Below are 55,156 nucleotides of genomic sequence, written 5' to 3' on the forward strand. Positions count from 1 at the left end.
GGCCCTCCGCCACGCGCTTGATCAATGCCGTCACGCGGTCCACGTCCTCATGCCCCATGCCTTGCGTCGGCTCGTCCAGCAGCATCAGCTGCGGCTCCATCGCCATCGTCGTGGCGATCTCCAGCGCGCGCTTGCGGCCGTAAGGCAAATCAGCTGCCTTCACCGAAGCCATGTCGCGCAAATCAACCAGCTCCAGCAGCGACAGCACCTTGCCGTCCAGCGTCTTCAACCCCGTCAACCCCTTCCAAAAATGAAAGCTCGTGCCCGTGAAGCGCTGCAGCCCGATGCGCACGTTCTCCAGTACCGTCAGATGCGGGAACACGGCCGAGATCTGGAAGCTGCGGATGACGCCGCGGCGCGCAATCTGCGCCGAGGTCTCGCCGGTGATGTCGGTGCCGGCAAAGACGATGCGCCCGCGCGTCGGCGTCAGGAACTTGGTCAACAGGTTGAAGCAGGTCGTCTTGCCCGCGCCGTTGGGCCCAAGCAGCGCGTGGATGTGGCCGCGCTGCACTTGCAGGTTCACGGAGTCCACGGCGGTGAAGCCTTTGAACTCCTTGGTCAGGTCCTGCGTCTCAAGAATGAATTCGCTCATGGACTTCCGGGTTGGCTGCGCGGACTCTAGGCCTTCAAACCTGAAGCTGGCTTACGGGCATTCACGGGGTTCGGTCAGCGGACAAGAAGCGTTCGATCAGGCCGATCTGTTCGGGCGTGTTCAGGGCGGGCGCGTGCCCGCAGCCGGGGATGACAGCCACCGCCGCGCGCGGGCCGCGTTCGCGCATGGCCTGGGCCGTTTCGGCGGTCAGCAGCGTCGAGTCCTCACCGCGCAAACAAAGCACGGGCAGGTCGAGCTGGTCCCACGCGGCCCACAGCTCGTAGTCGTCGGGATGGTGCTCGAACTGCTGCACGAGAGCCGGGTCGTAATGCGGTGTCACGCGGCCGTCGGGCAGGCGGCGCAGCGAAGTCTCGGTGAGGTGTCGCCATTGCGTGTCACTCAGGTGACCGAAGCTCGCGTAGATCTCGCGGAAGTAGGTGTCCAGCTCGGTCACCGTCACAAAGCTCGGCGGCTGGCCCGCATACGCCTTGATGCGCGTCAGCGCCGAGGCGGCCAGTTCGGGGCCGTTGTCGTTCAGCACGAGGCGCTTGATGCGGCCGCGCAGCCGGGTGGCTGCGCCCAGCGTGCCGATGGCGCCGCCCATGGACGTACCGACCCAGTGCACCTTCTGCAGGCCCAACTGGTCCAGCAGCGCTTCGGCTTGTTCGACATAGAACTCCAGGCAGTATTCGCGGGCCGGGTCCACCGCCCACTGCGACAGGCCACGGCCCGGCGTGTCGGGGCAAACGACATGCCAGCGCGGTGCGAGCGCAGCGGCGAAGTCGTCGAAGTCGCGGCTGCTGCGCGCGAGGCCATGCCATGCGATGACGGTGGGCGCTGCCTCGTCGCCCCAGGCGGTGACGTGGATCTCGCGACCCAGGCAATTGACGTAGCGCGATCTCATTTTTTGGCCCTCCCCCGCGTCCACGCCGCCAGCCGCAGCCGCCCGACGATGCCGCCGGGGAAGTGATAGACCGCCAGCACGAACAGCAGGCCCAGCCACAGCAGCCAGCGGTCGGGTGACACCAGCGTGCTCAACACCGGAACACCTTCGACGAGGCTGCCGGCCCACTTCAGCAGCGCCTGCAGATAGTTCTGCGCGACGATGAACAGCACGCTGCCGATGACCGCGCCATAGACCGTGCCCATGCCGCCGATGACGACGATGAGCAGCAGGTCCAGCATGATCTCCATGGACATCGCTGTCTCGGGCCCGGTGTAGCGCAGCCACAGCGCCAGCAGCGCGCCGCCGCAGCAGGCCAGCAGTGCCGCGATGACGTTGGCGCCGGTGCGGTAGACCACCGTTCGGTAGCCAATCGCCTCGGCCCGGAACTCGTTCTCGCGGATGGCCTGCAGCACACGGCCGAAGGGCGAGTTGACGATGCGCAGCAGCAGTGCGATCAGCAGCAGCACGGCGACGAAGAGCAGGTAGTAGGTCAGCAGCCGGCCGTCGAGCATGACGCCGAGGAACGGCTCTTCCATGAACTCGGTCGACGGGCGCAGCACCTCGGGGAGCTGGAAGTTCAGCCCGTCCTCGCCGCCGGTGAATTCGCTCAGTTGCGAGGCCAGCGTCATGAAGGCCGAAGCGACGGCCAGCGTGATCATCGCGAAGAAGATCGCCTTCACGCGCAGGCTGGCCAGGCCCATCGCCAGCGCGAGCACGGCGCTCAAGCCGAGGGCGGCGACAAAGCCGATGGCCAGCGAGCCCCAGTCCGCGCCCAACCGCGCCGATGCGATCGCGATGCCGTAGGCGCCGATACCGACGAACATCGTGTGCGCAAAGCTGACGATGCCGGTGTAGCCCAACAGCAGGTCGTAGCTGGCCACGAGCAGGATGAACACGAGGATCTTGGCGGCGACGTTGAGCGCCTGCGTGCCCGGGAAGATGAAGGGCGCGCCGGCCAGGCCGACGAGGCAGGCCAGCAGCAACGCGGCCAGGATGCGGCTGCGCGGCAGGTCGTGGGAGAGCAGAGAACGAAAAACGGATGTCATCGGAAATCCCACGCATCGCTGCACGTAGTCAACGATGCGAACGCCGAATGAAAAGCCAAGCAGCTGCCGTGGAACTGGCTTTGCCAGGCCACTGGCAGCGCCCCCTTGAGGGGGAGCGCGAAGCGCAACGGGGGTGGGCTCATTTCGCTCCCACCGGGTAGAGGCCTTGCGGGCGCCACAGCAGGATGGCCACCATCAGCCCGATGTTGGAGAACAGCGCCGCCTTGGGCGCGATGAAGCCGACGTAGTTGGCCACCAGGCCGACGAGCAGCGCGCCGATGAGGCAGCCCACCGTCGACCCCAGCCCGCCGATGATGATGACGATGAAGATCAGCAGGTTGACCTGCCCGCCGATCTGCGGCGTGACGCCCTGCTGCACCAGGCCCCACAGCACGCCGCCCAGGCCGGCCAGCGCCGAGCCGGCGACGAACACGCCGACGAAGAGGCGCTTGATGCGGTAGCCGAGCGCCTCGACCATTTCGCGGTCCTGCACACCGGCGCGGATCAGCAGGCCGATCTTGGTGCGGTTCAGCACGAGCAGCAACGCGGTCAGCACGGCCAGGCCGATGAGCATGGACAGCACGCGGAACTTCTCGACGGCCACATCGCCCCACAGGAAGATGCCGCGCAGCGCGTCGGGCATGGGCAGCGGGATCAGCTGGGCGCCCCAGGTCGCCTTGATCAGCTCCTCGCCAATGATCATGCCGCCCATGGTGATGAGGATCTGCTTGAGGTGTTGGCCGTAGACCGGTCTGATCAGTACTCGTTCAAACACGACGCCGACAGCGGCGGCGCTGGCCATGCCGGCTGTGCAGGCTGCCGCGAGGGCGGCGAGGTTGGCGGCCACGTCAGGGCTGGTGGCCCAAGGGGCCAGGGCTGCTAACACCGTGGTTGCCGTGAAGGCGCCGAGGGCGATGAAGACGCCGTGGCCGAAGTTGAGGACGTCCATCAGGCCGAACACGAGCGTCAGGCCGGAGGCGATGACGAAGATGATCAGGCTCATGGCAATGCCGGCCAGCGTGAGGTTGAGCCAGGTGCTGGGGCTGCCGGTCAACGGGAGTGCCAGCAGCATGATTGCCGCCAGTAGCGCGAGGGGTTTGGGATCAAGCTTCATGCGCTCGCTACTTCGCGGTGGTTGCTTTGGCGAAGAGCGTGTTTGCCCGCTGCATTGCCGGGAGTCCCGCCCGGCGGCGGGGTAACTTTCTTCTGCGGAGCCAGAAGAAAGTCACCAAAGAAGAGGCTCTGAACCGCACGCGACTGCCGCGACGCCAGGAGCCGCGCGCGAAAACAACCGCCGTTATAGCGCCCAGACGCGACCCGCTGTGCTCTCGCTGCTGTCCTTATGACGAGTGCCATGCATCGCTTCTTCACGCCGCTTAACGCCGGCTGCACGCCGGGCTCACCAGGAATGCAAATGCCGCGTCGCTCGAGCGACGCTGTCTTCAGGTTTTCTCGTGAGCACGGCGTGCAGCCGCGCGTTAAGCGGGCCGGCGGTGCGATGCATGGTGCTGGTGACAAGGACAGCAGCGAGAGCGCAGCGGGTCGCGTGTGGGCGCGATCCAGTGCCAAGCCCGCAAAGCCGTTGGAGTGCGGATTCAGGGCCTCTTCTTTGGTGACTTTCTTCTGGCCCCGCAGAAGAAAGTTACCCGGCCGCCGGGACGGACTCCCGGCAATGCAGCGATCAGTCAAACCATTCGCCAACGCAACCGAAAACCACGCGGATGTCATTGATGCGCCCCCAACGACAACCCCAGCAACCTCTGCTGCAACTCTGCATCAGCAATCAGCTCCGCCATCAAACCCGAATGCACCACCCGCCCGTCATCCATCACCGCGACCGAGTCGCCCAACTCCGCCGCCACCCGAAAGTTCTGCTCCACCAGCAACACCGTCGTCTGCGAGGACTTCTTCAGTTCCCGCAACGCCGTGATCAGGTTCTGCACGATGGCCGGCGCCAGCCCCTTGCTCGGCTCGTCGATGACCAGCAGCTCACGCGGTTCGATCATGGCCCGCGCAATCGCGAGCATCTGCTTCTGCCCACCGCTGAGCTTGCCCGCCGGGTGCAACCAGAACGTCTTCAACGCGGGAAACAGCCCGAACAACCACTCCAGCCGCTTGGCATCCAGATCACCTAACCGCTTGGCCGAACGCGCCGCCAGCAGCAGGTTCTCCGCCACGCTCAGCTCGCCGAAGATGCCCATCGTCTCCGGCACGTACGCAATGCCACGCGACGCGATGTCGGGCGTGGCCAGCCTCGTGATGTCTTCACCCTTGAACCGCACCGTGCCGGCACTCGCCGTCCACAAGCCCATCAAGGTCCGCAGCGTGCTCGTCTTGCCCGCGCCGTTGCGGCCCAACAGCATGGTCACCTGACCGGCCGGCACCTCAAGGTCCACGCCATGCAGGATGTGATACGCGCCGACGTGGGTATGAACGCCTTTGAGTTCGAGCAAGTTCATGCAGCGACTCCGAGGTAAGCCTCTTGCACGATGGGCGAGGCAATCACCGTCGCCGGGTCGCCATCGGCCACCAGCTTGCCCTGGTGCAACACGATGATGCGGTCGGCCAGCTCTCGCACGACGTCCATCTTGTGCTCCACCAACAGCAGCGTGTGCCGCTTCTCGGCCTTCAGCGCGCGGATCAGGTCGAGCACGACGGGCACCTCGTCCACGCTCATGCCGGCCGTCGGTTCGTCGAAGAGATAGACCTTCGGGTCCAGCGCAATCAGCATGGCCACTTCGAGCTTGCGCTGGTCGCCATGCGGCAGGCTGGCGGCGAGGTCGTCGGCACGCGAGCCCAACCGCACGCGGTCAAGGATGGCGCGCGCCTCATCGATCAGCTCCTTGTGCGACAACCACACCGACAGCATGCGCAGCCCCTTGCCGTGCCGGGCCTGCACCGCTAACCGAACGTTCTCCAGCACCGTGAGATGTGCGAACAACTGCGTCAGCTGAAACGCCCGGCCCAGGCCACGCCGCGTACGCACCGGTGCCGGCTGCTTGGTCAGGTTCTCGCCGTCCAGCCAGACCTCGCCGCTGCTCGCCGGCAGCTGGCCCGAGATCAGGTTGAAGTAGGTCGTCTTGCCCGCACCGTTGGGCCCGACGATGGCCGTCAACGTGCCCGGCTGGAAGGCGCACGACACGCCGTCGACGGCCACATGGCCACCGAAGCGGATCGTCAGGTTCTTGGTTTCGAGCATGGGCTGGAGAAGAAATGCAACCACGGAGGCACAGAGGCACGGAGAACAGCCAACACAGACTTCTTCCTCTGTGTCTCTGTGTCTCTGTGTCTCTGTGTCTCTGTGCCTCTGTGGTTGCCTTTGTCTTAGCGCTTGTTCCGGATCGGAACGTTCATCTCTTCAGGCTTGATTTCCCTGACAAGCTCCGGCACGCCCCACGGGAACGCCGGGTCCACCTTGATCTTGAAGTGGTACATCGACTGCATCGCCTGGTGGTCTTCCGCGCGGAAGGTCATCTTGCCCTTGGGCGTCTCGAAGCTCATGCCTTCCATGGTCTTGATGAGCTTGTTGGTCGCCGTGTCGCCACCGGTCTTCTTCAGCGCCTCCACCAGCGCAATCGCCGCGCTCATGCCGCCGGCCGTGAAGAAGTCAGGCGGAGCCTTGAACTGCTTGTAGTGGTTGGCCACCAGCCACTCGTTGACCGGGTTCTTCGGAATGCCGAAGTAGTAGTAGGTCGCGCCCTCCATGCCGGGGAACTGCTTGTAGGCCGCCATGGCCGGCAGGATGTTGCCGCCCGAGCCCACGCCAATGCCGTAGCGCTTTTGCAGGTCCAGCGCGGCCAGTGCGCCGAAGGGCGGCGTGGCGCCGGCCCACACGACGGCGATCACCTTGGGGCCCGGCTTGTCCTTCAGCGCATCCACCAGGCGCTGGATGCCGGCGGTGAAGTCGGTCGTCGCCGTGGGCAGGTATTCCTCGTGAACGATCTTGGCCTTCTTCAACGCCTCCTTGTAGGCCTTCACGGCGTCGCGGCCGAAGGCGTAGTCCTGGGCCAGGATGCCGATGTTCAGGCCGGCGATGTCCGACGCCACGGCGTTGCCAATGGCGTCCTGCGACGAGTTGCGGCCGGTGCGGAAGATGTACTTGTTCCACTTCTCGCCGGTGATGGAGTCGGCCACGGCGGGCTCCACCAGCAGGATCTTCTTGTACTCCTCGGCCACCGGCAGCATCGCCAGCGCGACGCCGGAGGACGACGGCCCGACGGCGATGTCGGCCTTGTCGTCACCGTAGGCGGCGGCCAGCAGGCTCTTGCCCACGTCGGGCTTGCCCTGGTCGTCCTTCTCGATGACGACGAGTTTCTTGCCCGCCACGGTCATCGTGCCGCCGGTGGCGTAGTCCAGGCCCATCATGAAGCCGGTCTGCGTCTGCTTGCCATAGGCCTCCAGCGGGCCGGTCTTGCTGTAGACGTGGGCGATGCGGATTTCCTTGTCCGCCGCCAGCGCGAGGCCGGGCAGGGCAAGCGCAGCGGTGGCTGCGGCGATGGCGAAGCGGCGCGTGGTGTGGCGCTGAATGGGACTCATGGCTTGTCTCCAGAAGTTCGTTTTTCGTTCTGCTCTGTCGGCAGACGGTGTCTTCCCTTTTTGCAAGGGCCGTGCCCGGCGGGGAAGGGGCGCCGGAGGCCAAGTTTCTACAGGGTTGGCACCAGGTTTTCGACCGGGAGCGGTGCAGTGAGTGTCCAGAATTTGGGCATCGACTGAAAAACAGACTGCGTGCGACAGGCTCAAAGGACCGACAAATCCACTGTGAATTGCTGTCGCTCACGCATTGTGGAATTGACGGGAAGAGCGAGGACGCCTTTTGCCCAGGTGATGAACTGCGGGAGGACCTTCGTTTCCATGAACTCCCGGATGTCGCGTGCTTTCCCTGCAGGAACGACGCCTGCTGTCACGTAGAACCGCTCATGGGCTACGTTGGGATTCGGCAGCCAGTAGTGCGCGGTGAAGTGGCTGCTGGAATTGATATGCCGGAGAGCGGTGTCAACAGTGATGCCCGCCGACGCCAATGCGCTTTCAAGCTGCTGGGAACGGAGCACGAAGCTGTAGCCCGTCGGAAGCGGATCCTTTTCGATGCGCATAACTGACTCCGTTGAAGTACCTGGTCAGGCGTCTTTCACTTCCAGCTCGGGCCACCTGGCCAGTCGCTCGTAAAGCGACGCGCGCGAAATCTGCAGCAACCGTGCCGCCGCCATGCGGTTGCCGCCGGTGGCCTGCAGCGCGCGGGCGATGGCGTCTCGTTCCAGTGCCTCGATCAGCTCGGGCAGCGGTGCGACGGCCTGGGAGGTCGTCACCTTGGGCGAGACGGTCGCTGCCGCATTGACCGTCACAGCCGGCGCAGCCGCCGCCATCGGCATGCCGTGCCCACCCTGAAAGCTCGCCGCCGTCAGCTGCATGTCATCGCTCATCAAGCTGACCTGCTCCAGCGTGTTCCTCAGCTCGCGGATGTTGCCGGGCCAGGCCTGCTGCATGAGCCACTCGATGGCGTCGGGGCTCAACAACTTCTGCGGCATGCCGCTGCGGCGGGCGATGTCTTCGCCGAGGGCTTCTGCCAGCGCCTCGATGTCATCCAGGCGTTCCCTCAAAGCCGGCACACGGATGGGCAGCACGTTGAGGCGGTAATACAGGTCAGCGCGGAACTGGCCGGCGGCGACCATGGCGGCGAGGTCGCGGCTGGTGGCGGCGATGACGCGCACGTCGACGCGCAGCACGGTGTTGCTCCCTAACGGCTCAACCTCCTGCTCCTGCAACACGCGCAGCAGCTTGCTCTGCAGCGCCAGCGGCATGTCGCCGATCTCGTCCAGGAACAGCGTGCCGCCGTCCGCCAGCTTGAACTTGCCATCGCGGCCCTTGCGGTCGGCGCCGGTGTAGGCGCCCGGCGCGACGCCGAAGAACTCGGCCTCCAGCAAGGTCTCCGGCACGGCAGCGATGTTGACGCCCACCAGCGGCCGGTGCGCACGGCGCGACGCGGAGTGGATGGCGTGGGCCATCAGCTCCTTGCCGGTGCCGGTCTCGCCCAGCAACAACACTGTTGAGTCCGTCTGCGCCACGCGGCGGGCCTGGCGTTTCACTTCGAGTGCCGCCGGGCTGGTACCGATGAAGCTGGCGATCGTGTACTTGGGCCGGCGCTGCGCAGCCAGTTGGCGGCGCGTGTCTTCCAGCTCCTGCTGCATCCGCGCGAACTTCTGGATCAGCGGCTGCATGGTCGTCTCGGGGTGGTCCAGCAGCACCAGGCCCAGCGCGCCGATGACCTCGCCCGCGTCGTTGCGCAGCGGCAGCCGGCTGACGAGGAAAGTGCCGGCCTTGTTCGTCAGCAGGTCCACCAGCACCGGCTTGCCGGTGGCCAGCACCTGCAGCATCTGCGTGTTGGGCACCACGTCTTCCACGCGCTTGCCGACGAACTCATGCTCGTCGGTGAAACCCAGCGCCGGCAGGAAGCGCTTGTAGCCGTCGCTGATCCAGACGACGTGGTGGTTGGCGTCCACCACCATCATTCCTTCGGTCGAGCGGGCCAGCACGTCGAACATGGACTGCGCGGCCAGGCGCAACAGGCCGTCGACATCCTGGGGGATGCCGGTGGCTGTCTGATTTTTGGACAGGGGCATGGCCGCGGCAATGTACCGCGCCGTCCGGCGATCCGACAGGCACAGGCCGTCGTCCACGGGCTTCATCGGGACCGGAGGGACATCAGCAGTTGGTAGAGCACAAGACCGACCGCCACGACAGCACCGCTCTGCACCGCGAAGATGCCCATCAACAGGCCTAGCCCCAGATCGTCCGTGCCATCGGCACAGCCAATCTGGCCACAGTGCCTGACCTCGATGATCAAGCCGCCGATCTCGATCAGCAGCACCCAGATCAACAGGGCAACCAAGGAGCGGAGCAGGAATCTTCGGATCATTGCCGACGCAATGTATCGCGGCGGCGATGCTCCGTGACCGAGGCCGGACCCGTTCAGTCTCACCGTCAGAACTTGTATGTGCCGCCGATCGTGACCGTACGCGGCGCGCCGTAGTACGCATTCAGCACACCCAAGGCCGCGATGTTGTAGCCGTCGGTCTTGTAGGCCTTGTTGGCTAGGTTGGCGCCCTGCAGGAAGAAACTCAGCTTGGCGTCCTTCTCCCAGATCAGGCCGGCATTCACCAGCGTGTAGGCCTCCTGCGCCAGTTGCTCCGACAGGTCGGTCGTCGGGTAGACCTTGGTGCGGTGGGTCACGCCCAGGCGCGAGCGCAGCGTGCCCATGCCCAGCTTGGCCGCGTGCTCGATGTTGAAGCCGGCCTGGTACTTGGGCGTGTTGGTGAACTTCTTCTGGCTGGCCACGTTGACGCCGCGGTCGATGTACTCGTCGTACTGGGCGTCCAGGTAGGCGAGGTGGCCGTTGAGGCGCCAGTCGGCGGTGGGGGTCCACAGGAACTCGACCTCGCCGCCCTTGAGCGTTGCCTTGCCGGCGTTGGTGAAGTCGCCGAAGAAGCCGGGCTGGCCGTTGGCCTGCGTGTAGCTCGTGAACACCGACAGCTGCACGTTCTTGTACTTGCTGTGGAAGAGGGCGCTGTTGATTTCCAGCCGGCCGCCGTCCAGCACCAGCTTTGCGCCCACTTCCAGCGAGTCCAGCACTTCGTCCTCGAAGGGCTTGCCCGAGGACGGGAAGGCCAGCGTGTTGGCGCGGATGTTGTAGCCACCACTCTTGAAGCCGCGCGAGGCCGTCGTGTAGAGCTTCACCGCCTGGCTGGCCCGGTATTCGAGCGACAGGCGCGGCGAGGTGTTCTTCACCGCGCGCGAGTTGTCGAAGTTGGCCGGCACGGCGATGGGTGCGCCGTTGAATTGCTCGTTCGCAAAGGCCTGGTTCAGCACGACGGCGCGCTTGCTTTCGTCGGTGTAGCGCAGGCCGGTGCTGACGCTGAACTGCGGCGTCAGGCGCCAGCTCCAGTCCGCGAACAGGGCCTTGCCCTCGGTGTAGACGATGCCGTTGGTGGTGCCGAAGCTCAGGTTGAAGAAGTTGTTGCGCACCGTGCCACCGGCGTGGCCGTCGAAGTAGTACACGCCGACGACGCCCGAGCTGTTCTGGCCCTCGTAGATGGCCTGCAGCTCGTGGCTTTGCGAGCTGTCGTGGTACTCAGCGCGCACGTCCGCGATCTTGTTCGGAAGGCCGTCGAAGTCGATGGACGTGTTGGTGTCGGACGCGCGGTGGGCCAGGATGTACTTCAGGCTCCAGTCATTGCTGACGCCCCAGTTGAGCGTCAGCGACTCGCCCTCGCTCGTCGTGCGGTTGGCATTGGGCATGCCGGTGGCGATGTCGAAGCGGCCCGGCGTGGGCGGTGTCTTGGCGGGGTCGAAGGGGCTGACGATCAGTCGCTGGAAGCCGCGCATGTGCGAGGCGTCCACTGTGCGGTCCACCGACACCTGGGCGTTGAAGGTCGAGCCGGTCGGGAACCAGCCGGCCGAGAAGCGGCCGCTCGTCGTGTTCTGGTCGCTGACGCGGCTGCCGTCGGTCAGGTTCTTGCCGTAGCCGTCGCGGTTGAGGCTGGCGCCGGCCACGCGCAGGCGCAGTTGGCCATCGGCCAGCGCCGTGCCCACACCGCCCTTGGCCGTGACCTGGCCGTAGCTGCCCATGGCCAGCGTCACTTGCCCTTCAGTCTTCTGGGGCAGCGGCTTGGAGACGTACTTCACCGCGCCGCCCACCGTGTTCTTGCCGTACAGCGTGCCCTGCGGGCCGCGCAGGATCTCCACGCGTTGCACGTCGTACACGTCCAGCAGCGCGCCTTGCGGCCGGGCGATGTAGACGTCATCGAAATAGATGCCCACGCCCGGGTCCACGCCCCACAGCGGGTCGGCCTGGCCCACGCCGCGGATGAAGGTCGTCAGCGTCGTGTTGCTGCCGCGCGCGGCGTAGATGGTCAGGTTGGGTACCTGGCCCTGCAGGTCGCCGAGGTCCTTGATGGCGAGCTTGTCCAGCTGCTCCGCGGTCAGTGCCGTGACGGCCACCGGCACGTCCTGCAGCGACTCCTCGCGCTTGCGCGCCGTGACCTTGACGGTCTCCAGCGTGGCAGTGGCCGCCGGTTCTGTAGCCGCAGCGGTCTGGGCGCCCGCGGGCATCACGGCGCAAGCGCCGAGGCCGGCGAGGATGGCGAAATGCAGTCGCTGCACGCGGAAAAGCGCCGGTAGGCGTCGGGGCATGGCTTGTCTCCTGGTTTGGTCTTGTGGTGCCAGGTCTCTTTGCGCAAGAGCCATGCCCGTGCCAACTTGGGGCGAACCCCGCGCGAACCCTTGCGGGTTGACCCGCGATTTAGCCGGTTGGGGTGGTGGTTATGTCCGGATTCCAGCCAGTCTCACGCGGCGGGCCTGTCCAGTTCCCGGACAACAGCCCTGGGGGCTGCGGGGCTGTCGGGCCGCCGATATGCTGCGCCGCTTGTTGCTTCCCCACCCCCCCCGGAGACTCAAGATGATCAAACGCCTGCTGCCCATCTTTCTTGCCATCGCCTGCACGGCCCCGGCCCTGGCCGCCGGCCCGCAACTCAAGGGCCAGGCGCCCGGTTGGTACCGCCTGCCGCTGGGCGATTTCGAGATCACAGCCCTGTCCGACGGCACGCTCGACCTGCCCGTCGACAAGCTGCTGCAACAGCCCGTGCCCAACACGCTCAAGGCCTTGCAGCACGCCTACCTCGGCGTGCCGCTGGAGACCTCGGTCAATGGCTACCTCATCAACACCGGCGCGAAGATCGTGTTGGTGGACACCGGCGCCGCCGGCCTCTTCGGCCCGACCCTCGGCCGCCTGCTGGGCAGCCTCAAGGCCGCCGGCTACGCGCCCGAGCAGGTCGACGAGGTCGTCATCACCCACATGCATGGCGACCACATCGGCGGCGCCGGGGCCGACGGCAAGGCCGCCTTCCCGAACGCGACGTTGCGCCTGGACAAGCGCGACGCCGATTTCTGGCTGTCGCCCGAGCAGATCGCCAAAGGCGGTGACGGTGCCAAGGCCATCGCCGCCATCGTCAAGGCCTACGCCGACAACGGCCGCTTCAAGCCCTTCGACGGCAGCAAGGACGGCGTCGAGATCGTGCCTGGCGTGAAGGCCTTCCCTGCCTATGGCCACACCCCCGGCCACAGCAACTACGTGGCCGAGAGCAAGGGCCAGAAGATGATGTTCTGGGGCGACCTGATGCACGTCGCCGCCGTTCAGTTCCCCGAGCCCGCCGTGACGATGAGTTTCGACTCTGACCCCAAGGCCGCAGCGCCCGCCCGCGAAAAGGCTTACGCCGCCGCGGCCAAGGACGGCTACTACGTGGCCGTCACGCACGTCAGCTTTCCCGGCATCGGCAAGCTGCGCGTGGACGGTAAGGGGTACGACTGGCTGCCGGTGAACTACTCCACCAATCGCTGAGAGTCGGTTTTAGTTAGTTCGCCGTGCGCAGCAGCCGGCGGGACAGAAGCGTCGTCATCTCGCGGCGGGCGTCGCAGACGATGTGGACGTAGACCAGATCGCTCGTCACCTCGTAGATGACGCGGTTCATGCCCGAAATCAACTGGCGGTACTGATCCAAGCCGAGGTCCGTCAATTCGTCAGGGACGGAGCCACCCAGCGGGAAGGTCTCGATGGTGGCCACCGACGCCTTCAGCCTCGCCTTGGTTTCCAGCCAGGTCTTGGCGCCGAAGTTCTTCAGGACGTAGCGACGAATGATCTTGATGTCTTCCTCGGCGCCCGAGAGGAAGACGACCTTCATGCCTCGTCTTCCTTGTCCAGTTCGGCAAACACGTCGTCGGCATCACGGACGCGCCCTTGCTCAATGTCTCGCTTGCCCAGCGCCAGCAGCTTCAGCAAAGCCATCGTCTCTTGTTGCCGTTCGTAGGAGGCCACGTCCATGACGACGAGCTTGGCCTCGCCGTTTTGCGTGATCAGCATCGGCTCGCCGGTTTCTGAAATGGTCTTGACGATTTCCGCAGCGTGGCTTTTCAGATGGCTGATGGGTTTGACCTGGGTGGAGAACTTCATGGCAGCCCCTTGATTCATAGGACTGAATATAGACTTAATTCAGTCCTGTCGGCCTGCGCTTATGAACGACTCCCGTGCAGCCGGCGCAACTCAGCCGGCGACACCGCTCCGCTGCAGAACAGCGCCATGCGCAACTCCTGCTCCTGCTGGGCCATCCAGTCGTCCAGCGCGGCGTCGCCCCACAGCGCGGCCTGGATGGCCGGCTTGGCGTACCCCACGCGCTCGGCGCCCAGCGAGATCAGCTTGGCGGCGTCCAGCCCGGAGCGCACGCCACCGCTGGCCCAGGTCTCGATCTCCGGCACCAGCCGCTGCGCCGCGCGCACGGAATCCACCGTCGACTCGCCCCAGCCGGCGAAGGTGCGGGCCGCCTGGGCCTGCAGGCTGTCTTCCGGCGCCCGGCCGCCTTCGATGCGGCCCCAGTGCGTGCCGCCCAGGCCGCCCACGTCCAGCGCCGCGAGGCCCAGGCCGGGCAGCTTGGCCAGCGTGCGGGCAGAGAAGCCGCAGCCGGTTTCCTTCAGCAGCACGGGCACGTCCAGGCCTTCGCAGACGGCGCGCAGCGCGGCCAGGCCACCGCGGAACTGCGGTGCGCCGGTGGGCTGCAGGCATTCCTGCAGCGCGTTGAGGTGCACGGCCAGCGCCTGCGCCTGGGCCGACTGCATCAGCCGGCGCAGCAGCGCCAGCGGCGTGGCCACCACCTGGCTCAGGCTGAGGCTGCCGATCAGCAGCAGCTCGGGCGCCGCATCACGCAGGCGCTGCCACTGGCTCACGGCTGCGGCGAGGTCGGCCGGGCCGCCGGGCTGGCGGTGCTGCGAACTCAGGCCCATGGCCCAGCCGCGCCGGGCGCAGGCCCGGGCCAGGCGGCGGTTCAGCTCGAAGGCCTCCGGGTGGCCGGCGTTCAGGCCGACGACGTAGAACGGCGTGGCCGTGGCCTGGCCGAAGGCGTGGGCGTCCAGGTGAATGTCCTCGAAGTCCAGCTCCGGCAGCGCGTCGTGCTCCAGGTGCACGGCATCCAGGCCCGACAGCCCCGTGGCTTCGTGCTCCGGCGCGAGGGTCTGGCGCAGCACTTCATGCCAGCAGGGCTCGATAGCCGTCTGAAGCGTGACGGGCATGGCGGGCATGGCGGTGGGGAGGCGGTCGAGCGTCTGGATGTCCATGGGGGCTCCTGCTGAATCTGGAGGCGGCGCAACGATGCGCCTGCCGAGACCGCCATGGTCAGCCGCGCAGGTTGCAAGCCGGCTTCAAGGCGCAGGCCCTTTGTTTCAATCGTTTCAGCGCGGCTGCGGCGCCCGCTGTTCCCTGAGCATCCGCGCGATGGTCACCAGATTCACGGCGGCCACCACCACCTCCAGCGCCGTGCCGCCGATGGAGCCGGCGATCAGGTTGTTGGCGATCCACAGCCCCGTGCCGCAGAGCATGAGCAACCGCATCGCCACGCCCTGCAGCGTGAACAGGGCGATGGTGCCGAGACACGAGGCCGTCAGCGGCAGCCAGTCGCTGGGCTTCGTGGCGATGGCCAGGCCGAAGCCGATGTTGGCTGCGACGACGACGACCGCCACCCACACCGAGCGGGTGCGCAGGGACAGCACCGAGCGCAGCATCGACAGCAGCGAACTCGCCACCGCCGTCGGGTTGCCCAGCAGCGCGAAGTGCAGCACGTAGGCCAGGCACTCGCCGGTCATGAACCACTTGAAGCGGCGGTCGTCGGTCTGCAGGAAGCAGGCGACGCCGAGCACGAAGGCGATGTAGCCGAAGCCTTGGGCGGGGGAGAACCAGGCGGAGGCGGGCATGCAGGGGGGACGGGTTCGGGCGGGCTGCGGATTGTCCCGCCGGCGCCTCGCCAGCATTCCCAGCGGTTATGTGGGCGCATCGAATTGGCAGGCCGGGGCAGTGCTAACCCGCTGATGCGCGCACAGCGGTTTTGCAGACCATGCGATCCGTCCGCAGCTTCCGCGACACCGTCGCGCCCCGCCATGAAATCCACTCTGCATTTCGCCGTGCTGGCCCTGACGGGGCTGTTGATGGCGGCCCCCGCGCACGCGGAACTCCAGTCGCGTGCCAACGGCACGATGGTCTACGACACCGCGACCAACCTGACCTGGCTGGCCGACGCCACTGCGGGCGGGCTGCGCAGTCAGGCCGATGCCGCGCAGTGGGCTGCGGGCCTGAGCCTGGGTGGCTTCAGCGACTGGGGGCTGCCCACGGTCGCGCCGGTCAATGGCTTGTCAGTGCAGTTGGACTATTCAGAAGACGGCAGCACCGACGTCGGTCTGAACACCGCCGGCCTCAATACCGAGCTCGGCTATCTCTACCACGCGAGCCTGGGCAACACCTCTGCCGGCCTGTCGAACGCAGGCTCCTTCAGCGGCCTGGTCGACCCCGCCAACCCCGTCGGCCCGGTGTTCTGGACGGGCAGCGCCAGCGAGCCCGGCTGGGCCTTCAGCTTCTTCATGGGCATGGGCCTGCAGGACCAGCTCGCCACCGACACGCTGGCCCAGGCCTGGGCCGTGCGCGTGGGCGATGTGGCCGCCGTGCCGGAGCCGAGCGGCCTGGCGCTGTCGCTGGCCGGCGTGCTGGCCTTGGCCGCGTTCGCGCGGCGCCGTGTGACCCGGGGAGACCGAGCATGAAACGACTTGCACTTCGTGGCCTCCTCGCCCTGTGCCTGGGCCTCGCCGGCAGCGCGCAGGCCGCCTACACCGCCACGCCCAACGACTGGGCCTGCACCAACAAGGTTGGCGGCACCTGGACGCATGGCCGCGCACCGTCGGGTTGCGACGCCTCGGCCTTCGGGCCCGACAGCTTCGTGCGCGGCAACTACGCCGGCACGCTGTTCAACGATGCCTCGCCCAGTCTCACCGACGAGCGCAAGCGCTACATGCAGGCCATGTACCCGGTCATCCGCGACGCCAGCGACCGCTACCTGCGCTCGCGCAAGCCGGAGGTGTCGGCACGCGAGATGGAGGCCTTCCAGCGCGGCACGTATGCGCTGCTGCGCCAGGAGACGTTCTGGTCGCACTACCGTGACGCGCAGACGGCCGCGGGCCAGCCCTATGTGCTGAAGATGATGCGCGGCGACAGCGGCCACGGCCACGGAATGATGCAAGTCGACGACCGCTATCACTTCGTCCAGCTCCAGGAGGGCAAGGGCTGGAACATGATGCAGAACTTCACCTACGCCATCGACATCTATTTCGATGCGTGGCAGGCCGCACCGGCCGCCTGCCTGGGGGGTGTCAGTGCCCCCACGGGCACGACGGCCGAGGTCGACGCCTACTGGCGCGGCCGGGCGCGCTCGGCCTGGTCGGCCTACAACGGCGGCCCCACCAAGGTCTGCCGCTGGCAGAACGCGGCGGACGCCAACGTGGCCAAGGACAACGGCTACCGCGACAACTACGACGCGCGCCTGTGGCTGCCCGATGTGGCCGACCTCGGCCGCGCCGCCAGCATCGACGTGAACTGCCTGATGGACAACGGCCCGCTGTGCCCCGTGCCGGGCGGCGGCAGCGTGGAGCCGGGCAAGCTGCTCAAGGTGGGCAGTGCCGCCTGCGTGCTGGTGGGCGGCGCGCTGGAATGCGTGGACGATGTGCGCGACGCCGCCTGCCTGGCCGGCCGCGCCAGCTTCGACGACGCCAGCATCGACGACGCCAGCATCACGCAGGTCTACGTCGCGCAGACGGCCGGCTACACCCGCATCGACCACAACCGCCACCAGCTCTGCCGCGCCCAGGTGCCGGGTCTGCAGTCGCTGGCCAGCGCCGTGGCGACGCTGAAGCCGCTGGACCTGCGTGCCGCGCCCGACGGTGCCGTGCTGGGCCAGGCCCCGGCAGGCAGCTACCAGGTGCTGGACTTCATGGTCAAGGGTGCGGCCACGCAGACACGCCTGTACCGCATCCGCGCCAGCGTGGGCGGCACGCTGACCGACGGCTGGATCGACGCCGGCGATGCGCTCACGCATGCAGCCACGGCCGTGGCTGCCGCGCCCGCCGGCGCGGGCACCATCGCCTTCGCGGGCGACTGGGTCAGCGTCGTGCCCAACCTCAACATGCGCGCCACGCCGGGCGGCGCCTTGCTGGTGGCCATTCCGGCGGGCACGGTCGTGCAGGTCAAGGAGGTGTTCGGCACCGCCTCGGCCAACAACCTCTACTACCGCGTCGAGTACACGCACAACGACGGCCTGCTGCGTGAGGGCTGGATCTTTGCCGGCAACCTCTACCCCGCCTCCACGCTGGCCAGCTGGGCCCTGCCGGCCGCGGCACCCAGCGCGCAACGGCATGCCCACTGCCCCAACGGCACGCGCTACGACGCGCACCTGCGCCAATGCATGAGCGGCAGTTCCACCTACGGCCCCTTCACTGCCGCCGCCGTGCAGGCCTGCGTGGCCAGCGGCGGGGGTGCCGTCTGCACCGCCAACCGCGCCACCGTGGTGGACGGCGTGGCCCTCGCGATGCCCATCTGGAGCAAGGCCTTGGCGGCGGCCGCGACCGGCAACGGCGACTGCCCGCGCGGCGCCCAGCGGTCGACGGCGCACCGCTTCCACTGCACCGAGACCGTCACGCGCAGCGGCGCGGCCGAGACCGATGTCTACGGCCTCTTCGGCAGCGCCCTCGTCAATGCCTGCCTGGCGCGCTCGGGCAATGCGGCCTGGTGTCGCAGCAACCGCTGGCCGGCCGCCGCCTTCGTGGCGCTGCAGCCCTGAACGGGTATGGCGATGAAAGCCGTCTTCGCGCTCGCGGCGTTTGCTGCCTTGGCCGTGGCGGCCGGGTGGGCGCTGCGTGATGGCGGCGCGGCGCAGCCCGAGGCACCGCCGGCCCCGGTGAAGCCGCTGGCCCTCCCCGGCGGCCCTGCAGCGCTGCCGGCCACCTTGGCTGCAATGGCACCGGCGGCCAGCGAGCCCGTCAGCGCCGCAGCACTGGCCGGTGCACCGCCCGCACAGGCGCTGCGCCGCCTGGTGAGCTGCTTTGCCGCCAACAGCTGCAATACCGGGCGGCGCGGCGCGGAGGGCCTGGACGAGCACTTCGAGATCGTTGCGGCGGTGCTCGCCCAACTGGATCGCCTGGTGGCCCAGGGCGACACCGCCGAGCAGGCGGCCTGGGCCCGCGAGCTGCTGGCATTTCCCGATGGGCATGTGCAGGCCCAGGCACTGGCGCTCGCCGCCAAGCTGCCGCCTTCGGCCGAGACGACGGCGGCGGCCGTCACTGCCCTGGGGCGTATCTACGACGCCGTGCTGCTCGCCCAGGCCTACCCGGTGCTGCAACGCTGGCAGCAACTCGGCCTGTCGAGCGGCTATGACGACATGTTCGTCGGCCTCGTGCACACCGGCGGCTGGCGGGCGGCGCAGTCGGTGGCCGAAAACGTCGGCCCGTTCCTGAATGCCGGCAACGTGGGCCGCTTTGAACAGGTGGCGCGGCAGCTGCCCGCCGGTGCGCGCCAGCAGGCCCTGCTGCGCTCACTGCGCGACCATGAGCTGCAGCGCCAGGGCGGCTGAGCGCCCAGCACCCGCGCCGGCACCCGTTCAGGTGCCCATCAACTCGCCGATGGGCTTGAGCTCGTCCACGCGGGCGCACACCGCCTTCACGCTGGCCAGGATGGGCACACCCAGCAACAGGCCGCACAGGCCCCACAGCCAGCCGAAGGCCAGCACGCCGATGAACACGGTGACGGCATTCATGCGGCTGCTGCGGCTGCTGAGCCAGGGCATCAGCAGGTTGCCCGACAGCGTGTGCACGCCTAAAGCGATGCCCGCCACCAGCAGCACCATGTCGACAGTGCCGAACTGCACGAAGCTGACCAGGCTCGCGCCTCCGGCGAGCACGGTGGCGCCGACGTAGGGAATGAAGTCCAGCACGAAGGCCGTGGCACCCCAGACGGCGGCGTGCTCCAGACCCACGGCGAGGAAGGCCAGCCAGATCGACAGGCCCACCGCGGCGCTGGTGATCACCTGCACCAGCAGGTAGCGCTGCACCTGCGCGCCGATCTCGTCCAGGGTCTGCACCGTCAGCCGCCGCTTGGCAAAGGTGGGCCCGGCGATTTGCACCAGCTTGCGCCGGAAGTGGTTGCCCGAGGCCAGCAGGAAGAACGCAACGAACACCACCACCAGCGCCTGCCCCACCCCGGCCAGCAGGCCCAGCGTGCCCGTCCAGAGGTAGTCCTGCAGGTTGAAGCGCGGGCGCTCGATGACCACGCGCGTGGCGCCGCGCGAATTCGTGGTCGGCGGCCCCCCGGCCGCAGCGGCTTGCTCCAACTGCGTGGCGGCCTTCTGCACCTGGGCCAGCGCGCCATGGCTGTCCGGTCGGCGTGCCGCCATGGCGGCGCGCACCTTCTCGGTCGCTGCCGGCAGCGATTGCAGCAGCGCACTGGCATCGTCGCTCAGCGTGTAGGCCGTCCAGCCGAAGCCGCCCACCAGGCTCATCAGCAGCAGCGCGGCCGCCAGCGCGCGCGGCAGGCGCAGCCGTTCCAGGCGGTCCACCAGCGGGGCGAGCGCATGGCTGAGCATGACGCCCAGCAGCACCGGCACGAACACCGCGCTCGCCCAATGCAATGTGTAGAGCACGGCCAGCAGTGCCAGCACCGCCAGCGAGAAGCTGCGCACACGCACAGGCGCAATCACCGGTAGCCGCTGAACCGGCGGCGGCGCCTCGCTGGCCACATCGGCTTTGTCGTGTGTTGTTGTGATGTGCATGCCAAAGCGTAACGCTGGCCCCGCGCCGCGTGGGCTCGATCATGCGTGCTTGCGGCGTCCTCCGACACGCCGGCGAAGCGCAGGCCGACACGGCGCAGCAGCGCCCGTCACCGACCCTGTCCAGATGCGTTTTCTCGTCCGCCAATTTGCCCGCCAGACCGCCCGCGTCCTGCATGACCCCCTGGGTTTCGTCTGGCAGGTGCTCAAGTCCTTCCGCGCCAACCAGGGGCTGTTGCTGGCCGGCGCGGTGGCTTATTACGCGCTGCTGTCCATCGTGCCGCTGCTCATCCTCAGCGTGATTGCCTTGTCGCACTGGATAGAGCAGGCGCGGCTGCTGCAGACGGTGGGCCGTTACCTCGAGTGGCTGCTGCCGGGCCAGTCCGCCGCCGTGGTGGCCGAGCTGGCGCGCTTCCTGGCGCACCGCGACCTGCTGGGCTGGGTGCTGCTCGGCAGCATGCTGTTCTTCAGCTCGCTGGCGTTCTCGGTGTTGGAGAGCGCGATGCAGGGCATCTTTCATCACCGCCGCAAAACCAACCGCCGGCACTTCCTCGTCTCGGCCCTCATTCCCTACGTCTACATCCTGTCGCTGAGCGTGGGCCTGCTGCTGGTGACGCTGGTGGCCGGCAGCTTCCAGGCGCTGGGTCAGCGGGAGGTGGAGTTCCTGGGCTACAGCTGGTCCTTGCACGGCGTGTCGGGCCTGATGCTCTACCTGCTCGGTTTCGCCGGCGAGGTGTTCGTGCTGGCCTCGGTCTACATGGTGATGCCCGGCGGCCGGCCCTCGCTGCCGCTGGCCTTCATCGGCGCACTGGCGGCGGCGCTGCTATGGGAGCTGTCGCGCCACGCGCTGGTCTGGTACTTCGGCACCCTGTCGCAGATCGGTACCGTCTACGGCTCGCTGACCACGGCCATCGCCGTGCTGCTGAGCCTGGAAATCGCGGCCACGCTGCTGCTGCTCGGGGCGCAGGTGATTGCGGAGTTCGAGCGCCTCGGCGAGGCCTAGCCTTGCCGAGGCTGGACGCAGCGACCCCGATGATGAGTGCCGACCGCGCCTGATCTGCCAGGCACGGCATTCGTCCTGTTGAACGTTCGCCCAGCGATGCCTCTGCCCGACTCCCCTCGCCCCGTCAGAACGCGCAGCCGATACGCGCTGGCGACCCTCGGCGTCATCGCCATGGGCCTCGCCTCGCGCCACTGGCACGGCCTCTTTCCCTCGGGGCTCGGCAAATACCCGGGCGATGCGCTGTGGTGCGCCATGGTGTTCTTCGCCCTGGGTGCCCTGCGGCCTGCGGCGTCAACGGCCGGCAACGCGGCGCTGGCGCTGGGCATTTCCTTCTGCATCGAGTTCCTGAAGCTCTGGCAGGCGCCCTGGCTGGTCGAAGTCCGCCACACCACGCTGGGCCACCTGGTTTTCGGCCACGTCTTCTCGTGGCAGAACCTGGTGGCCTACGCCGTCGGCGCGGCACTCGCGGCAGCTGTCGAACTGGCCGTGTTCGCGGGTATGTCACGCCTCGCGGCGAGGCGAGGCGTTTGAGGGGTCAGCTCGGCGCCTGACCGTTCTCGGCATCGGTGGCGCTGATCACCGCCTTCACCGGCTTCAGCGGCCACGCCCCGCCCGCGCTGAACGCGGCCCAGGCCCAGCTCACCCACTTCAGCAGCGACGCCGCCAGCCACAGCGCCCAGCCCAGCATCAGCGCGCGGTAGAGCCACACCGGCGCGCTGAGCACCCAGGCGCTGGCTGTGTGTTCCGTGAAGCGGTCGTTCATCCAGCCCAGCAGATAGCTGCTCGACCCCGGGCCGGCGACGAGCAGGTTGGGGTAGCCCAGCAGGCCGGTGCGCAGCACCTCCAGCAACGCGCCGATGGCGCCGAAGGTGAGTAGCACCAGCAGCAGCTGCACGGCGATGCGCAGCGCGCGGTGGCTGCTGCCGGCGCTCCAGCGGCGGCGGGCTTCCAGCGCGCCGAACCAAGCGGCCAGCAGGGCCAGCGAGCCCAGCGACACGGGCGCGACGCCCAGCGCCAGCACCAGCCAGGCCGGCCGGCCCATCAGCCCCGGCAGGCCGCGCGGTGCCAGCCAGGCCAGCACGAGCGCCATGGCGAGTGCGCCCCAGATCAGCACGGCCGGGCCGATCAGCGGGCCACCGACGGCCAGCACGATGCGGTCCTCAGGCACGTGCAGCTGCAGCGCGTCGTTGACGCCGGGCAGGCCCAGCGCCAGGCCTTCGTGGCGCCACCAAGCGCCCATGCCCTCGGGCTGGCGCCAGCGGATCACGGTGCGCTGCGCGCCGGGCGTCAGCGGCAGGGCCAGCGCGCCGTCGCGCAATTGCAGCGCGAGCGCGGCGTTGTTGATCGTCACGCCCAGCAGCTCGGCGCCGGCCGGCAGCCTCAGCGTGTGCGGGCCGCCGAGGCTGGTGCGCAGCGAGAGGTCGAGCTGCACGTCGGTGCTGCGTTCGCCCGGCGTCACGGTGGTCTGCACGCTGTCCAGCGTCAGCGTCTGCCCGGCCACACCGGCAGGCTTGCGCACGTCCAGCTTCAGCGTCTCGCCGGGCCAGGGCCGCCATTCGGGCAGCCATTGGCCGTCCTGCTGCAGCGCTGTCGCGGCCAGGCCGGTGGCGTCGACATGCCATTGCGGCGACGCGGCGAGCGTCCAGCGCTCGACCTGGTTGGGCTCCTTGCCGGCCAGCAACGTCAGCGTGTCGACCGGCTTGAGGCTGCTGGCGATCTCGGCCGCCTCCTCGCCACCGAGCTGCAGGCTGGCGATGCCGTCGGTCACCGTCACGCCCGCGTCGCTGACGGCCTCGCCCGGCAGCAGCGCCCAGCGCACGCGCAGTGGCGCGCGGCTGGGAGCGATGCGCTCGATGCGCGTCAGCACCTGCCAACGCAGGCCCAGCTCCAGGCGGCGGTCCACGCGCACCAGCGGGGGCAGCGCGTCGCGTTGCGTGCCGGTGTCCTCGGCGCGGCCAGCCTCAGCCCCGGTCGTGGCTTCGCGGCTCAGCGTGATGGCGCCGGTGCTCTGGCCGCGCGGGTCCAGGCCGGCCAGCGTCCAGCCCTTGAGTTCGCTTTGCAGCAGGCGCGGCGGCAGTGGCAGTGCGATGTCCAGGCCGCTGGCGTTGCCCACGTCGGCGCTGAGCACGACCTGGTGCACGCCCGGCGGCACCGCAATCAGCAGGCGACCCTGGTCGTCACGCCGCGTGGCGGCGGGTTGGCCGTCCAGCGTGACGCCGCCGGGCTGCCAGCCGGTGCCCTGGCCGGGCAGCGGCACGGCCACCAGCGCCTGCGCATGGATCTCGGCGCGCAGCTGCACCGCTGAGCCCGAGGCGCTGACGAGCAGGCGCGCCAGCTCGGCGCAGCGCGGCAGGCAGTCGGGCGGCGCGGCGAGCTTGTCGCGCAGGGCCTTGAGCTGTTCTTCGCTGGGCACGGCGACCTGGGCTTCGCTCGGTTGGGGCGTCAGGGCCAGCGCCAGCAGCAGGGCGGCTGCGGCACTCGCAGCGCTGGGTGCAACGCGCGGCATGCGCGGCAGGCGAGGTGGTGTCCAGCCCGCCACGGCTGCGAGTGCCAATGCCAGCAGGGCCAGGCCGGCGAGCTTGAGCAGCGCCGTTGCCCAGGGCGGCAGCAGCCACAGGTCGAGCGTCTGTTCGGGCGTGACGGGGCCGCTCCAGCGCAGCGAGTGGGCGCGCCAGTTCCACGTCGGCACGCCGGGGCCGGTCTGCACGCGTGCGCCGGGGTCGACGCGGCCGAGGTCGCTGCCGTAGCCCGATGCCCTCTTCAGGACCGACATTTCCATCAGGATCGGTGGCGCGTGGGGTGCCGGCATGACCCGGATGCTGTCCTTGCGCTTGTCCACTTCTTCCTCCTCGACGGCCGCATCGGCGGGTGCCGCCCGTTCGGCCATGACCACGACACCGCCCTTGCGCTCCAGGCTCGGGTAGAGAGACTCCCTGATTTCATGCACCGCAAACGGCAGCAGCACGAGCAGCAGCACGCCGGCCACGGCGATGCGGCTGCGCGCAAAGATGCGCTGCGCCCGCCCGGCCGGCAGCACGCGCGCCAGCGCCGTCAACGCCAGCAGCCCGAACCACAGCGCCGCCGGCGGGCTGCCCGGCGTGTGCCAGGTCAGCGTGAGCGCCGCGCCGAGCAGCAGGCCCACACGCCAGCCCAGCAGGCGGTAGGCCGCCAGCGCGGCGAGCAGCACGAAGAAGAAGTCCCACAGCGTCCACATCGCCACCCAGGCGCCGTCGGCGTGGCTCGGGCCCTGCGCGTGCAGCAGCCGCCAGCCGGGCGGCAGCTGCAGCGTGGCGTCGAGCCGGTCGATGCTCGTGCTCCAGCCGCTGGCGGGCAGGGCGCCGTCGCGCGGCCAGCGGCTGTCGGCCTCGATGGCGGCGCTGCGCTGGCGCACCTCGAAGCCGGCCGGGCCGTCCTTGGCGAGCCGGGTGATGGGCTGGTCTTCCTCGGCCAGTGCGGCGCGGCCGAGCTGGCCGGGTGCGGCCATCGATACGCGCGAGCTGGCGGAGAGCTGGCCGTCGAAGTGGTCACTGGCCGTCAGCCCGCGGCCATCGAAGTCCAGCCACAGCCGGCGCGTCAGCGTCAGCGTGTCGGGTGCCGGCTTGGCGTTGCCGCGCTGCAGCTCGGTCAGCTTCAGCGTCTCGCCCGGCTTGAGGCGAAAGGCCGGCAGCGCGCGCCAGGCCTCGGGCATTTCCACCTGGCGCGGGTCCACGCTGGTGGCGCCTTCGGGGCGGATCTGCCGCAGCGAAGGCACGGCCTTGACGACCCAGACCTCTTCATCCGGTGCGCCCTCGGGCAGCGTCAAGGCCTGCACCGGCACGCTGAGTCGCGCATGCAGCTGGATGCGCCACTCGCCTGGTCGTGCCTGCACGATGAGGCGGCCGTCCTCCGCCAGCCGCGCGGGCAGCGGGCTGTCCAGCTGCATGGCACGCAGGCCCGGCAGCAGCGCGGCGGGCAACTCCACCGCGCGGGCGCGGCCGGCCACGCGCAGTTCGAAGGCGGTGGTGACGGTCAAGGGCAGGTCGTCGTCAATGAGGCGCACGGTCTGCACGCTGAGGCTGTCACTGGCCTCGGCCGGGCTGGCCACGGCGCGCAGCCACAGCCGCCCCTCGCTGTCGGGCGCACGGGCCTGCGTCGCGCCGTCGCTGCTCACGACGATGGTGCCCAGGCCCGCCGGCACGGCCAGGTTCTGCGGCATCTCGGCCCAGGTAACGCGGCCTTCGACGACATGCGCACCGGGCGCCAGCCACACGGCCGGGCGGCCGCCCGCCTCCGTGACGGCCAGCGCCTGGCCGCCGGCCTTGACGTCCTGCGGCCACGCGCCGGCCTCGCCGGGCAGGGCCACGCGCGCCGGGGCGCCGAAGACCTGCACGTCGAGCTTGAAGGTGGCCTCGCGCGTGCCGGCAGTGAGCTGCAGCCGGCCGGGCCACACGCACGTCGCCCCGCCCTCGGCCTGCGCGGGGCAGCCCAGCGGCGGCTGCCCCTGCTGCGCCCAGGGCAGCCAGTCGCGCAGTGCGGCGGGCAATTCGGTGGGGCCTAGCGGCGCGGCAGGCGCAAGCGGGGCCAGCGCCAGCACGGCGGCACCGATCAGGTGGATGAAACGGTTCGACGGCATGGGTTCTCCTCCGAGCACATGCTCGCAGTAGTGGCGCTGGACGCGGCTGATAGCTTGTGCTGTTTGACCACGCTCTCTAGCCCGACCGTTTGCGGCGCTTGGCAGCCTTGGCAACCGGTGCGGGCGGCGGCAAGTTCAAGATGCGCCGAACGGCGGTGACAACGTCAGGATCGTGTTGCTGCAGGTGTTGCTCGGGGTCTGCATCTGATCGGACATCGGCGAACAGGCGAAGCGCCTTGACCACCTGTGCTGCTCGCGTTCCCCATAGTTCTTGCATCAAGTCCGCGATGTCTCGCAGCAGACCCGGGTCTTTTGCTGCGAGGGCGACAGCCACAGCCATGTCCGCCAGGCGGGAAACAAGCAGCTTGTCGCTGTCGTCGGTGCTCGCAGCCGGCGCAAGATCCCATATTGTTTTCAGCGCCGGCAGAACGGCGCTCACCACAGCGTAGGCGGAAGCGCGCCCTTGCTGTTGAGAAGCTTCAGCCCAGAACTCGCCTGTCAATCGCAGGCTCTTGGCCCACCCGTCGGGCGTGGTGCGCGCAAGCAGCCATGTGTGCTTTGCGGCCAGCCCAGCCGCCTGCGGCCAGGCCTGTCCGCGTGCGGTGGCGGCAAGCCACATGTCAGGCATGCCCTGAAGCGACGGGGATTCAGGCAACGTCGAGTGCCGGGACAAGGCTTTGTCCAGGGCAATGAACACGTCGGGAAGGGGTTGCTTGACGGCCTGCAGCATCAAGAAGCCGAGCGTTGCCGCAACGAGATTGGTGAACGATGTGGAAACTCGGGGGACACGATCCGCGTGATCAAGGCTGCGCAGCGCGGCTTCCATCACGCTGCCGGTGTTTTGCCCCAGCGCGTCTTGCTGTGCCATTCCCAAGTATTGCAAGCAGACGCCAATTGCTGCGATTTCAAAAGATGGCGGGTGCAATCCCGTGGCCACCTCCTCAACTGCGCGGCCTGTCGTACATGCGGCGGCCCCGTTTTCCATCCGCAGTTCAATGTGGCCCTTGTCAATCAGGCACATCAGGTGGCGAAAGAGATGTCCCAAACGCTGGGCCAATTGAGCGCCGTATTCGGCAATCTCAAACGCGGCGGCGGGCTGATCCGTTGCAAGAAGTGCCTTGCAACTCAAGTTCGCAGCGCAGGCCTCGGCGTCCAGGCTGGTGTGTTGCTGGGCCACTGCAGCAAGCTCTGCACATGTACCGAGCGCGGCTGCATGCAGGCGTTGGCCGAGTTGCGCGCGTGCGAGTGCTTCGAGAAGTGCCATCCTGGGCTGCGGTCCACAGGTGGAAACCAAGCCTTCATTTGCCAGTTGTTGTGCGCGCTCCCACGTCTTTTGGGAAAGTGCTTCGGCACTTTCCCATGCGCAAACCTGAGTCCGCAGGTCTGTGTTCTGCGGCTGCGGGCCTGCTTGGCCGATCAGCTCCTTCATCTCCGTCATGGCCGCCGCCGAGCCCTCTGCGTCGTCTAGACAGCTGGATGAAAACTCATAGCGGGCTTGCAACGCCATCAACAGCGCATCGGTGGCGCCTGATGTCCGTGCGGCGGCGATGCCGGCGTCCAGGTCGTGCAATGCGATCTGGTCGAGCCTCTGGCGCGACGCTGCCACCGCACCGAGCGCAGCTGCGGCTGCGGCTTGCAGGGGTGTGGCTGCCTGCGTTGCGCGCGCTCGCCAGTGTGCGTATGCCTTGTCCGGCGCATCACGCAGTTGCTGTCGCAGGGCCGGGATGGTGTCAGCGTCAGCGCCGCTGAGCGCGAACCAGAACTTGTCCGGCCCATCCGTGATGCCCTCGTCGCGGAATGCCTTGTAGCCGTACTCTGCCGAACCATTGCCTAGCGGCAGCCGTCCGAAGGCCAAGGCATCTTCAAACTCGCCTTTGCCCAAATGCGTGCGGATGTGCTCTTCGCGCTCTTCAGCGGTGAAGAACCTCTCCAGCAGCTCGGCAATCGGCGCCAGGCCGCGCGACTGGCTGTAGCGCCTGCGGTAGAAGTGCACGAAGAGGCGGTCGCGCACGCGGTAGCTCTGGGCGGCGCCGATGTCGCCGTGCGGCTGCACGATGCGGCTGCGCGTGAGGTAGCTGAAGGCATCGGCCACGTGGCGCTGCTCGCCGCCAACGCGTTGGCCCAGGCTGGTCTGCGTGATGGGCTCGCCGCCGCGGATGATGGCGTCTAGCAGGCCGGCAGCTGCGGGCGGCAGGCTGTCGAGCCGGTCACGGTAGTAGTCGGCCAGGCGGTCCACCAGCTCGTCCAGCGTCTGGGCGATGGTCTGCGCGCTGGGCGACGCGAGCACGCTGCCGAGCAACTGGGCCAGGCGGGGGTTGCCACCGATGAATTCGGTGATGGCGCGGGCGCGCGCGTGCTGGGCAGGCCCCAGGGGCGGCAGGCCGTCGAGCTGGCGGCGCTTGTCGAAGTAGGCGAGCGCGGTGTCGGGGCTCCAGCTTTGGATGTCCACGGGCTTGAAGGCCTGGAACAAAGGGCGCTCGTAGTCCATGTCCACGCTGCCGGTGGCGGTGGCGACGAGCATGAAGCGCCCGCCACGGGCGTTCATCAGCTTGCGCAGCCGCTCCTCGGCCTGGCGGCGCGCGGTGGCGCTGCCGCGAGGGGCAGTCTTGAGCGCGTACTTGGCGCCGAAGAGCTTCTCGGTCAGGCTGTCGAAGTTTTCCAGCAGCACGACAGCCATGCCCTGGCCTTCGCCAAAGCGCTGATCCATGGCGGCATGGAATTCGGCAAGTGCCTGCTCCCAGGCGGCCTCGGGTTCGCGGGTGTCGATCTGCCACGTCAGGCGCTCGCTTCCGGTGCCGCTCACATGGGCCGTCACGATCTGCAGCAGCAGCTGCGGCGTGCGCAGGTTGTATTGCTCTTCGGGCAGCAGCACGCAGGCGACGCCGGCGAGCGGGGCGCAGGCCATCTGCACCATGCGCATCAGGAACGACTTTCCCGAGCCGCGCTCGCCGTAGACGATGAGGGCGGGCGGCGGCGGCTGGGGATCGGCGGCGGCCTGTTCGATGAGCGGCATGATGTCGCGCATCTCGCCGTCTCGCCCGCTGGCGAGCTGGCGCACCACGTCATCGCTCATGCGATGGGTGTTGAAGGTTTCGACGAGGTGGCGTTCGCGTTCCATGTGCGCCCTCAGTGGCTTTGAGCCCACCAGGCCACCACCAGGGTCGAGGCGGGCCGCCATTGCTCGGCAGCGTTGCGCGGCACGCGCACGCTCAGGAAGCCGTCTTCGCGCAGGATGGCCAGGGCGTCGCGCAGATCGGAGTCGTCGGCGCCTTCTGCCAGCAGGGGCCTCAGGTCGGCAAGCGCCGCGCATTGTTGAGGGTGGCGCATGGCGGCGTCGAGCAGCTTGGGCAGCAAGCTGGACAAGCCATCCGGCAGTTGACGGTAGAGCTGCAGGCGGCGGTCGAACTGGGCGTAGATGGCGGCGTCGAAGTCGGGACGCACCTTGTCGGCAAAGATCGCTTCGATGCGCGCCAGCGGCGCCGCGCGGCCGCCCACGCTGAGCTTCATGAATGCCAGGTGGATGACGGCCGGATAGTGGGCGCCGCATTCCTCCAGGCATTGCTGGCTGTGCTTGTCCGTCCAGCCTGTGGCCTCGGAGCCCGTGACCAGCCATTGGAGGTAGTCGGCCGGCTCGTCGTCTGCCAACGGCGGCACTTCGAGCAAGCCCAGGTCGTTCAGGTGTTCCGTGTGCAAGCCGTACTGACGCAGCAGCGCGGCCATCCCCACCGAGCCCAGCAGCAGCATGCGCACGCCGCGATCCCGCAGGCGGCGCAGGCTGGCCAGCAAGAGGTCGATGCGTTGGCGGCCCTGGGTGGCATCGTGCTCCAGGATGCTGCGGCACAGCCAGGGCAGTTCGTCGATCACGAGCACGACCTTGTCCTGGTGGGTCAATGTGCGTTCCAGGGCCTGCATCAACGGGCCAAAGTAGGCCTGAACGTCTGCAGAGCCTCCTGTGTGTTTGCTGATGGCATCCCGGGCGACCTGAGAAATGCCGCTGTCCGAAGTCATGGCAGTCATGAGGCGATCACTCAGTGACTTTGCATTGGCGGGGATCTTTTTCAGCATTTCCACCAACAGCGTGGCCTCGCTGGCCATGCCTTGCGCATCGATTTCGATGACGGGTGTGCCGGGTTCTTTGAGACGTAGTCGCGCACAGAGAGCGCGCGCCTCCGTGGATTTGCCCGTGCGACGCAGGCCGAACAGCCGAGCCCCGTTGCTGCGCTCGATCATGTCGTCGAACTCTTCTTCAAGCGCTGGACGAGGAAATCGGTTGCGCCCTTCGACAGCCGTGCCGAAACGAGGCGCATTTTTTGATTCGTCGGCAGTCATGAGCTTGAATTCCTTATGTATTGCATTGATGCGATATGGCAATCATGCGGCGAAATATATTTTATAGCAACAATGCAATATGTCAAAAATACAATACTGCACATTGGCACTAACCAATGTGTTGGCCGCTGAGCATCGCGTGTCAGCCGGGTTGTTGTTGACGGTTGGCGGCGAAGCGGCGCAGACGCGGCTGCGCCCTGCGCGCTTGGATTCGTAGACGGCGGTGTCGGCGCGGCCAGCAGGTCATACGCCCCCGCCACTTTCAGTGGCGCCACACCGATGGACACGATGACATTGAGCGGCGGCAGCTCGCAGGCGTTCGGCGACGCCCAAGCGCCACGTCCAGCGACGCGCCAGGCGCACGGGCCTGCGTGGTGCCGTCGCTGCTCACTGCGATGGCGCCCAGGCCGTTCGGCACGGCCAGGTGCTGCGGCGTCTGCGCCCAGCTGATGCGGCCTTCGACGACATGCGTGCCCGGCGCCAGCCACACGGCCGGGTGGCCGTCGGCCTCGGTGACGGGCAGCGCCTTGCCGCCGGCCTTCAGATCAACCGGACGGCGATGTCACTACTGTTCCTGGTTGCTTGACCTTCAACGCGGCTGCCAGCTCAGCGCCACGCTCCACCCCCTCGGCGCCGCCGGCTCGAAGAAGCGCCGGTTGGCCTCGTTGACGATGACGCTGGCGGCCGTGGCGCGGTTGAGCAGGTTGTCGGCGCGCAGGCGCCAGCGCAGGTCGGGCGTCAACGTGCCACCGAGGTTGAAGCCCCATTGGCCACCGCCCGCCGCCGATGCGGTGCCGGCGTCATCTGCGGGCAGTCGCGCACGCGCCTGCAGGCTCAGCCCCGCGTCCAGCCCCTCGCCCTGCCAGCGCAGTTCGGCGCTGCCGTAGGCGGCTGGCACGCCGGGCAGGGGCTGGCCGGTCGAAGTCACGCGGGTTAACAGGCGGGTGGCGGCGATGTCGAGGTGCCAGTCGCGAGCCAGCGGCAGTTGGGCCGCGGCTTCGAGGCCGCGACGGCGGGTTTGTGCCGCGTTGGTGAACACCGTGCGCCCACCGCCGCTGGACAGCACGCTGATCTCGTCGCGGGTGTCGGCCTGGAAGGCCGTCAGCGCCAGGCGGCGTTCGCCTTCGCCCGTTTGCTGACGGATTTCCCAACCCAGCTCGATCTGCTTGCTGCGTTGCTGGCGCAGCTCGTTGTTGAAGCCGCTGCCTTGCGATCGGTAGGCCAGCTCGGTCAACGTGGGCGACTCGGCCGCGCGGCCCAGCGCCAGCCGCAAGACCTGGCCCTCCGCCGGCCGCCACGCCAGCCCGGCCACGGGCTGCAGGCCGCTGAACTTGCGCGAGCCGCTGTCGTCGCCGTTGCTCAGGTAGCGGTCATCGCTGTCGAACTGCAGGTTGCTGGCGCGCAGGCCGGCCAGCAGCTCCCATGCGGGCGTGGGCGTCCAGCGCCACTGGGCGTAGGGCTCGCTGCTGCGGGCGCGGTTGGTTTCGTCGCGCTTGAGAGCACCGCTCTCGCCAGCCTGGTTGAGGTAGCCGCGCCGCGCGTCGCGCTGGCTCTCGATGGCCCAGCCGAGGGTCAATTCCTGCTCGGGGGCTAACGCCCAGTTCAGGCGAGCGTCCAGCCCGTTGAAGCCGCGCCGCAAGCTGATGACGCCGCCGGGGTGGCTGGGCGTGTTCTGCACGGCCAGCGGGATGGACTGCCACTGGTCCACCGCGCGACGGCCGAGCCAGCCGGCGACCTGCAGACGCAGGCGTTCATCCACGTCGCGCTGCCAGCGCAGGCCGAGCTGCTGCTGCTCGGCCGCCTTGCGGGTGTTGAAGGCGTCGGCCTGGGGTGCGGTCTGGCGCGGGTCCGCAGCGAACTGTTCGGCGGTCAGGCCCAGCGGGTCGTCGGCCGGCTGGCTTTGCAACTGCGCGACGAGCATGAACTGCTGCCCGGGCGTGCGCAGCTGCCAGCGCGCCTGGGCCAGGCGGCGTTCGCTGGCGCTGTGGGCGCGCCAGCCGTCGCGGTGGGTGGCCTGCACGGCCAGGCTCAGCGCCTGGCCTTCGGCGGGCAGGCGGTCCAGGCTCACGCTGGCCTGGCGCAGGCCGAAGGCGCCGAGGGTGAGGGCAGCTTGTTCGCGGGCTTCGGTGGGCCAGCGGCTTTGCAGCGCGATGACGCCGCCGCTGGCGCTGCCGTAGAGCGCCGAGAACGGGCCGCGCAGCACCTCCAGCGAGGCGGCGTCGGCGATCAGCCAGTGGCCGAGCTGGCCCTGGCCGTCGGGCGTGCTGGCCGGGATGCCGTCGGCCACCAGCCGCAGGCCGCGCACGCCGAAGCTGGCGCGCGCGCCGTAGCCGCGGCTGGAGAGCTGCAGGTCCTGCGCGTCGTTGCCGCGGTTGGCGGCGTAGATGCCGGGCAGGCGGGAGAGGGTGCGGGCGAGGGCCTGGGCGGGGTCCTGCGCCTCGGCGTCGCGGGCCAGCGTGGCGCCGTCGAGGCGCTCGACGGCGAGCGTGGGGGCGGTGGCGCGGCCGTGGAGGACGACGGTGTCGAGTTGGGTGGTGGCTTGTGCTGCCAGGACGGCGCAGAGGAGGAGGCTCATGGGGAAATAGCCAGCAGCACGCGAGACTGATGCCGGGATTTGCCTGCGGCGAAACCTTCGGTTTTCTGTCCCGCCAGAAAGTAGCTAAAGAGCTTCCCCGACCGCCCCGCCTCTTCGGGGTCGCCTGCGGTACTCAGACCCGACGCCGGCTGTTGGGCTTGGCTGTTGTGGCTGTTCGGCTGTTCAAGGAACTCCCCTTCTAAACCGCCGAGAAGCGCAGAAGCCCGGGGCGCGAGCAAAGCGAGCCTCAAGCTCTGACTTCGCACCCCTTTGTCTGAACGGAGCGTAGCGAAGTGAGTTGGGTGCGGCCCCGGGGTTCGAGCATCGCAGGGAACCCCGACAGGGGCGGTTTCGCAGGGGAGAGCTTTTTGCCTACTTTTTGGCGGCGCAAAAAGTAGGTCGCCCGCCGGGGCGACATCCCGGCACGGCCCTTTGCGCCAAGCCATCTCAGCGCGCAGCCGGCGCCACTGGCACCACCCGCACGACGCGCCCATGCCCCTCCAACACCAGATACAGCAGCCCATCCGGCCCTTCCCTCACATCTCGCATGCGCCCCGCATCCGCAAACAGCTTCTCCTGCTCCACCAGCCGGTCATCGGCGCCGAGCTTCACGCGCTCCAGATAGCCGAACTTCAGCGAGCCAAGAAAGAAGCTGCCCTGCCAGCTCGCACCGTACTTCGCGCTCTTGAGCTTCACCAACCCGGACGGCGCAATCGACGGCACCCACTTCACGACCGGCTGTTCCATGCCCGCCTTGGCCGCGATGCCGTCGCCGATCTTGCCGCCGCCGTAGTTCTCGCCGTAGGTGATGACGGGCCAGCCGTAGTTCAGCTTCGGCTGGATCAGATTCAGCTCATCGCCGCCCTGCGGCCCGTGCTCGGTCTGCCACAGGCGACCTTTCTCATCCAGCGTCAGACCCTGCGAGTTGCGGTGGCCGTAGCTCCAGATCTCGGGCAGCGCGCCGGGCGTCTTCACGAAGGGGTTGTCGGCAGGCACGCTGCCGTCCTTGCCCACGCGCACGATCTTGCCGAGGTGGTTGTCCAGCGTCTGGGCGCTCTGCATCTGGCTGAAGCGCTCGCCCAGGCTCAGGAAGAGCTTGCCGTCCGGCGCCTCGGCGATGCGGCAGCCGAAGTGGTTGTGGCTGGCGATCTTGGGGCTCTGGCTGAAGATGACCTTCACGTCGGTCAGGCGCTTCAGGTCGTCACTCAGCCGTGCTCGGGCCAGGGCGGTGCTGTTGGTGGTCTTGTCGGCGCTCAGTTCGCTGAAGCAGAAGTAGATCGTGCGGTTGCTCGCGAACTCGCTGTCCAGCTGCACGTCCAGCAGGCCGCCCTGGCCGGCGGCGTCCACGGCCGGCAGGCCCTGGATGGGCGCGCTGAGCTTGCCGCCCGGTTGTGCCGTTCGCATCTGGCCATCGCGCTCGGTGATGAGCAACTGGCCGTCGGGCAGGAAGGCCAGACCCCAAGGCGTCTTGAGGCCGTCGACGATGGTTTCAAGCTGCGGGGCGGCATGAGCCAGGGCGCAGCCCAGGGTCAGCACGAGGGGGAGCAGGCGCTTGTTCATCGGACTTTGGATGCGGCGGAGAAGGGGCTGCATCATCGCAGCGGTGCCCGCACGCAGCAGGCGCCGCCATGTCATTCCCACAGCGAGCCGAACAGGCTCAGGCCGGCGCTGAACAGGTCCGTCGCCAGGACGCCGCCAACGAGCCCGGCCTCGACGACGGGGCGGCCGGATTCACGCTGCGCGCGTGAGCGCTCTTTGGCCACGGCGATGAGGGCGTCGGCGATGTCGGCCGGCGCGCTGGCCGGCTGCCGGGCACCCGCGTTGGCATAGGTCTGCAGGGCCCGCTCCACGGCCTCGGGGTCCAGCAGCGAGAGCGGCGAGCGGCAGTGCGAGCAGGCGTCTTCGCGCCTCAGATCCACCGGCGCGCCGCAACTGCTGCAGTGGATGACGCCGACCTTGGCCGCAATGCTGGCGATCTCCGGCTTGGTGAGCTGGCGCACAAAGCCCTTCTCGATCATGAAGGACGCAAAGCTGCTGAAGCGCCCGTGGCGGCTCTCGCAGCGGTGCGTGATGAAGCGGCCACTGCGCACGAGGTCGAAGCCCTGCGCCAGCCGGCCACGGCATTCCGGGCAACGCAGCGCCGTGGCCAGCGGCCGGTGGGCCGCGCTGCGGTGGTGGTGGATCTCCTTGAACACCGTCGCCACCGCAGCGGGCGCCAGCTTGAGGTTCTCCAGGTGATCGAACCAGATGCCCTGGCAACCGAAGCAAAAGTCGATCTCCACCTCGCCGCTGTACTGGCCCGGCAGCACATGCAGCTGCATCGCGTCGTTGCAGGAGGGGCAGGGGCGAGCGGTCGGCGTCGGCATCGTAGGAAGTCAGTTGGCGTGCGGGCGTGATTCTGCGGCCCGATTTGCAACCGAGGGATGTCGCCGCTGCGCGCCAGCTGCTGCAATGCGGGCCTTTTCATCCAGGCCCGAGGCCCTGTCATCCCATGCATCACTCCCGTTCGATTCGACCCGGCGCCCTGCTGGCGGCGCTGTCCCTCGCTGCTGGCGCCTGTGGCGCTGCGCCGGTCATCCAGGTCAACCCGGGCCTCTGGGCCGCCGACAGCGAGATCTGGATCAACGGCCAGTCAATGAAACCCGGCCTGCAGGCGCTGCGGGCCAAGGTGCGCAGCGGCCTCAGCGACGAACAGAAGGCGGAGATGGACCGCCGGCAGGCTGCGGAGAAGCAGTCCTGCCTGACACCGGCGCAGTCGCGCATCGACCTGTCGGCCTACCTGGAGAAGTCGCTGAGCGACACCGGCGGCCCGTGGAAGTGCGAGGTCAACGCCAGCAAGCTGGACGCCACGGCCGCAGCCGGCAGCTACGCCTGCCGCACGGGCGGTGGCGGGCTGACGCAGGGTAAGTTCTCCGCCACCTACGGCCCCACCAGCTATCGATTCGAGCTGAATGGCCGCGGCAACGCGGTGGACGGCCGCACCGGCAATGCGATCAGCGCCACCGAGATGGACCAGCGCATGCTGGCCACGGGCCGCTGGCTCGGCGGCTCCTGCTCATAAGGACGAAAGCTGCGGGCCGAGCGCCGGGTGCCCCCAGCCGGCCCGCCGGGCAACGTGCTTGCGGCCCGATGCCAGGCGAAGGGCTGCGGTCCCGCCGCAACGCGGTCTGCAAGACCGCCCAGACTCACTCGCGTGCAGCGTCCACACGAGCGCCTTTCGTTGCATCATCCAGCCATGAATCGCGACGCGCTGCTGAAACTTCTGGCCGAGCACAAGCCCGTGCTGGCGGAGCGATTCGGTGTGCGCCGCCTGGCCTTGTTCGGCAGCATGGCACGAGGGACGGCGCGGGCTGACAGTGATGTGGACGTGTTGGTGGCTTTCGACGGCCCCGCAACGTCCAAGCGCTTTTTTGGCGTTCAGTTCTATCTGGAAGACATGCTTCAGCGCCCCGTCGACCTGGTCACGGAGACGGCCTTGCGGGAGCGCTTGCGGCCGTTCGTCGAGCGCGACGCGATCCATGTTTGAACGCGACACCCGCCTCTACATCGAGGACATGCTGGAGTTCTGCGGCAAGGCGCTGGCCTATTCCAGCGCCCTGACCGAAGCGACGCTGACTGTCGACGCGATGCGTTACGACGCCATCCTGCGCAATCTCGAACTCATTGGAGAAGCCGCGACCCGTGTGCCTGAGGCGCTTCGTGCCATGGCGCCGGGCGTGCCTTGGCGGCAAATCGTGGCTACGCGCAACCGTGTCGCCCACGCCTACCTGGGCATCTCTGCCGACACGGTCTGGAGCATCCTGCACGACGACTTGCCTGCGCTGGACCTGGCGCTGCGCGCATTGCTGACGCGGATGAATCAGGAGCCGCCCGCAACCGGGCGTTGATCAGCCGTCCAGTCGCTGCTGGAACACCAGCCCGGCGTGCTCGCGCAGGGCGTGGAACTTGATCTTGGGCCAGTTGGCCTCGATGGCGCGCAGCTCGGGCGCGTATTCCACCAGCACCGTCGGCGCGTCCACCGCGTCCAGCGCCATGCGGTGATCGTTGGCGTCGATGAAGCGCTTGAGCTCTTTCTCGCCGCCGTCCTCGGGATCACACGTCACCCAGCGCGCCACCTGGAAACGGCTCGGCATGATGCGGGCCTTGCAGCCGTACTCATGCTCCAGCCGGTGCGCGACGACCTCGAACTGCAGCTGGCCCACGGCGCCCAGCAGCAGCACGCTGCCGGCCATCGGGCGGAAGACCTGGATGGCGCCCTCCTCGCCGAGCTGGGTCAGGCCGGCGCGCAGCTGCTTGGTCTTCAGCGGGTCGGCCACTTCGACGGCGCGGAACATTTCCGGCGCGAAGAAGGGCAGGCCGGTGTACTGCAGCGCCTCGCCTTCGGTGATGGTGTCGCCCAGCTGCAGCACGCCGTGGTTGGGGATGCCGATGATGTCGCCGGCAAAGGCTTCGTCGAGCAGTTCGCGCTTCTGGCTCATGAAGGTCACGACGCTGTTGGGGCGCAGCGTCTTGCCCGAGCGCACCACCTTCAGGTTCATGCCGCGCTCGAAACGGCCCGAGGCCACGCGCAGGAAGGCGATGCGGTCGCGGTGGGCCGGGTCCATGTTGGCCTGGATCTTGAAGACGACGCCGGTGAACTTGGGTTCCTCGGGCTGCACGGTGCGCTGCATGGCCACGCGCGCATCGGGCGGGGGCGCCAGCTCGACGAGCGCGTCCAGCACCTCCTGCACGCCGAAGTTGTTGACGGCCGAGCCGAAGAACATCGGCGTCTGCTTGCCGCTCAGGAAGTCCTCGCGGTTGAACTCGGGCGCAGCCTCGCGCACCAGTTCGATCTCGCCTTTGGCCTGGTCGTACTGCATGCCGAAGCGCTCGGCATAGGCCGGGTTGTGCAGCCCTTCCAGCACTTCCTCGGTGCCGGCCGCGCGGTCCTCGCCGGGCGCGAACACGCGCATGCGCTGCTGGCGCAGGTCCATCACGCCGTGGAACTGCTTGCCCATGCCGACCGGCCACGTGAAGGGCACGACCGTCATGCCCAGCTCCTGCTCGATCTCGTCCATCAGCGCTAGCGGGTCTTTCACCTCGCGGTCCATCTTGTTGACGAAGGTCAGGATGGGCGTGTTGCGCGCGCGGCAGACCTGCAGCAGGCGGCGGGTCTGCGGCTCCACGCCGTTGGCCGCGTCGATGACCATCAGCGCCGCGTCCACGGCGGTCAGCACGCGGTAGGTGTCTTCCGAGAAGTCCTGGTGGCCCGGCGTGTCCAGCAGGTTGATGACGCAGTCGCGGTACTCCATCTGCATGACCGAGCTGGCCACCGAGATGCCGCGCTGCTTCTCGATCTCCATCCAGTCCGACGTGGCATGCCGCGTGGCCTTGCGCGCCTTCACCGACCCGGCGATCTGGATCGCACCCGAGAACAGCAGCAGCTTCTCGGTCAGCGTGGTCTTGCCGGCGTCGGGGTGGCTGATGATGGCGAAGGTGCGGCGGCGGCGGACTTCCGTCTCGATGCGGCTGGCGGTGGGTTCGGACATGGAGTTCTTGTAGCGGGGCTAACCCGGGATTATCCGTGGCGCTCTGACCGGCTACATCCCCCTGAACCGTCCCCGGTGCGCGCGGCTGACCGGCAGGGCCTGGGCCAGGCCACGCAGGTGCACCCACAGCTCGCCGTCATCGCGCCGCTCGATGCGCTCGATGGCCCGCGCGTTGACGACCGAGCCGCGGTGGATCTGCCAGAAGAGCTGCGGGTCCAGCGACTGCTGCAGCTCCCCCAGTGACGTGCGCAGCAGCAGCTGTTCTCCGCTTTGGCTCAGTGCTCGCGTGTGGCGCAGCTCCGAGCGCAGCGCGGCGAGTTGCACCACGTCCAGCAGCTTCATCGTGTTGCCCGTCCAGGCCTGCAGGAAGCGCAGCTCGGACCGCTGCGGTTGCCCGGCCTGCAGGCGCTGCACGGTGGCAGCCAGCCGGGCGGGCGTGACGGGCTTGTGCAAGTAGTCCACCGCAGCGCGCTCGAAGGCGGCCAGTGCGTGCTCGGCATGCGCCGTCACGAAGACGAGACGCGTGCCCGGCGGCGCGAGCTGGGCCAGGCCCAGGCCGTCGATGCCGGGCATGCGGATGTCGAGGAAGGCGATGTCCGGGCGCAGCTCGTCCAGCAGCCGACGCGCCTCGGTGCCGTTGCGGGCCTGGGCAACGATCTCCAGCTCGGGCCAGGCCTGGGCCAACAGCTCGCGCAGTTCTTCGAGCAACTGGGGTTCGTCGTCGGCGATCAGCGCAGTCGTCATGGCATGGGCAGGATGAGCGTGGCTTCGGTCTGGCCGGCAGCGTTGGTGGCGAGGCTCAGGCCGGCGCGGCCGCCGTGCAGGGCTTGCAGGCGCTGGCGCAAATTGACCAGGGCCAGGCCGTGGCCTGCGGGCGTGTCGGTGCTCAGCGCGCAACCGCTGTTGATGACCTTGAGCCGCAACTCTCCATTGGCCTGCTCGGCTTGCAACAGCACCTGCCCGCCACTCTCGCTGGGCTCGATGCCGTGCTGGATAGCGTTCTCCACGAGCGGCTGCAGCATCAGCGGCGGCAGGGGCCGGGTGTGCAGCTCGGGGTCGACCTCGACGCGGTAGCTCAGCCGCTCGCCCAGCCGCAGCGCCATGATGGCCAGATAGTGCTCGACGATCTGGCACTCCTGGCCCAGCGTCGAGTCCTCGGCCTGGCGCACCCGCTCCAGCGTGGTCTCCAGCAGGCCGCTGACGGCGTCCAGCAGCGGCAGCGCGCGCTCCGAGCCCTGGCGCACGAAGCTGCGCAGCGTGGCCAGCGTGTTGAACAGGAAGTGAGGCTCGATCTGCGCCTGCAGCATCTGCAGCTCGGCTCGCAGCCGGGCTCGGTCCTGCTCCACGCGGCGCAGCGCGCGCAGCCGGCGCAGGCCTTGCAACAGTGGCAGGCCCAACAGCGCGGCGCCGAAGCCGAGGTGGAGCCAGGCGCGGGTGAAGCGTTCGGCCACAGTCATCGCGTCGAGCATCAGCGCCTGTTCGGCGGCCCAGCCCAGTGCCGCGCCCACCAGCAGGGCCGGTGGCAGGCCGAGCAGCGCCGCACGGCGGCTGCGGGCAAGCAGGCCGCAGAGGCCATCCGTCACGGCATGGCCCAGCCACAGGCCCAATGACAACGCCCACGCTGCCTGCTCACGCAGGAAGATCGCAGCCAGCGCGAACAGCGCCGCGCCGATGAGCAGCGGCGCCGGGCGTTGCCAGCCCACGCCCTCCTCCTTGAGGGCTTGGGTCAAGTTACCGCTTAGCGTGGGCGCAGCCGGGCTCAAGATGGCGTCAGGTTGCTGGGCTGGCGCGGCAGGGCGCGTGCGCCGGCGCCGGTCGTCGGCACGGTGTTCGGCACCACTTCGAGCCGGAAGTCCGTCGCCTGCAGTTGGCCCGCGCCGGTGAGCAGGAAGCCGAAGCTGAGTGCGGTGGCATCGGCCGGGATATCCAGCACGATTTCAGCGGGTTGCCAGCCGAAGCTGCCATTCAGCTGGCGGTCGAACATGTTGTCGAAAGCCGTGGGCTTCTGGCCGCTGTCGGCGCGCATCCACAGCCCGCCCCATTCGGCCAGTTGGTTGCCGCGCAGCTGGGCGCTCAGGCGCACGCGCTTGCCGGCGAAGTCGGTGCCGGCAACCATCTGCATGAGCGACGTGAAGCCCTTGGTGTTCGGCTTGCAGTCCAGGTTGAACACCCGGGCGCTGGGCGCACCGGTCGCCGGCACGACTTTGTCTTCGCAGGTCTGGGCATCGCCCGTCTGCATCCAGCCCTGAGGCAGGCTGGCGGGCTGCGCGGCCAGCGCGGTGGCAAGCACGCCGACACCGATGGCGGCAACGATGGCTGAGGCTTTCATCAATCAATCTCCCGTGGCGGACACGAATCGGTCCGCACGCAGACTAGGGTGGCGAAGCCCGGCCTGCGAGGCGATGGGGCGAACGGGCTCGGCGCGTACAGCAAGGCTCGAAACAGTGACATGAGGGGCGGATCGTCTTGCTCAGGAGGATGCCAGCAAGTTTCTCTTGCGGTTGGTGGGATGCGCCGGCCCCGGGGCCGGCAAGACCACGCTGGCGGAGAAGCTACTGCTGTTCGCGGGCGGCGGTCAATTGAACGAGGCCAGCCGCTCCCGGCAGATCTCCAGCGTCCGGGTCACGGCGGCTGCGCCAGACGGACCGTTTACGGCAAGCGTGGGCAAGGCGATCGAGTCAACGGCTGCCCGCAACCGGTCCAGAACATCGTCGATGGCGGCCTGGGTGTCCGATGCCCGAAGCCCGGCGGTCACGGCGGCGGCGAGGAAGTCGGCGCGCTTGAGCCGCTCGTCCTTGCCGTTGAGCTTCAAGGCCATGCGGTCATGTTCGAGGCGGGGAAAGACGCGTGTGGTCAGCGTGTCGTAGACGGGGGCCAGGCGAACGCTGTGAAACGTTGTGCTGCCGGGTTCGGCGGTCTTCAGCACGGCCATGTTCTTGAGGTGCATGTCGCCGTCAGCGATCAGCCAGGCGAAGACGACGCGCTTCATGAGGATCAGGAGGTCTGCGTCGGGCGCTGTAGACACGCCTCGCAGTGCACGCGCCACACGTTCGATGCTGCCGTCGTACTTGGCCGCAGGCGTGAGGTCGAGCACCGAGCACAGGTCTTCCATCGCCAGCAGGCGCCCATCGTTCGCGTCCGTGCGGATGTCGAAGCGTTCGACCAGCAGTGCCGGGGGCATGCCGTCGGGCATTGCGATCAGCGCTGTGGCGGGCACCGTGAACCCGGCGTGCCGCGCAAGGGCCAGGCCGAGCCATTCAACCTGCGGCAAGGCCTCGAAGCCGCTGGTCCCGGCGGGCTTGAGGATGTGCGTGAACGCCGCGCCGATGCTCGGTGCGAGCCGGCCGGCCGAGTCCAGCGTCATCGGCGCCTTCATCTGCACGCCGGACAGGCGCGGCATCTCGGCGCGCTCATAAAGCGTGGCGAGGTTGTGCTCGAAGTCCTGCTCCATGGCGCTGCGGCCGGGCCCGGCATAGGTGCCGGTGAACACGCCTGCCGCCGTGTGGGCGGCCAGCGGCGTCGCCAGGACGTCGGGCGGCAGGGCCGCCAGCTCCTGCGCGTTCTCGGCCATCGTGATGTTGGACATGTAGCGCCGGCCCGAGCGCAGCGTGGCCCGCTCGTCGCGGTTGTGCAGCACGCTGCTCAGCCAGCCTTCCGGCAGCAGCGAGACCACGAACGGCGGCAACTGGCCCGGCATCGTCTGGCGGATGTGCGGCGGGACGGGTGTGCCGCTGTCGACCGGCGCCCAGCGCCATTCGAAGCCGTCATGGCCAAGGCTGCCGATGGGCCGGCCATGCCATGCCACGGTCAGGGCGAACGAGGCCTGGTTGCGCGCGGGCGCCATCGAGGCCCCGCGCAGCAGGAACTTCTCGGCGCCCTCGCCCTCGCGGTACCAGTCGTTCTCGCGCGCCAGCGCCCAGACGGCATCCCTTGCCGCCTGCGCCCCGCCGTATTCCTCGACGAGACGGGCAGCGATGGCTTCGCGGGTCGTGGCCTCGATGGAGGCTGCGTGCTCGCTGCGCAGGCGAAAGGCTTCCAGGAACCGCTGGCGGACGGAGGACACCTGGACGGTGAACTCGCCCATGTCGTCGGCAACGGTGGCGCCCACGAGAGCGGGCTTGGCGGGCGCCTTGTTCTGGACGATCTCAAGCGCCCGGATGCGGGTGCGCTGCACGCGTGGGCCGGTCAGGTAGAGGCGGCCGTCCCGGGTCGGCCCCAGCAGCACGGCACTGGCCGCCGCGAGATAGGCCTTGGGATACAGGTAGCGACCAATGCGCACGGCATGGGCGAGGACGGTCTGGTCGATGTCGTCGGCGACATCGACATAGATGCCCCGCATCAGCTGGACGAGCTTGCCCGTCTCGGCCAGGTAGTGGCTGCGGGTCTTGTCGAGGGTTTCGCCAACGAGATGAAGCGGCATTTCCAACTTACCCGTATTTCAAATACGGGTAAGTTAGCAATTGGCGGACCGTCAGGCAAGGGGGAATCTAACTTTTGCGTATTTCAGATACGCAAAGGTTAAAGCCATCCATCGCGAAGAGTTCTTCAGGGCAGCGCCCCAGGCGCGCGCAGCAGCGGCAGCGCGTCCAGCCGGCGCTCGATCTCGGCCAGCATCCGGCGGTAGGCCGGCGCATCTACGCCGCCGTAGGTCGCAAGGAAGTCGCGGGCGCTGAGGAACTCCGGCAGGTCGGCCACGTCGGGCATGAAGTCGCTCTCGCGCAGCCCCTGCGCCAGCCGGTCCTGCAGCGCCTGCGGGTCACGCCGGGCCAGCAGCCCCAGCCGTGTGCCGGCGCGGTCGGCGGCAATGTCGTTGAAGCTGAAGCCGCTGCCGTCGCGCAGGTCGGCGGTTTCCTTGTAGACGCCGATGGCGTCCGCCAGCGGCCCGCCGCCCTCCAGCGCCAGCACGGCGGAGATCAGGAAGTGCTGGGGGAAGTCGTCGCGGCCGGCCAGCGTCAACGTCACCAGCTGCGGGTGGGGCGCTGCCTGGATGGCCGGCACCAGGTCGGACATGCGCCGGCCGGTGGCCTGCAGCGCCAGCGTCAGCAGCGCCGCGCGGTTTTCCGCGACCGCATCGCCGCCGCCGGCGCTGCGTTGGCTGGCGAGCATGAACAGCGGCGGCAACAGGCTCGCCAGCGAGAGGCCGGCGCCGCCGCCGGCCGAAGCGTGCGCCTGCAGCGCGCCGGACAGGGCCTGGGCATAGGCCGTCAGGCGCGCCTGCTCGGCGGGCGGCAGCACGGTGCCGAGCAGGCGCTGCAGGCCGTCGTCGCCCCATGCATAGACCACCTCCAGCCGCGCCGGCATCAAGCGAACGCGCCGCACCATGTCCAGCGCCAGCGCGCCCTCGGGCGTGGCGTGCAAGCGCTCGGCGAGACGCGGCAGCAGCCGCGCGGCCAGCCAAGCCGGCACCGGCAGCCGGCCCACGCGCAGGTTGTCGATGGCGGGCAGCCCGGCGGTTTCGCGCAGCGTTGCCTCGATGTTCAGCCAGGCCGATATCGGGCTGCGGGGCACGGGCAGGCTGGCCTGCAGCCGAGCGCTGCCGCCGCTCAGTGCTAGCTGCGCCGACGCGCCCGACGCGAAGCGTCGCGCCAGTTGGTCCAGCACGAGGTTGGCCTCACGCTCGGAGGCGACCAGCGTGCGCAGAGGGCCAGGCCCGGGCGCCGGCCGGCGCGGATCGTTGCGGCGCAGGAAGTCGCGCGCCCTTGCGACGTCCGCCGCCGACACCTCGGCCGGCCCCGGCCAGCGCGGCGAGCCCTGCACCGCCAGTGCCAGCGCCAGCAGGGCGGCGACCGCCAGAGCCAGGGCCATCGAGGCGACGGCCTTCAGGCCCAGCCGCAGCGCCGTGCGCAGGCGGCCCGGGCCGCGCTGAATGCTCACTCCTCCAGCAAGCTCCGCAGCATCCACGCGGTTTGCTCGTGGACCGTGATGCGCTGCGTCAGCAGGTCGGCGGTGGGCTCGTCGCTGGCCTTGTCGACGGTGGGGAAGAGCTGGCGCGCCGTGCGGGCGACGGCCTCGTGGCCTTCCTTGAGGATGCGCACCATTTCCAGCGCTTTGGGCGGCGTGGCGGGCGCGTCGGGCAGGCCGCTGAGCTTGGCGAATTGCGCGTAGCTGCCCGGCGCCGGGTGGCCCAGCGATCGGATGCGTTCGGCGATCGGGTCCACCGCCGTCCACAGCTCGGTGTACTGGGTCATGAACATCGTGTGCAGGCTGGTGAACATCGGCCCGGTGACGTTCCAGTGGAAGTTGTGCGTCGTCAGGTAGAGCGTGTAGGTCTCGGCCAGCAGCTTCGACAGGCCGGCAACGATTGCCGCGCGGTCCTTCTCGCTGATGCCGATGCTGATGGTGGGGGCGGCGGGTTTCTTGGCCATGGAAAGGAGCTCTGGGTTGGGTGGGGCAAGCCTAGCGGATTCAGACGCTCAAACGCCCAGCCGCTCGAACTCGCCCTCCACCTGCGCCAGCCACACGCGCAGGCGCTGGCGCTCCAGCAGGCCGAGCTTGGCGCCTTCGGTGCCGGGGGCGGTGCGGGCGGACCAGAAGCTCGAGTTCGCTGCGTCGATCTTGCGCAGCACCGCGTCCTGCAGGTGCTTGAGCGGCATCGTGCGCGCACCCAGGCTTTGCGCGCGGGCGAGCTGGCCGGAGTGCTCCAGCTGCGAGAAGTCGTCGCCGCGCAGCTGGTTGAGCACCAGCACGTAATTCAGCCGGCCCTCGAAGCGGTCGAGCAGGCGGGTGAGCAAGTCGACCGAGTCGCGGCCGGCATCCATCACATGCCAGTAGTTCACGGCGACGCCGGCCTCGGCAGCCAGCTCCAGCACGCCGGACTCGTCCATCCAGCGCGCCAGTGGCTCGTGCGTTTGCGCGGCCAGGTCCACCAGCACGCGCCGGCCGGGTTCGGCCACGGCGCTCTCGACGATGGCGTCCAGCGCCGCGAAGTTGTCCACCAGCGCGGGCGAGGCGTAGTCGGCATAAAAGCGCAGCAGCGCGCCGTGGGAGCGGTCGGTGTCGAAGCCGGTGAAGGGGATGCCCTTGTCGATCATGAATTGCGCCAGCAGGCGCGACAGCAGCGACTTGCCGACGCCGCCTTTTTCACCGCCAACGAAATGGATGGCGCCGTGGGTGGAGTCGAAAGCTTGGCTCATGGCAGAAGGCGCCCGAGGCGCGTTGGTTGCGAAGTTGCGAGCATTGTGCAGCGCAGCAAGACGGCTCGATGTTCGTCGTTGTTCGTTATTGCGACAGCCGCACCACGCCGCCCAGCTCGCAGGCATAGATGGCATTGCGCAGCGCCGCGATGGCCTCGTAGCGCGTGAAGCTGCGCCGCCAGGCCAGCACGACGCGCCGCGTGGGCACCGGCTCGCTGAAGGGCACGAAGCGCAGATGCGGTGAAGGATCGCGTGCGACGGACAGGTGCGGAACCACCGTCACGCCCATGCCCGAGGCGACCATGTGCTTGATGGTCTCTAGCGACGAGCCCTCGAAGCTGCGGCGTATGCCCTCGGCGTCGCTGGAGAAGCGCGCGTACTCGGGGCAGACCTCCAGCACATGGTCCCTGAAGCAATGGCCGGTGCCCAGCAGCAGCATGGTCTCGCGCTTGAGTTCCTCGGCGCTGATGGTCTCGCGCGTGGCCAGCGGGTGGGCCGCGGGCAGGGCGACGACAAAGGGCTCGTCGTAGAGCTGGGCCGTGGCCAGGCCGGCATCGGGGAAGGGCTCGGCCATGATGGCGCAGTCCAGCTCGCCGGTGCGCAGCATCTCCAGCAGCTTCACGGTGAAGTTCTCCTGCAGCATCAGCGGCATCTGCGGGTAGAGCTCGATGGTGTGCCTGACCAGCTCGGGCAGCAGGTAGGGGCCGATCGTGTAGATGATGCCCAGCCGCAGCGCGCCGGCCACCGGGTCCTTGCCGCGCTTGGCGATCTCCTTGATGGCGCCGGCCTGGTCCAGCACCGTCTGCGCCTGGCGCACGATCTCGTCGCCCAGCAGCGTGACGCTGACCTCGCTGCCGCCGCGCTCGAAGATCTTCAGGTCCAGCTCTTCCTCAAGCTTCTTGATGGCGACGGACAGCGTCGGCTGCGACACGAAGCAGGCCTCGGCCGCGCGGCCGAAATGGCGCTCGCGGGCTACGGCGACGATGTAGCGCAACTCGGTCAGGGTCATGAGGTGGGGAACTTCTGGGCGGGGAGCCGAACGCTACACTGCCGCCGCCCCACAAGGGCCGCCAGGGTTTACACCGAGGATCCCATGACCGCTGAACGCAAGCCGATGACCCTGCCGCGCCTGGCGCAGATGCATGCCAGTGGCGAGAAGATCGCCATGCTGACCTGCTACGACGCGGCCTTCGCCAGCCTGCTGGACGAAGCCGGTGTCGACATCCTGCTGATCGGCGATTCCCTGGGCAATGTGCTGCAGGGCCGGGGCTCGACGGCGCCGGTGAGCCTGGAGGACATGGTCTATCACACGTTCTGCGTGTCACGCGGCCACAAGTGGGCCTGGATCGTGGCCGACCTGCCCTTCGACAGCTATCACGTGTCCAAGGAAGAAGCCTGGAAGAGCTCGGCCGCGCTGGTCAAGGCCGGCGCTCACATGGTCAAGCTTGAAGGCGGCGGCTGGACGGCCGAGACCGTGCGCTTCCTCAGCGAGCGCGGCATCCCGGTCTGCGTGCACCTGGGCTTCACGCCGCAGACGGTCAACGCGCTCGGCGGCTTCAAGGTGCAGGGCCGCGACGAAGCGGGCGCCGCGCGCATGAAGCGCGAGACGCAGGAAGTCATCGACGCCGGCGCCGCCATGCTGCTCTACGAAATGGTGCCGTCAGCACTCGCCGCCGAGATCACGGCGGCCTCGCCCGTGCCCGTCATCGGCATCGGCGCGGGCGTGGGCACCTCGGGCCAGGTGCTGGTGCTGCACGACATGCTCAACATCACGCCGGGCCGCAAGCCGCGCTTCGTCAAGGATTTCATGGCGGGCAAGGATTCGGTGCTGGCGGCGGTGAAGGGCTATGTGGACGAGGTGAAGGGCAAAAGCTTTCCGGTCAATGAGATCCATGGGTTCTAAGACTTTGTTCGTTTTTTGATTGGATGCAGACGATGCAAGTCATCCACACCATTGCCGAACTGCGTGACGCACTCGCCATCCACCGCCAGCGCGGCTTCGTGCCAACGATGGGCAACCTGCATGACGGCCACCTCGCGCTGGTGAGACAAGCGCGTGAGCTGGTCGGCCCCGCAGGTGCGGTCGTCGCCAGCATCTTCGTGAACCGCCTGCAGTTCGCGCCGCACGAGGATTTCGACACCTATCCGCGCACGCTGGCCCGCGACTGCGAGCTGCTCGAAGGCGCCGGCTGCGACATCGTCTTCGCACCGAGCGAGGGTGAGCTCTACCCCGAACCGCAGAGCTACAAGGTGCTGCCGCCGCCCGAGCTGGCCGACATCCTCGAAGGCCACTTCCGCCCCGGCTTCTTCACGGGCGTCTGCACGGTGGTGCACAAGCTCTTCAACATCGTGCAGCCGACGCTGGCCATCTTCGGCAAGAAGGACTACCAGCAGCTGATGGTGCTGCGCCGCATGACGGCGCAGATGGCCCTGCCCATCGCCATCCACGGGCTGGAAACGCGCCGCAGCGATGAAGGCCTGGCGCTGTCGTCGCGCAACGGCTACCTCAGCGCCGCCGAGAAGGCCGAGGCGCTGCGCCTGTCGCGCACGCTGAAAGCCTTGATCGCCCGCTGGCAAGCCGGTGAGCGTGAACTCGCGGTTATGGAAGCCGACGCAATTCAATCGCTGCGCGACGCCGGCTGGGCGCCGGACTACGTCACACTGCGCCGCCAGCACGACCTGGGCGCTGCCGCCGAAGGCGTGCCGCTGGTCGCGCTGGGTGCCGCCCGGCTGGGCAACACCCGGCTCATCGACAACCTGGAACTGGGGCTCAGCTGACGCTCATCAGTTCGAGGTCGAACACCAATGCGGCGCCGCCCGGAATGGTGCCCTGCCCCGCAGCGCCGTAGCCCAGCGCGGCCGGAATGGTGACGGTGCGCTTGCCTCCGACCTTCATGCCCGTGACGCCCTGATCGAAACCGGGAATCACCGTGCCCGAACCGAGCTTGAAGGTGTACGGCGTCTTGCCGACCGAGCTATCGAACTGCGTACCCTTGGTACCGGCCACGCGCACGTCGTACAGGTAGCCGGTGTAGTGAACGGTCACAGTCTTCGTCGTGTCGGCCTGCGCGCCGGTGCCGACCGTCGTGTCCGTCGACTTGAGCGCAGTCACGGCGTTCCAGCCGTTAGGGTCGGTGTTGACAGGCGTATCGGAGCCGCCGCCCCCGCCGCCACAGGCGGAGAGACCGAGGCTGGCGCTCAGGGCGAGCAGGAGGGTGAGGCGGCGCGAGTTTGGCAAGGACATAACGGGTACGGCAAAGGGTGAATGAAGTGCCGCTTGTGGCAGCGCGCAGACTATAGCCAGCCCAGGTAAAGGCTTGTAAGCAGAGTCAACAAGCCGCGTTGGGCTGCGTTGATCCCGCATCCAAGGAGTGTCCTCATGCGCCTGTTGAACCGCTTCGCCAGCCTGGCCCTTGCCATCGGCACGACTATCCTGCTCAGCGCCTGCGGCGGTGGCGGCGGCTATCACGACCATGACGGCGGCGGCGGTGGGGGAGGTGGTAGCGGCACGCAATACCCGCAGCCCAACCCCACGCCCAACGCGCCCACGCTGTCCTGCAGCGCGGCCGGCCTGGCGGCATCGGCGGCGTCGACCTTTGGCACGGTCTGCATGCTGACCAGTAGCGGTGAGATCGTCGTCGAGCTCTACGACACCTACTCGCCGCAGACGGTCGCCAACTTCTACAACTACGTCGCCGCAGGCTTCTACACAAAGACGCTGATCCACCGCGTCGACCGCGATTTCGTCGTCCAGGGCGGTGGCTACACCAGCGGCATGGTGACCAAGACGCCGCTGTACGCGCCCATCAAGCTGGAGAGCAACAACGGCTTGTCCAACCTGCGCGGCACGATCGCCATGGCCCGCCGCAGCGACGCCGATTCGGCCACCAGCCAGTTCTTCTTCAACGTGGTGGACAACACCAGCCTGGACTACCAGAGCGCCGCCAACCCCGGCTATGCCGTCTTCGGCCGCATCATCTCCGGGCTGAGCACGCTGGATGCGATCAACGTGGTGCCGACCTACACCTACAGCTCGACGGACATCCAGCCCAAGACCGAGGTGCTCGTCTACTGGGCCCAGCGCCTCAAGTGAAGGGGTTCAACAGCGTCAGCCCGCAGCCCTCGAAGTCGTCGGTATTGCGCGTGACCAGGCTGGCGCGCTGCGCCAGGGCGATGGCGGCAATCTGCGCGTCGAACTGCGAAAACTGCGAAAGGGGCCGCCCCGCCTGCCGCCGGCCTGACACCAGCCCGGCATAGATGCGCGCCGCGTCGCTGTCGAACGGCAGCACGCGGCGCGCGAAGTCCTCGTCGAACATAGCGTGCAACTGCTGCTCCAGTTGGGCGCGGCGGCGGCCCTCCGGTCGCCCCGGCTCGCCGCTTATCCGCGCGACTTGCCGCTCGTCATCCAACCTGGGATGTGCGCAGGCTGGCTGGGCAACATGGCTTCCATCGCAACCTTGATGGAGACTCCCATGACCTGCCGCAAGAATTCCTGGATGGGCTTGTTCGCTGCCACCGTCGGCATCGCCGTGGCGCTGTACGTCAGCAACAGCCAGGCCGCACCGGCCGAGTTTCGCGACCTGAAGATCGACGTCGTCGGCCAGGGCCGGCCGGTGCTGATGATCCCAGGCCTGAACAGCGCCGCCAGCGTCTGGACGGAAACCTGCGCCGCGCTGCAGCCCGGCGTGCAATGCCACATCGTGCAGTTGCCCGGCTTTGCCGGCGCGCCGGCGGTGACCGTCGACAACTTCCAGCTGGCCATGCGTGATCGCCTGCTGGCCTACCTCGACGACCGCAAGCTGGACAAGCCCGTCGTCATCGGCCACAGCCTGGGCGGCACGCTGGCGCTGCAGATGGCAGCCGAGAAGCCCGGCCGCATCGAGCGCCTCGTCATCGTCGACAGCCTGCCCTTTCTGGCCGGCATCCGCGGCATGACGCCCGAGGCGGCGCGCGGCATGGCTGCCGGCATGCGCCAGCAGATGCTGGCATCGACGAAGGAGCAGTGGGAAGCCGGCACCCGCCAGGGCGCGGGTGGCATGAGCCGCAGCCCGGCCAACGTCGAGCGCGTCGTCGCCTGGGGCCTGGCGAGCGACCGCGCGACCACGGCGCAGGCGATGTCCGAGTTGTGGGGTGACGACCTGCGCCCGCTGCTGCCGCGCATCACGGCGCCGACGCTGGTGCTCGGTGCCTGGGCCGCCTACGCGCCCATGGGTTCGACGCTGGATAGCGCCAAGCTCCTCTACGAGGGCCAGTACGCCGGCCTCAAGGGCGCGAAGGTGGCCATGAGCCAGGGCGGCTATCACTTCCTCATGTGGGACGATGCCGACTGGCTGGTGGGCGAGGTCAAGCGCTTCCTCGCCGCGGCCCAATAAAAAGGAGCCGCAAGGCATGAGCACGCGCAGGCGAGCAGTTATCCAGGGGCTGCTGTGGAGCGGCTACGTCGGCATCTCGCTGGTGATGATTGCCAACTTCGGCCCGTTGAACGGCTCCATGGTCTTCGTCATGGTGTCTGTCGCTGCGGGTTTGTGGGTGCTCAGCGAGGCGTTGCGTGCCCTGGCCCTGCGCCAAGCCTGGCTGGACCGACCCCCACGCGGCCTGCTGCTGCGGCTGCTGCTGGCGCCCCCGCTGTTCGCCGTCGCGCTGCAGATCGTGATCTTCTTCGTCAACCGGGCCGGCGTGGCGCTGGGCCTGCTGGAGTTCCCGCCCGGCATGCCGAGGAACTGGCTGGTCTTGTTGGTCTACACGTTCAACACCAGCATCCTGTTGTGGCTGTGGATGGCTGTCTGGGTGGGGCTGCACATGGTCGAACGCTGGCGCTCCGGCGAGATCGCCAAGTGGCGGGCCGAGACGGCGGCTCGTGAGCTGGAGTTGCAGGTGCTGCGCGCCCAGATCAACCCGCACTTCCTGTTCAACGCGCTGAACAACCTGCGCGCCCTCATCAATGAAGACCCGGCCCGCGCCCGCGAGATGCTGAGCCGCCTGTCCAACACGCTGCGCCACACGCTGCAGCACAGCGCCAAGGAGCGCGTGCCGCTGGCCGACGAGCTGGCTGTCGTGCGCGACTACGTGGCGCTGGAGCAGCTGCATCACGAGGACAGGCTGCGCGTGGACTGGCAGATCGATCCCGCCACGGCCGGCGCCAGCCTGCCGCCCATGCTGCTGCAACTGCTGGTGGAGAACGCCATCAAGCACGGCATCGCGCGCACGGCTGGCGGCGGTGTCGTGGACATCCGCATCGGGCGCGACGGCGGCAAGCTGAACATCGCCGTCGACAACCCCGGCCAATGGACGCCCGGGTCGACGGACAGCACCGGCCTGGGCCTGGCCAACCTGCGCGAGCGCCTCGCGCGGGCCGGTGGGGAGGGTGCTGCCTGCCGCATCGATGCCACCGACGGCCGCGTGAAAGTCAGTGTGGAATTGACGGCATGAAGATCTACATCGTCGAAGACTCGCGCCTGGCGCGCCAGGAGCTGCGCACGCTGCTGGCCGCCATCCCCGATGCCGACATCGTCGGCGAGGCCGCCGAACTCGCACCGGCGCGCGAGGCCATCGAAACGCTGGCGCCCGAGCTGCTGCTGCTCGACGTCGAGCTGCCCGGCGCTACCGGCTTCGACCTGCTGGACCAGCTGGAGCACCTGCCCCTCGTCGTCTTCACGACCGCCTACGACCAGCACGCGCTTGCCGCCTTCGAGCGCAACGCGCTGGACTACCTGCTCAAGCCCATCAACGCCGACCGGCTCGCGGCAGCGCTGGACAAGGCCAGGGAGCGCCTGCGGCCGGTGCGGGTCGCCGCGCCAGGGCCAGCGCTGAAGGGCGCGGACGACATGGTCTTCTTGCGCGACGGCGAGCGTTGCTGGTTTGTGCGCCTGAGCGACATCGCCGGCTTCGAGGCCTGCGGCAACTACGCGCAGGCCTGGTTCGACGGCCAGCGTCCGCTGCTGGCGCGCACGCTGACCAGCCTGGAGGAGAGGCTGGACCCGCAACTCTTCTTCCGCGCCAGCCGCAGCCACCTCATCAACCTGCGCTGGATCCAGGGCATTGCGCCCTCAAGCAGTGACGGCTACCGGGTCACGCTGAAGGATGGCCACCAGGTCGAGGTGTCGCGGCGGCAGGCCAAGCTGCTGCGGGAGAAGCTGGAGCTGTAGGCCCACGCAGCCTGTCCCAGCCGATCTGCAGTTGGTCGCGCGGCGCGTGACCGGCTCGTGCGCACTGGCGATGCTGCAAGCCTCTCAACACTTGACCCCGAGAACTCAAATGAACCGAATCGCCACCGTCGTTGTCGCCCTGGCCGCCTCCAGCCTGCTCAGCGCCTGCGTCTTCGCGCCGCCGTCTTCGGCCATCCCGGCCGACACCAGCACCATCGCCAAGCTCAGCGAGCAAGCCGTGGTGACCTGCGGTGCGGGCAATGTGAAAGAGGTGAACGCGAAGAGCTTCACCTGCAAGTAAAGCCCGGGGCCCTCAGGCCTTTAGAAACTCCGCCTTCGTCCCGAGCCAGCGCGCCACCTGACGTCGCGCCGCCTCGGGATGCCCGTCCAGCAGTTGCGGCGCCAGCGCGCGGGCGGCGACGAGCAGGGGCGCGTCCTCCTGCAGGTCGGCAAAACGCAGCAGCTCGGCGCCGCTCTGGCGTGAGCCCATGAACTCCCCCGGCCCGCGGATGTCGAGGTCGCGGCGCGCGATCTCGAAGCCGTCGGTCGTCTCGGCCATGGCCTTGAGCCGCGCCTTGCCGGTGTCGGACAGCGGCGGGCTGTAGATCAGCACGCACACACTCGCCTTCGAGCCGCGCCCCACGCGGCCACGCAACTGGTGCAGCTGCGCCAGGCCAAAGCGCTCGGCGTGTTCGATGACCATCAGGCTGGCGTTCGGCACATCCACGCCGACCTCGATGACCGTCGTGGCCACCAGCACGCTCGTCGCGCCGCCGGAAAACTGCGCCATCACGGCCGCCTTCTCGCCCGACGCCATGCGGCCGTGCAGCAGGCCCACCTGCGTGCCTTGCAGCTCCTCGCTCAGCTCCGCGTGCGTCTCGGTCGCGTTGCGCAGGTCCACGGCCTCGCTCTCCTCCACCAGCGGGCAGACCCAGTAGACCTGGGCACCGTCGGCCACCGCCATGCGGATCTTGTCGACCACGTCGTGGCGCTTGGACTCGGTGAACACCTTGGTGACGATGGGGCTGCGGCCGGGCGGCAGCTCGTCGATCGTGGAGACGTCGAGGTCGGCGAAGTAGGTCATCGCCAGCGTCCGAGGAATCGGCGTCGCACTCATCATCAGCATGTGCGGCTCCAGGTCCATCGCCTTGAGCTTGTTGCGCAATGCCAGTCGCTGCGCGACGCCAAACCGGTGTTGCTCGTCAATGATGGCCAGGCCCAACTTCGCGAACTTGACCTTGTCCTCGATGACGGCATGCGTGCCGATGACGAGCTGGGCCTCGCCCGACGCCGCCGCGTCCAGCATTGCCTGCCGCGCCTTGCCCTTCACGCTGCCGGTGAGCCAGGCGACCTTCAGCCCCATCGGCTCCAGCCAGCTGATGAGCTTGCGGAAATGCTGCTCGGCCAGGATCTCGGTGGGCGCCATCAGCGCGCACTGCCAGCCGGCGTCGATGGCGACGGCCGCGGCCAACGCGGCCACCACCGTCTTGCCCGAGCCCACATCGCCCTGCAGCAGCCGGTGCGTGGGCTGAGGCCGCGCCAGGTCTTTCGCAATCTCCTCGGCCACGCGCTGCTGCGCGGCGGTCAACTGAAACGGCAGCGCCGCCAGCAGCTTCTCGTGCAGGCCGCCGGGCCTGCCGCGCAGGGCCGGTGCCGCCAGCAGCGCGCGCTCGCGCTGGGCCTGCAGCTGCGACAACTGCTGGGCCAGCAGTTCCTCGAACTTGAGCCGCTGCCAGGCCGGATGGCTGTGGTCTTCCAGCGCGGCGAGCGACGCGCTCGGCGGCGGGTGGTGCAGGTAGTGCAACGCGTCCTTCAACGGCGGCAGCCCGTGCGGCACAACGCCCGCCGGCAGCAGCTCGCGCAGGTCCGCCCGCGCCAGGCCCGAGGCCACGGCCTTGCGCAGATAGGCCTGCGGCAGCTGGGCGGACGCGGGGTAGACCGGCGTGAGGGATTGCGCCAGCGGCGTGTCCTCGTCGACGACCTTGACGACCGGGTGCACCATCTCGCGGCCGAAGAAGCCGACCCGCGCCTCACCGCGGATGCGCAGCCGGGTGGCGGCGGACATCTGCCGTTGCTGCGCCGGGTAGAAGTTGAGAAAGCGCAGCAACAAGGTGCCGGACTCGTCCTTCACTCGCACCAGCAGTTGGCGGCGCCCGCGCATCTCGATCTGGCAGTCCACGACAACGCCCTCCACCTGCGCCGGCTCGTTCTCGCGTAGCGCGGCGATGGGGATGACACGCGTCTCGTCCTCATAGCGCAGCGGCAGGTGCAGGGCCAGGTCGATGTCGCGCAGCAGGCCGAGCTTTTCCATCGCCTTTTGGGGCGCGGACTTGGTGGCGGGTTTGGGCGTGGCGGCGGCCTCGGGCATGGGCGGCATTGTGCAAGCCGACAATCGCGGCATGACCCGTTTCACCGTCGCCGACTTCGATTTCGACCTCCCGCCCGAGCTGATTGCCCAGCATCCGGCGGCCGAGCGCAGCGCCTCGCGGCTGCTTGACGCATCTGGCGACCAGCCGGTGGACCGCGTCTTCCGCGAGCTGCCTGATCTGCTCGCGCCCGGCGACCTGCTGGTCTTCAA

General features: G+C 68.5%; 51 protein-coding genes (1 of these 51 cut by a window edge). 17 read left to right on the plus strand and 34 right to left on the minus strand.

From position 1 onward, the window contains the following. The 11 genes from ABIS05_RS07525 to ABIS05_RS07575 all read right to left on the minus strand — a co-directional run. Positions 1 to 592: ATP-binding cassette domain-containing protein (locus ABIS05_RS07525; protein WP_348010685.1), on the minus strand; the 592-nt coding region annotated here is incomplete at its 3' end. Between the two features lie 61 nt (positions 593 to 653). Continuing rightward, complete coding sequence (locus ABIS05_RS07530; RefSeq protein ID WP_348010686.1) at positions 654 to 1,496, minus strand: alpha/beta hydrolase; 843 nt, start codon at positions 1,494 to 1,496, stop codon at positions 654 to 656. Then, positions 1,493 to 2,584, minus strand: a complete 1,092-nt coding sequence (locus ABIS05_RS07535) for a branched-chain amino acid ABC transporter permease (protein WP_348010687.1) — start codon at positions 2,582 to 2,584, stop codon at positions 1,493 to 1,495. The genes ABIS05_RS07530 and ABIS05_RS07535 overlap by 4 nt, the downstream gene beginning before the upstream one ends. A gap of 139 nt (positions 2,585 to 2,723) precedes the next feature. Further along, a complete protein-coding gene (locus tag ABIS05_RS07540) occupies positions 2,724 to 3,698 on the minus strand; it encodes a branched-chain amino acid ABC transporter permease (protein WP_348010688.1) in 975 nt (324 codons plus the stop codon). A 610-nt stretch (positions 3,699 to 4,308) separates the two neighbouring features. Then, complete coding sequence (locus tag ABIS05_RS07545; RefSeq protein WP_348010689.1) at positions 4,309 to 5,043, minus strand: ABC transporter ATP-binding protein; 735 nt, start codon at positions 5,041 to 5,043, stop codon at positions 4,309 to 4,311. Beyond that, complete coding sequence (locus ABIS05_RS07550) at positions 5,040 to 5,783, minus strand: ABC transporter ATP-binding protein (RefSeq protein ID WP_348010690.1); 744 nt, start codon at positions 5,781 to 5,783, stop codon at positions 5,040 to 5,042. Before ABIS05_RS07550 ends, ABIS05_RS07545 begins: the two co-directional genes overlap by 4 nt. Positions 5,784 to 5,908: 125 nt before the next feature. Next, the gene (locus ABIS05_RS07555) at positions 5,909 to 7,120 is read right to left on the minus strand and encodes a substrate-binding domain-containing protein (RefSeq protein WP_348010691.1); all 1,212 of its coding nucleotides are present in this window, start codon (positions 7,118 to 7,120) and stop codon (positions 5,909 to 5,911) included. A 200-nt stretch (positions 7,121 to 7,320) separates the two neighbouring features. Then, positions 7,321 to 7,674, minus strand: a complete 354-nt coding sequence (locus ABIS05_RS07560) for a hypothetical protein (protein ID WP_348010692.1) — start codon at positions 7,672 to 7,674, stop codon at positions 7,321 to 7,323. Positions 7,675 to 7,698: 24 nt separating this feature from the next. Beyond that, positions 7,699 to 9,198, minus strand: a complete 1,500-nt coding sequence (locus tag ABIS05_RS07565) for a sigma 54-interacting transcriptional regulator (protein WP_348010693.1) — start codon at positions 9,196 to 9,198, stop codon at positions 7,699 to 7,701. Between the two features lie 62 nt (positions 9,199 to 9,260). Next, a complete protein-coding gene (locus ABIS05_RS07570) occupies positions 9,261 to 9,467 on the minus strand; it encodes a hypothetical protein (protein ID WP_348063234.1) in 207 nt (68 codons plus the stop codon). A 92-nt stretch (positions 9,468 to 9,559) separates the two neighbouring features. Next, positions 9,560 to 11,767, minus strand: coding sequence for a TonB-dependent receptor (locus ABIS05_RS07575; RefSeq protein ID WP_348010695.1), 2,208 nt, complete (start codon positions 11,765 to 11,767; stop codon positions 9,560 to 9,562). A gap of 265 nt (positions 11,768 to 12,032) precedes the next feature. Here ABIS05_RS07575 and ABIS05_RS07580 point away from each other — a divergent pair, with 265 nt between their 5' ends. Continuing rightward, positions 12,033 to 12,971, plus strand: a complete 939-nt coding sequence (locus tag ABIS05_RS07580; protein ID WP_348010696.1) for an MBL fold metallo-hydrolase — start codon at positions 12,033 to 12,035, stop codon at positions 12,969 to 12,971. 13 nt (positions 12,972 to 12,984) lie between these two features. Here the strand turns inward: ABIS05_RS07580 and ABIS05_RS07585 are convergent, their stop codons facing one another. The 4 genes from ABIS05_RS07585 to ABIS05_RS07600 all read right to left on the minus strand — a co-directional run bounded on the left by ABIS05_RS07585 (position 12,985) and on the right by ABIS05_RS07600 (position 15,367). Then, positions 12,985 to 13,311, minus strand: coding sequence for a type II toxin-antitoxin system RelE/ParE family toxin (locus tag ABIS05_RS07585; protein WP_348010697.1), 327 nt, complete (start codon positions 13,309 to 13,311; stop codon positions 12,985 to 12,987). Then, complete coding sequence (locus ABIS05_RS07590; RefSeq protein ID WP_348010698.1) at positions 13,308 to 13,580, minus strand: type II toxin-antitoxin system Phd/YefM family antitoxin; 273 nt, start codon at positions 13,578 to 13,580, stop codon at positions 13,308 to 13,310. The genes ABIS05_RS07585 and ABIS05_RS07590 overlap by 4 nt, the downstream gene beginning before the upstream one ends. Positions 13,581 to 13,639: 59 nt before the next feature. Then, the gene (locus ABIS05_RS07595) at positions 13,640 to 14,734 is read right to left on the minus strand and encodes an alpha-hydroxy-acid oxidizing protein (RefSeq protein WP_348010699.1); all 1,095 of its coding nucleotides are present in this window, start codon (positions 14,732 to 14,734) and stop codon (positions 13,640 to 13,642) included. Between the two features lie 114 nt (positions 14,735 to 14,848). Continuing rightward, on the minus strand, positions 14,849 to 15,367 hold the full coding sequence (locus ABIS05_RS07600; protein ID WP_348010700.1) for a YgjV family protein: 519 nt from the start codon (positions 15,365 to 15,367) through the stop codon (positions 14,849 to 14,851). Positions 15,368 to 15,550: 183 nt separating this feature from the next. Between ABIS05_RS07600 and ABIS05_RS07605 the strand changes: the two genes are divergently transcribed. Genes ABIS05_RS07605 through ABIS05_RS07615 form a run of 3 tightly spaced genes read left to right on the plus strand, consistent with a single transcriptional unit; the run spans position 15,551 to position 19,062 of the window. Next, on the plus strand, positions 15,551 to 16,204 hold the full coding sequence (locus ABIS05_RS07605; protein WP_348010701.1) for a PEP-CTERM sorting domain-containing protein: 654 nt from the start codon (positions 15,551 to 15,553) through the stop codon (positions 16,202 to 16,204). Further along, positions 16,201 to 18,273 carry a hypothetical protein gene (locus ABIS05_RS07610; protein ID WP_348010702.1) on the plus strand — a complete coding sequence of 691 codons (2,073 nt, stop codon included), beginning with the start codon at positions 16,201 to 16,203 and terminating at the stop codon, positions 18,271 to 18,273. Before ABIS05_RS07605 ends, ABIS05_RS07610 begins: the two co-directional genes overlap by 4 nt. 12 nt (positions 18,274 to 18,285) lie before the next feature. After that, positions 18,286 to 19,062, plus strand: coding sequence for a hypothetical protein (locus ABIS05_RS07615; RefSeq protein ID WP_348010703.1), 777 nt, complete (start codon positions 18,286 to 18,288; stop codon positions 19,060 to 19,062). Positions 19,063 to 19,089: 27 nt separating this feature from the next. Here the strand turns inward: ABIS05_RS07615 and ABIS05_RS07620 are convergent, their stop codons facing one another. Further along, positions 19,090 to 20,256: an AI-2E family transporter gene (locus tag ABIS05_RS07620; RefSeq protein WP_348010704.1), complete on the minus strand. Its 1,167-nt coding sequence runs from the start codon at positions 20,254 to 20,256 to the stop codon at positions 19,090 to 19,092. 124 nt (positions 20,257 to 20,380) lie between these two features. On the opposite strand from ABIS05_RS07620, the gene ABIS05_RS07625 reads away from it, so the two are divergent. Then, entirely contained in the window at positions 20,381 to 21,256 is an 876-nt protein-coding gene (locus tag ABIS05_RS07625; protein WP_348010705.1) for a YihY/virulence factor BrkB family protein, read from the plus strand. 96 nt (positions 21,257 to 21,352) lie between these two features. Then, positions 21,353 to 21,787, plus strand: a complete 435-nt coding sequence (locus tag ABIS05_RS07630; protein ID WP_348010706.1) for a DUF2809 domain-containing protein — start codon at positions 21,353 to 21,355, stop codon at positions 21,785 to 21,787. Between the two features lie 4 nt (positions 21,788 to 21,791). Here ABIS05_RS07630 and ABIS05_RS07635 read toward each other — a convergent pair whose 3' ends face one another. From ABIS05_RS07635 to ABIS05_RS07660, 6 genes are all read right to left on the minus strand, one after another. Continuing rightward, positions 21,792 to 25,868 (minus strand): hypothetical protein, encoded by a 4,077-nt coding sequence (locus ABIS05_RS07635; protein WP_348010707.1) that lies wholly within the window; start codon positions 25,866 to 25,868, stop codon positions 21,792 to 21,794. 76 nt (positions 25,869 to 25,944) lie between these two features. Beyond that, complete coding sequence (locus ABIS05_RS07640; protein ID WP_348063235.1) at positions 25,945 to 28,893, minus strand: hypothetical protein; 2,949 nt, start codon at positions 28,891 to 28,893, stop codon at positions 25,945 to 25,947. A 101-nt stretch (positions 28,894 to 28,994) separates the two neighbouring features. Next, a complete protein-coding gene (locus ABIS05_RS07645; RefSeq protein ID WP_348010710.1) occupies positions 28,995 to 30,197 on the minus strand; it encodes a hypothetical protein in 1,203 nt (400 codons plus the stop codon). 589 nt (positions 30,198 to 30,786) lie between these two features. Beyond that, complete coding sequence (locus ABIS05_RS07650; protein ID WP_348010711.1) at positions 30,787 to 32,772, minus strand: TonB-dependent receptor domain-containing protein; 1,986 nt, start codon at positions 32,770 to 32,772, stop codon at positions 30,787 to 30,789. A gap of 447 nt (positions 32,773 to 33,219) precedes the next feature. Beyond that, complete coding sequence (locus tag ABIS05_RS07655) at positions 33,220 to 34,332, minus strand: PQQ-dependent sugar dehydrogenase (protein ID WP_348010712.1); 1,113 nt, start codon at positions 34,330 to 34,332, stop codon at positions 33,220 to 33,222. A 71-nt stretch (positions 34,333 to 34,403) separates the two neighbouring features. Further along, positions 34,404 to 35,138 (minus strand): zf-TFIIB domain-containing protein, encoded by a 735-nt coding sequence (locus ABIS05_RS07660; protein ID WP_348010713.1) that lies wholly within the window; start codon positions 35,136 to 35,138, stop codon positions 34,404 to 34,406. 125 nt (positions 35,139 to 35,263) lie between these two features. On the opposite strand from ABIS05_RS07660, the gene ABIS05_RS07665 reads away from it, so the two are divergent. The 3 genes from ABIS05_RS07665 (at position 35,264) to ABIS05_RS07675 (ending at position 36,659) form a co-directional block, all read left to right on the plus strand. Continuing rightward, a complete protein-coding gene (locus tag ABIS05_RS07665; protein ID WP_348010714.1) occupies positions 35,264 to 35,833 on the plus strand; it encodes a DUF3617 family protein in 570 nt (189 codons plus the stop codon). A 174-nt stretch (positions 35,834 to 36,007) separates the two neighbouring features. After that, complete coding sequence (locus ABIS05_RS07670; protein ID WP_348010715.1) at positions 36,008 to 36,298, plus strand: nucleotidyltransferase family protein; 291 nt, start codon at positions 36,008 to 36,010, stop codon at positions 36,296 to 36,298. Then, the gene (locus ABIS05_RS07675; RefSeq protein WP_348010716.1) at positions 36,291 to 36,659 is read left to right on the plus strand and encodes a DUF86 domain-containing protein; all 369 of its coding nucleotides are present in this window, start codon (positions 36,291 to 36,293) and stop codon (positions 36,657 to 36,659) included. Before ABIS05_RS07670 ends, ABIS05_RS07675 begins: the two co-directional genes overlap by 8 nt. Here ABIS05_RS07675 and ABIS05_RS07680 read toward each other — a convergent pair whose 3' ends face one another. From ABIS05_RS07680 to ABIS05_RS07720, 9 genes are all read right to left on the minus strand, one after another. After that, a complete protein-coding gene (locus tag ABIS05_RS07680; protein WP_348010717.1) occupies positions 36,660 to 38,300 on the minus strand; it encodes a peptide chain release factor 3 in 1,641 nt (546 codons plus the stop codon). A 51-nt stretch (positions 38,301 to 38,351) separates the two neighbouring features. Continuing rightward, on the minus strand, positions 38,352 to 39,044 hold the full coding sequence (locus tag ABIS05_RS07685) for a LytTR family DNA-binding domain-containing protein (protein ID WP_348010718.1): 693 nt from the start codon (positions 39,042 to 39,044) through the stop codon (positions 38,352 to 38,354). After that, entirely contained in the window at positions 39,041 to 40,030 is a 990-nt protein-coding gene (locus tag ABIS05_RS07690; RefSeq protein WP_348010719.1) for a histidine kinase, read from the minus strand. The genes ABIS05_RS07685 and ABIS05_RS07690 overlap by 4 nt, the downstream gene beginning before the upstream one ends. Before the next feature lie 29 nt (positions 40,031 to 40,059). Beyond that, entirely contained in the window at positions 40,060 to 40,629 is a 570-nt protein-coding gene (locus ABIS05_RS07695; RefSeq protein ID WP_348010720.1) for a hypothetical protein, read from the minus strand. Positions 40,630 to 40,875: 246 nt separating this feature from the next. Beyond that, positions 40,876 to 42,720: a HipA domain-containing protein gene (locus tag ABIS05_RS07700; RefSeq protein ID WP_348010721.1), complete on the minus strand. Its 1,845-nt coding sequence runs from the start codon at positions 42,718 to 42,720 to the stop codon at positions 40,876 to 40,878. Between the two features lie 125 nt (positions 42,721 to 42,845). Next, entirely contained in the window at positions 42,846 to 44,174 is a 1,329-nt protein-coding gene (locus ABIS05_RS07705) for a hypothetical protein (RefSeq protein WP_348010722.1), read from the minus strand. Beyond that, positions 44,171 to 44,665: a Dps family protein gene (locus ABIS05_RS07710; protein ID WP_348010723.1), complete on the minus strand. Its 495-nt coding sequence runs from the start codon at positions 44,663 to 44,665 to the stop codon at positions 44,171 to 44,173. Before ABIS05_RS07710 ends, ABIS05_RS07705 begins: the two co-directional genes overlap by 4 nt. A gap of 48 nt (positions 44,666 to 44,713) precedes the next feature. Then, on the minus strand, positions 44,714 to 45,433 hold the full coding sequence (locus ABIS05_RS07715; protein ID WP_348010724.1) for a mobilization protein: 720 nt from the start codon (positions 45,431 to 45,433) through the stop codon (positions 44,714 to 44,716). A gap of 85 nt (positions 45,434 to 45,518) precedes the next feature. Then, a complete protein-coding gene (locus tag ABIS05_RS07720; protein ID WP_348010725.1) occupies positions 45,519 to 46,442 on the minus strand; it encodes a hydrogen peroxide-inducible genes activator in 924 nt (307 codons plus the stop codon). 84 nt (positions 46,443 to 46,526) lie between these two features. On the opposite strand from ABIS05_RS07720, the gene panB reads away from it, so the two are divergent. Both panB and panC read left to right on the plus strand, forming a co-directional pair. After that, entirely contained in the window at positions 46,527 to 47,336 is an 810-nt protein-coding gene (gene panB / locus ABIS05_RS07725) for a 3-methyl-2-oxobutanoate hydroxymethyltransferase (RefSeq protein WP_348010726.1), read from the plus strand. 32 nt (positions 47,337 to 47,368) lie between these two features. Further along, positions 47,369 to 48,211 (plus strand): pantoate--beta-alanine ligase, encoded by an 843-nt coding sequence (panC, locus tag ABIS05_RS07730; RefSeq protein ID WP_348010727.1) that lies wholly within the window; start codon positions 47,369 to 47,371, stop codon positions 48,209 to 48,211. On the opposite strand, the gene ABIS05_RS07735 is transcribed toward panC, so the two are convergent. After that, on the minus strand, positions 48,204 to 48,677 hold the full coding sequence (locus ABIS05_RS07735) for an FKBP-type peptidyl-prolyl cis-trans isomerase (protein WP_348010728.1): 474 nt from the start codon (positions 48,675 to 48,677) through the stop codon (positions 48,204 to 48,206). The two genes, panC and ABIS05_RS07735, sit on opposite strands and share 8 nt — an antisense overlap. 135 nt (positions 48,678 to 48,812) lie before the next feature. Between ABIS05_RS07735 and ABIS05_RS07740 the strand changes: the two genes are divergently transcribed. Then, positions 48,813 to 49,526 (plus strand): peptidylprolyl isomerase, encoded by a 714-nt coding sequence (locus ABIS05_RS07740; protein WP_348010729.1) that lies wholly within the window; start codon positions 48,813 to 48,815, stop codon positions 49,524 to 49,526. On the opposite strand, the gene ABIS05_RS07745 is transcribed toward ABIS05_RS07740, so the two are convergent. Then, positions 49,519 to 49,842, minus strand: coding sequence for a type II toxin-antitoxin system VapC family toxin (locus tag ABIS05_RS07745; RefSeq protein ID WP_348010730.1), 324 nt, complete (start codon positions 49,840 to 49,842; stop codon positions 49,519 to 49,521). The two genes, ABIS05_RS07740 and ABIS05_RS07745, sit on opposite strands and share 8 nt — an antisense overlap. A 63-nt stretch (positions 49,843 to 49,905) precedes the next feature. On the opposite strand from ABIS05_RS07745, the gene ABIS05_RS07750 reads away from it, so the two are divergent. From ABIS05_RS07750 to ABIS05_RS07765, 4 genes are all read left to right on the plus strand, one after another. Then, positions 49,906 to 50,805: an alpha/beta hydrolase gene (locus ABIS05_RS07750; RefSeq protein WP_348010731.1), complete on the plus strand. Its 900-nt coding sequence runs from the start codon at positions 49,906 to 49,908 to the stop codon at positions 50,803 to 50,805. 16 nt (positions 50,806 to 50,821) lie between these two features. Beyond that, positions 50,822 to 51,862 carry a histidine kinase gene (locus ABIS05_RS07755; protein WP_348010732.1) on the plus strand — a complete coding sequence of 347 codons (1,041 nt, stop codon included), beginning with the start codon at positions 50,822 to 50,824 and terminating at the stop codon, positions 51,860 to 51,862. Next, entirely contained in the window at positions 51,859 to 52,578 is a 720-nt protein-coding gene (locus tag ABIS05_RS07760) for a LytTR family DNA-binding domain-containing protein (protein ID WP_348010733.1), read from the plus strand. Before ABIS05_RS07755 ends, ABIS05_RS07760 begins: the two co-directional genes overlap by 4 nt. Positions 52,579 to 52,687: 109 nt before the next feature. Beyond that, positions 52,688 to 52,879, plus strand: coding sequence for a hypothetical protein (locus ABIS05_RS07765; protein WP_348010734.1), 192 nt, complete (start codon positions 52,688 to 52,690; stop codon positions 52,877 to 52,879). A 12-nt stretch (positions 52,880 to 52,891) separates the two neighbouring features. On the opposite strand, the gene recG is transcribed toward ABIS05_RS07765, so the two are convergent. Continuing rightward, entirely contained in the window at positions 52,892 to 54,946 is a 2,055-nt protein-coding gene (recG, locus tag ABIS05_RS07770) for an ATP-dependent DNA helicase RecG (RefSeq protein WP_348010735.1), read from the minus strand. A gap of 31 nt (positions 54,947 to 54,977) precedes the next feature. Here recG and queA point away from each other — a divergent pair, with 31 nt between their 5' ends. After that, a protein-coding gene (gene queA, locus ABIS05_RS07775; RefSeq protein WP_348010736.1) for a tRNA preQ1(34) S-adenosylmethionine ribosyltransferase-isomerase QueA crosses the window boundary here: on the plus strand, positions 54,978 to 55,156 show its start. The gene runs 865 nt beyond the window's last position; 179 of the gene's 1,044 nt are visible here — the first part of the coding sequence; its start codon is at positions 54,978 to 54,980; its stop codon lies beyond the right edge, outside the window.

Origin of the sequence: Roseateles sp. (assembly GCF_039929605.1) — a bacterium.
Taxonomy (GTDB): domain Bacteria; phylum Pseudomonadota; class Gammaproteobacteria; order Burkholderiales; family Burkholderiaceae_C; genus Pelomonas.

What these genes read in the sequence shown, in the direction of transcription:
- ABIS05_RS07710 (WP_348010723.1), bottom strand. Translation starts at nt 44,665, where the DNA reads ATGGCCAAGAAACCCGCCGCCCCCACCATCAGCATCGGCATCAGCGAG.
- ABIS05_RS07720 (WP_348010725.1), bottom strand. Translation starts at nt 46,442, where the DNA reads ATGACCCTGACCGAGTTGCGCTACATCGTCGCCGTAGCCCGCGAGCGC.
- ABIS05_RS07630 (WP_348010706.1), top strand. Translation starts at nt 21,353, where the DNA reads ATGCCTCTGCCCGACTCCCCTCGCCCCGTCAGAACGCGCAGCCGATAC.
- ABIS05_RS07620 (WP_348010704.1), bottom strand. Translation starts at nt 20,256, where the DNA reads ATGCACATCACAACAACACACGACAAAGCCGATGTGGCCAGCGAGGCG.
- ABIS05_RS07585 (WP_348010697.1), bottom strand. Translation starts at nt 13,311, where the DNA reads ATGAAGGTCGTCTTCCTCTCGGGCGCCGAGGAAGACATCAAGATCATT.
- ABIS05_RS07575 (WP_348010695.1), bottom strand. Translation starts at nt 11,767, where the DNA reads ATGCCCCGACGCCTACCGGCGCTTTTCCGCGTGCAGCGACTGCATTTC.
- ABIS05_RS07595 (WP_348010699.1), bottom strand. Translation starts at nt 14,734, where the DNA reads ATGGACATCCAGACGCTCGACCGCCTCCCCACCGCCATGCCCGCCATG.
- ABIS05_RS07640 (WP_348063235.1), bottom strand. Translation starts at nt 28,893, where the DNA reads ATGCGCGACATCATGCCGCTCATCGAACAGGCCGCCGCCGATCCCCAG.
- ABIS05_RS07765 (WP_348010734.1), top strand. Translation starts at nt 52,688, where the DNA reads ATGAACCGAATCGCCACCGTCGTTGTCGCCCTGGCCGCCTCCAGCCTG.
- ABIS05_RS07600 (WP_348010700.1), bottom strand. Translation starts at nt 15,367, where the DNA reads ATGCCCGCCTCCGCCTGGTTCTCCCCCGCCCAAGGCTTCGGCTACATC.
- ABIS05_RS07665 (WP_348010714.1), top strand. Translation starts at nt 35,264, where the DNA reads ATGCATCACTCCCGTTCGATTCGACCCGGCGCCCTGCTGGCGGCGCTG.
- ABIS05_RS07590 (WP_348010698.1), bottom strand. Translation starts at nt 13,580, where the DNA reads ATGAAGTTCTCCACCCAGGTCAAACCCATCAGCCATCTGAAAAGCCAC.
- ABIS05_RS07750 (WP_348010731.1), top strand. Translation starts at nt 49,906, where the DNA reads ATGACCTGCCGCAAGAATTCCTGGATGGGCTTGTTCGCTGCCACCGTC.
- panC (WP_348010727.1), top strand. Translation starts at nt 47,369, where the DNA reads ATGCAAGTCATCCACACCATTGCCGAACTGCGTGACGCACTCGCCATC.
- ABIS05_RS07740 (WP_348010729.1), top strand. Translation starts at nt 48,813, where the DNA reads ATGCGCCTGTTGAACCGCTTCGCCAGCCTGGCCCTTGCCATCGGCACG.
- ABIS05_RS07625 (WP_348010705.1), top strand. Translation starts at nt 20,381, where the DNA reads ATGCGTTTTCTCGTCCGCCAATTTGCCCGCCAGACCGCCCGCGTCCTG.
- ABIS05_RS07645 (WP_348010710.1), bottom strand. Translation starts at nt 30,197, where the DNA reads ATGACTGCCGACGAATCAAAAAATGCGCCTCGTTTCGGCACGGCTGTC.
- ABIS05_RS07545 (WP_348010689.1), bottom strand. Translation starts at nt 5,043, where the DNA reads ATGAACTTGCTCGAACTCAAAGGCGTTCATACCCACGTCGGCGCGTAT.
- ABIS05_RS07680 (WP_348010717.1), bottom strand. Translation starts at nt 38,300, where the DNA reads ATGTCCGAACCCACCGCCAGCCGCATCGAGACGGAAGTCCGCCGCCGC.
- ABIS05_RS07560 (WP_348010692.1), bottom strand. Translation starts at nt 7,674, where the DNA reads ATGCGCATCGAAAAGGATCCGCTTCCGACGGGCTACAGCTTCGTGCTC.
- ABIS05_RS07635 (WP_348010707.1), bottom strand. Translation starts at nt 25,868, where the DNA reads ATGCCGTCGAACCGTTTCATCCACCTGATCGGTGCCGCCGTGCTGGCG.
- ABIS05_RS07580 (WP_348010696.1), top strand. Translation starts at nt 12,033, where the DNA reads ATGATCAAACGCCTGCTGCCCATCTTTCTTGCCATCGCCTGCACGGCC.
- ABIS05_RS07555 (WP_348010691.1), bottom strand. Translation starts at nt 7,120, where the DNA reads ATGAGTCCCATTCAGCGCCACACCACGCGCCGCTTCGCCATCGCCGCA.
- ABIS05_RS07535 (WP_348010687.1), bottom strand. Translation starts at nt 2,584, where the DNA reads ATGACATCCGTTTTTCGTTCTCTGCTCTCCCACGACCTGCCGCGCAGC.
- ABIS05_RS07550 (WP_348010690.1), bottom strand. Translation starts at nt 5,783, where the DNA reads ATGCTCGAAACCAAGAACCTGACGATCCGCTTCGGTGGCCATGTGGCC.
- ABIS05_RS07540 (WP_348010688.1), bottom strand. Translation starts at nt 3,698, where the DNA reads ATGAAGCTTGATCCCAAACCCCTCGCGCTACTGGCGGCAATCATGCTG.
- ABIS05_RS07660 (WP_348010713.1), bottom strand. Translation starts at nt 35,138, where the DNA reads ATGCCGACGCCGACCGCTCGCCCCTGCCCCTCCTGCAACGACGCGATG.
- panB (WP_348010726.1), top strand. Translation starts at nt 46,527, where the DNA reads ATGACCGCTGAACGCAAGCCGATGACCCTGCCGCGCCTGGCGCAGATG.
- ABIS05_RS07760 (WP_348010733.1), top strand. Translation starts at nt 51,859, where the DNA reads ATGAAGATCTACATCGTCGAAGACTCGCGCCTGGCGCGCCAGGAGCTG.
- ABIS05_RS07675 (WP_348010716.1), top strand. Translation starts at nt 36,291, where the DNA reads ATGTTTGAACGCGACACCCGCCTCTACATCGAGGACATGCTGGAGTTC.
- ABIS05_RS07565 (WP_348010693.1), bottom strand. Translation starts at nt 9,198, where the DNA reads ATGCCCCTGTCCAAAAATCAGACAGCCACCGGCATCCCCCAGGATGTC.
- ABIS05_RS07530 (WP_348010686.1), bottom strand. Translation starts at nt 1,496, where the DNA reads ATGAGATCGCGCTACGTCAATTGCCTGGGTCGCGAGATCCACGTCACC.
- ABIS05_RS07700 (WP_348010721.1), bottom strand. Translation starts at nt 42,720, where the DNA reads ATGCCGCTTCATCTCGTTGGCGAAACCCTCGACAAGACCCGCAGCCAC.
- ABIS05_RS07615 (WP_348010703.1), top strand. Translation starts at nt 18,286, where the DNA reads ATGAAAGCCGTCTTCGCGCTCGCGGCGTTTGCTGCCTTGGCCGTGGCG.
- ABIS05_RS07670 (WP_348010715.1), top strand. Translation starts at nt 36,008, where the DNA reads ATGAATCGCGACGCGCTGCTGAAACTTCTGGCCGAGCACAAGCCCGTG.
- ABIS05_RS07715 (WP_348010724.1), bottom strand. Translation starts at nt 45,433, where the DNA reads ATGAGCCAAGCTTTCGACTCCACCCACGGCGCCATCCATTTCGTTGGC.
- ABIS05_RS07735 (WP_348010728.1), bottom strand. Translation starts at nt 48,677, where the DNA reads ATGTCCTTGCCAAACTCGCGCCGCCTCACCCTCCTGCTCGCCCTGAGC.
- ABIS05_RS07755 (WP_348010732.1), top strand. Translation starts at nt 50,822, where the DNA reads ATGAGCACGCGCAGGCGAGCAGTTATCCAGGGGCTGCTGTGGAGCGGC.
- ABIS05_RS07695 (WP_348010720.1), bottom strand. Translation starts at nt 40,629, where the DNA reads ATGAAAGCCTCAGCCATCGTTGCCGCCATCGGTGTCGGCGTGCTTGCC.
- ABIS05_RS07610 (WP_348010702.1), top strand. Translation starts at nt 16,201, where the DNA reads ATGAAACGACTTGCACTTCGTGGCCTCCTCGCCCTGTGCCTGGGCCTC.
- ABIS05_RS07650 (WP_348010711.1), bottom strand. Translation starts at nt 32,772, where the DNA reads ATGAGCCTCCTCCTCTGCGCCGTCCTGGCAGCACAAGCCACCACCCAA.
- ABIS05_RS07655 (WP_348010712.1), bottom strand. Translation starts at nt 34,332, where the DNA reads ATGAACAAGCGCCTGCTCCCCCTCGTGCTGACCCTGGGCTGCGCCCTG.
- ABIS05_RS07605 (WP_348010701.1), top strand. Translation starts at nt 15,551, where the DNA reads ATGAAATCCACTCTGCATTTCGCCGTGCTGGCCCTGACGGGGCTGTTG.
- ABIS05_RS07685 (WP_348010718.1), bottom strand. Translation starts at nt 39,044, where the DNA reads ATGACGACTGCGCTGATCGCCGACGACGAACCCCAGTTGCTCGAAGAA.
- recG (WP_348010735.1), bottom strand. Translation starts at nt 54,946, where the DNA reads ATGCCCGAGGCCGCCGCCACGCCCAAACCCGCCACCAAGTCCGCGCCC.